Source organism: Marinifilum flexuosum (assembly GCF_003610555.1).
Lineage (GTDB): Bacteria > Bacteroidota > Bacteroidia > Bacteroidales > Marinifilaceae > Marinifilum > Marinifilum flexuosum.
In genome coordinates, this window is sequence record NZ_RAPQ01000008.1 from 426,490 (window position 1) to 484,160 (window position 57,671).

At 35.5% G+C, this 57,671-nt stretch carries 44 protein-coding genes and 2 tRNA genes; 22 read left to right on the plus strand and 24 right to left on the minus strand.

All coding sequences use genetic code 11. From position 1 onward, the window contains the following. A partial coding sequence (locus BXY64_RS21280) for a lamin tail domain-containing protein (RefSeq protein WP_170150549.1) occupies nt 1–1,738 on the plus strand: 1,738 nt, incomplete at its 5' end. A gap of 201 nt (nt 1,739–1,939) precedes the next feature. On the opposite strand, the gene lpxK is transcribed toward BXY64_RS21280, so the two are convergent. Together lpxK and sppA are read right to left on the minus strand one after the other, a co-directional pair. After that, entirely contained in the window at nt 1,940–3,067 is a 1,128-nt protein-coding gene (gene lpxK / locus BXY64_RS01845) for a tetraacyldisaccharide 4'-kinase (RefSeq protein ID WP_120238276.1), read from the minus strand. A gap of 224 nt (nt 3,068–3,291) precedes the next feature. Next, nucleotides 3,292–5,088: a signal peptide peptidase SppA gene (gene sppA / locus BXY64_RS01850; protein WP_120238277.1), complete on the minus strand. Its 1,797-nt coding sequence runs from the start codon at nt 5,086–5,088 to the stop codon at nt 3,292–3,294. Nucleotides 5,089–5,261: 173 nt separating this feature from the next. On the opposite strand from sppA, the gene folK reads away from it, so the two are divergent. Next, a complete protein-coding gene (folK, locus tag BXY64_RS01855; RefSeq protein ID WP_120239727.1) occupies nt 5,262–5,750 on the plus strand; it encodes a 2-amino-4-hydroxy-6-hydroxymethyldihydropteridine diphosphokinase in 489 nt (162 codons plus the stop codon). Nucleotides 5,751–5,801: 51 nt separating this feature from the next. Here the strand turns inward: folK and upp are convergent, their stop codons facing one another. The 6 genes from upp to BXY64_RS01885 form a co-directional block, all read right to left on the minus strand. Beyond that, nucleotides 5,802–6,458: a uracil phosphoribosyltransferase gene (gene upp, locus BXY64_RS01860; RefSeq protein WP_120238278.1), complete on the minus strand. Its 657-nt coding sequence runs from the start codon at nt 6,456–6,458 to the stop codon at nt 5,802–5,804. Nucleotides 6,459–6,553: 95 nt separating this feature from the next. Next, the gene (gene radC, locus BXY64_RS01865; protein WP_120238279.1) at nt 6,554–7,249 is read right to left on the minus strand and encodes a RadC family protein; all 696 of its coding nucleotides are present in this window, start codon (nt 7,247–7,249) and stop codon (nt 6,554–6,556) included. A gap of 122 nt (nt 7,250–7,371) precedes the next feature. Next, a complete protein-coding gene (gene rpsT, locus BXY64_RS01870) occupies nt 7,372–7,623 on the minus strand; it encodes a 30S ribosomal protein S20 (protein WP_120238280.1) in 252 nt (83 codons plus the stop codon). A 27-nt stretch (nt 7,624–7,650) separates the two neighbouring features. Beyond that, a tRNA-Glu gene (locus tag BXY64_RS01875) sits at nt 7,651–7,725 on the minus strand. A gap of 59 nt (nt 7,726–7,784) precedes the next feature. Beyond that, nucleotides 7,785–7,856: transfer RNA gene (locus tag BXY64_RS01880), tRNA-Glu, on the minus strand. A 232-nt stretch (nt 7,857–8,088) separates the two neighbouring features. Beyond that, the gene (locus BXY64_RS01885) at nt 8,089–9,030 is read right to left on the minus strand and encodes a hydrogen peroxide-inducible genes activator (protein ID WP_120238281.1); all 942 of its coding nucleotides are present in this window, start codon (nt 9,028–9,030) and stop codon (nt 8,089–8,091) included. A 489-nt stretch (nt 9,031–9,519) separates the two neighbouring features. Here BXY64_RS01885 and BXY64_RS01890 point away from each other — a divergent pair, with 489 nt between their 5' ends. Then, entirely contained in the window at nt 9,520–10,827 is a 1,308-nt protein-coding gene (locus tag BXY64_RS01890) for an acetyl-CoA hydrolase/transferase family protein (protein ID WP_120238282.1), read from the plus strand. 62 nt (nt 10,828–10,889) lie between these two features. On the opposite strand, the gene BXY64_RS01895 is transcribed toward BXY64_RS01890, so the two are convergent. Together BXY64_RS01895 and BXY64_RS01900 are read right to left on the minus strand one after the other, a co-directional pair. Further along, nucleotides 10,890–13,196, minus strand: a complete 2,307-nt coding sequence (locus BXY64_RS01895; RefSeq protein WP_120238283.1) for a tetratricopeptide repeat-containing sensor histidine kinase — start codon at nt 13,194–13,196, stop codon at nt 10,890–10,892. Nucleotides 13,197–13,276: 80 nt separating this feature from the next. Next, a complete protein-coding gene (locus tag BXY64_RS01900; RefSeq protein WP_120238284.1) occupies nt 13,277–14,641 on the minus strand; it encodes a UDP-N-acetylmuramate--L-alanine ligase in 1,365 nt (454 codons plus the stop codon). Between the two features lie 113 nt (nt 14,642–14,754). On the opposite strand from BXY64_RS01900, the gene BXY64_RS01905 reads away from it, so the two are divergent. Further along, nucleotides 14,755–15,597, plus strand: coding sequence for an MBL fold metallo-hydrolase (locus BXY64_RS01905; RefSeq protein ID WP_120238285.1), 843 nt, complete (start codon nt 14,755–14,757; stop codon nt 15,595–15,597). A gap of 27 nt (nt 15,598–15,624) precedes the next feature. Here BXY64_RS01905 and BXY64_RS01910 read toward each other — a convergent pair whose 3' ends face one another. From BXY64_RS01910 to arsC, 8 genes are all read right to left on the minus strand, one after another. Next, nucleotides 15,625–15,966, minus strand: a complete 342-nt coding sequence (locus BXY64_RS01910) for a hypothetical protein (protein WP_120238286.1) — start codon at nt 15,964–15,966, stop codon at nt 15,625–15,627. 32 nt (nt 15,967–15,998) lie between these two features. Next, entirely contained in the window at nt 15,999–16,439 is a 441-nt protein-coding gene (locus BXY64_RS01915) for a DUF2752 domain-containing protein (protein ID WP_120238287.1), read from the minus strand. Continuing rightward, nucleotides 16,420–16,890: a hypothetical protein gene (locus BXY64_RS01920; RefSeq protein WP_120238288.1), complete on the minus strand. Its 471-nt coding sequence runs from the start codon at nt 16,888–16,890 to the stop codon at nt 16,420–16,422. Before BXY64_RS01920 ends, BXY64_RS01915 begins: the two co-directional genes overlap by 20 nt. 38 nt (nt 16,891–16,928) lie before the next feature. Then, nucleotides 16,929–17,438, minus strand: a complete 510-nt coding sequence (locus tag BXY64_RS01925; RefSeq protein WP_120238289.1) for a thioredoxin — start codon at nt 17,436–17,438, stop codon at nt 16,929–16,931. 75 nt (nt 17,439–17,513) lie between these two features. Further along, nucleotides 17,514–19,670, minus strand: a complete 2,157-nt coding sequence (scpA, locus tag BXY64_RS01930) for a methylmalonyl-CoA mutase (protein WP_110361309.1) — start codon at nt 19,668–19,670, stop codon at nt 17,514–17,516. Nucleotides 19,671–19,724: 54 nt separating this feature from the next. Then, nucleotides 19,725–21,590 (minus strand): methylmalonyl-CoA mutase family protein, encoded by a 1,866-nt coding sequence (locus BXY64_RS01935; protein WP_120238290.1) that lies wholly within the window; start codon nt 21,588–21,590, stop codon nt 19,725–19,727. A 175-nt stretch (nt 21,591–21,765) separates the two neighbouring features. Continuing rightward, nucleotides 21,766–22,815, minus strand: coding sequence for an endonuclease/exonuclease/phosphatase family protein (locus tag BXY64_RS01940; RefSeq protein WP_170150550.1), 1,050 nt, complete (start codon nt 22,813–22,815; stop codon nt 21,766–21,768). Between the two features lie 105 nt (nt 22,816–22,920). Beyond that, the gene (arsC, locus tag BXY64_RS01945; protein WP_120238292.1) at nt 22,921–23,262 is read right to left on the minus strand and encodes an arsenate reductase (glutaredoxin); all 342 of its coding nucleotides are present in this window, start codon (nt 23,260–23,262) and stop codon (nt 22,921–22,923) included. 163 nt (nt 23,263–23,425) lie between these two features. Here arsC and BXY64_RS01950 point away from each other — a divergent pair, with 163 nt between their 5' ends. Beyond that, nucleotides 23,426–23,638 (plus strand): hypothetical protein, encoded by a 213-nt coding sequence (locus BXY64_RS01950; RefSeq protein WP_120238293.1) that lies wholly within the window; start codon nt 23,426–23,428, stop codon nt 23,636–23,638. A 7-nt stretch (nt 23,639–23,645) separates the two neighbouring features. On the opposite strand, the gene BXY64_RS01955 is transcribed toward BXY64_RS01950, so the two are convergent. After that, a complete protein-coding gene (locus BXY64_RS01955; protein ID WP_120238294.1) occupies nt 23,646–24,311 on the minus strand; it encodes a Crp/Fnr family transcriptional regulator in 666 nt (221 codons plus the stop codon). 123 nt (nt 24,312–24,434) lie between these two features. Between BXY64_RS01955 and BXY64_RS01960 the strand changes: the two genes are divergently transcribed. Continuing rightward, on the plus strand, nt 24,435–24,884 hold the full coding sequence (locus tag BXY64_RS01960; protein WP_170150551.1) for an OsmC family protein: 450 nt from the start codon (nt 24,435–24,437) through the stop codon (nt 24,882–24,884). A gap of 52 nt (nt 24,885–24,936) precedes the next feature. Here BXY64_RS01960 and prfB read toward each other — a convergent pair. Next, nucleotides 24,937–26,035, minus strand: a protein-coding gene (gene prfB, locus BXY64_RS01965) for a peptide chain release factor 2 (protein WP_120238296.1) whose coding sequence is annotated in 2 segments (ribosomal slippage) — nt 24,937–25,971 and nt 25,973–26,035 — 1,098 coding nt in all. Because the reading frame shifts where the segments join, the coding sequence is not laid out codon by codon here. Between the two features lie 505 nt (nt 26,036–26,540). Between prfB and BXY64_RS01970 the strand changes: the two genes are divergently transcribed. From BXY64_RS01970 to BXY64_RS02015, 10 genes are all read left to right on the plus strand, one after another. Further along, nucleotides 26,541–27,404 (plus strand): hypothetical protein, encoded by an 864-nt coding sequence (locus BXY64_RS01970; protein ID WP_147375855.1) that lies wholly within the window; start codon nt 26,541–26,543, stop codon nt 27,402–27,404. Between the two features lie 53 nt (nt 27,405–27,457). Beyond that, complete coding sequence (locus BXY64_RS01975; RefSeq protein WP_120238298.1) at nt 27,458–28,342, plus strand: DUF6175 family protein; 885 nt, start codon at nt 27,458–27,460, stop codon at nt 28,340–28,342. 25 nt (nt 28,343–28,367) lie between these two features. Then, nucleotides 28,368–30,485 (plus strand): LamG-like jellyroll fold domain-containing protein, encoded by a 2,118-nt coding sequence (locus BXY64_RS01980; RefSeq protein WP_120238299.1) that lies wholly within the window; start codon nt 28,368–28,370, stop codon nt 30,483–30,485. 46 nt (nt 30,486–30,531) lie between these two features. Continuing rightward, nucleotides 30,532–31,101 carry an LPP20 family lipoprotein gene (locus BXY64_RS01985; protein WP_120238300.1) on the plus strand — a complete coding sequence of 190 codons (570 nt, stop codon included), beginning with the start codon at nt 30,532–30,534 and terminating at the stop codon, nt 31,099–31,101. A 14-nt stretch (nt 31,102–31,115) separates the two neighbouring features. Beyond that, a complete protein-coding gene (locus BXY64_RS01990; protein ID WP_147375856.1) occupies nt 31,116–32,090 on the plus strand; it encodes a hypothetical protein in 975 nt (324 codons plus the stop codon). Nucleotides 32,091–32,133: 43 nt separating this feature from the next. After that, nucleotides 32,134–37,008 (plus strand): VPS10 domain-containing protein, encoded by a 4,875-nt coding sequence (locus BXY64_RS01995; protein ID WP_120238302.1) that lies wholly within the window; start codon nt 32,134–32,136, stop codon nt 37,006–37,008. Nucleotides 37,009–37,020: 12 nt separating this feature from the next. After that, complete coding sequence (locus BXY64_RS02000; protein WP_120238303.1) at nt 37,021–38,073, plus strand: M23 family metallopeptidase; 1,053 nt, start codon at nt 37,021–37,023, stop codon at nt 38,071–38,073. A gap of 82 nt (nt 38,074–38,155) precedes the next feature. Further along, complete coding sequence (locus BXY64_RS02005; protein WP_120238304.1) at nt 38,156–38,824, plus strand: hypothetical protein; 669 nt, start codon at nt 38,156–38,158, stop codon at nt 38,822–38,824. Nucleotides 38,825–38,948: 124 nt separating this feature from the next. Beyond that, nucleotides 38,949–39,959 carry a hypothetical protein gene (locus tag BXY64_RS02010; protein ID WP_120238305.1) on the plus strand — a complete coding sequence of 337 codons (1,011 nt, stop codon included), beginning with the start codon at nt 38,949–38,951 and terminating at the stop codon, nt 39,957–39,959. A gap of 494 nt (nt 39,960–40,453) precedes the next feature. After that, entirely contained in the window at nt 40,454–41,176 is a 723-nt protein-coding gene (locus tag BXY64_RS02015; protein ID WP_147375858.1) for a DUF6261 family protein, read from the plus strand. Nucleotides 41,177–41,307: 131 nt separating this feature from the next. Here BXY64_RS02015 and BXY64_RS02020 read toward each other — a convergent pair whose 3' ends face one another. Beyond that, nucleotides 41,308–44,259 (minus strand): hypothetical protein, encoded by a 2,952-nt coding sequence (locus BXY64_RS02020; RefSeq protein ID WP_147375860.1) that lies wholly within the window; start codon nt 44,257–44,259, stop codon nt 41,308–41,310. Between the two features lie 957 nt (nt 44,260–45,216). On the opposite strand from BXY64_RS02020, the gene BXY64_RS02025 reads away from it, so the two are divergent. Continuing rightward, nucleotides 45,217–45,582 carry a hypothetical protein gene (locus tag BXY64_RS02025; RefSeq protein WP_120238308.1) on the plus strand — a complete coding sequence of 122 codons (366 nt, stop codon included), beginning with the start codon at nt 45,217–45,219 and terminating at the stop codon, nt 45,580–45,582. 96 nt (nt 45,583–45,678) lie between these two features. On the opposite strand, the gene BXY64_RS02030 is transcribed toward BXY64_RS02025, so the two are convergent. Continuing rightward, on the minus strand, nt 45,679–46,533 hold the full coding sequence (locus BXY64_RS02030) for a glycerophosphodiester phosphodiesterase (protein ID WP_120238309.1): 855 nt from the start codon (nt 46,531–46,533) through the stop codon (nt 45,679–45,681). Between the two features lie 11 nt (nt 46,534–46,544). After that, entirely contained in the window at nt 46,545–50,468 is a 3,924-nt protein-coding gene (locus BXY64_RS02035) for an NACHT domain-containing protein (protein ID WP_120238310.1), read from the minus strand. A 727-nt stretch (nt 50,469–51,195) separates the two neighbouring features. Here BXY64_RS02035 and BXY64_RS02045 point away from each other — a divergent pair. The 5 genes from BXY64_RS02045 (at nt 51,196) to BXY64_RS02070 (ending at nt 56,583) form a co-directional block, all read left to right on the plus strand. Next, entirely contained in the window at nt 51,196–51,465 is a 270-nt protein-coding gene (locus BXY64_RS02045) for a hypothetical protein (protein WP_120238312.1), read from the plus strand. A gap of 114 nt (nt 51,466–51,579) precedes the next feature. Next, complete coding sequence (locus BXY64_RS02050; RefSeq protein ID WP_120238313.1) at nt 51,580–53,400, plus strand: tetratricopeptide repeat-containing sensor histidine kinase; 1,821 nt, start codon at nt 51,580–51,582, stop codon at nt 53,398–53,400. Between the two features lie 160 nt (nt 53,401–53,560). After that, the gene (locus tag BXY64_RS02055) at nt 53,561–54,442 is read left to right on the plus strand and encodes a DUF1566 domain-containing protein (protein WP_170150552.1); all 882 of its coding nucleotides are present in this window, start codon (nt 53,561–53,563) and stop codon (nt 54,440–54,442) included. Nucleotides 54,443–54,456: 14 nt separating this feature from the next. Further along, on the plus strand, nt 54,457–55,350 hold the full coding sequence (locus BXY64_RS02060) for a CsgG/HfaB family protein (RefSeq protein WP_120238315.1): 894 nt from the start codon (nt 54,457–54,459) through the stop codon (nt 55,348–55,350). A gap of 135 nt (nt 55,351–55,485) precedes the next feature. After that, nucleotides 55,486–56,583 carry a hypothetical protein gene (locus BXY64_RS02070; protein WP_147375862.1) on the plus strand — a complete coding sequence of 366 codons (1,098 nt, stop codon included), beginning with the start codon at nt 55,486–55,488 and terminating at the stop codon, nt 56,581–56,583. A 227-nt stretch (nt 56,584–56,810) separates the two neighbouring features. Here BXY64_RS02070 and BXY64_RS02075 read toward each other — a convergent pair whose 3' ends face one another. After that, a complete protein-coding gene (locus tag BXY64_RS02075; RefSeq protein ID WP_170150553.1) occupies nt 56,811–57,476 on the minus strand; it encodes a response regulator in 666 nt (221 codons plus the stop codon). Between the last annotated feature and the right edge of the window lie 195 nt (nt 57,477–57,671).

Below are 57,671 nucleotides of genomic sequence, written 5' to 3' on the forward strand. Positions count from 1 at the left end.
AGATGCGGAACAAATACAGTTGCATGTTTCAGGAATATCTGATGAATGTGATAATGTACTAGATACCATTTTGAATTTTGTATATCACGAAGTACATGAATATGATATTGTCATCAACGAAATTATGGCAGATGAAAGTCCGAGTCTGGGATTACCAGAGTATGAATACCTCGAACTATACAATACCAAAAGTTATCCAATTTCAGTAGAAGGATGGAAGCTGCAGATTGGCAGTAAAGAGCTTTTGTTTTCTTCCGATACCATTCCAGCAAATTCTTATTTAATTCTTTGTTCTCATACCTCCAAAGAAGAATTTTTGGTTTATGGAGATGTCCATTCTTTATCCAGTTTCAGTAGCTTAACCAATTCAGGAAACAATTTAAGATTGTTGTCTGCCAAAGGGGAAACGGTAGATGAGATTGTTTATTCTGATACTTGGTATCAATCAGAAGGGAAAAGTAATGGAGGTTGGAGTTTAGAGCGAATTGATCCAATGAATTTTACTTGGCAAGAACCCAATTGGAAGGCATCTAATGCTACTGATGGAGGAACGCCAGGGAAACAAAATTCTGTATTTGCAGAGAATAAAGATCAGACTCTACCTCAAATTGAGAACTTAGAAGTTGTGAACACGAATACGGTGAGAATAACTTACTCTGAACCAATGCAAGAGTTAGAGGTGCTTCAAATATCAAATTATAAATTGGCACAAGGGAAGAACCTAATATTAGAGATTCACAAGCTTGAGGAGGTTAAAACAATAATCGAAATTGTATTTCAGGAACATTTGCTCGAGAATGCAAGGTTTAAATTAGAGATTTCTGAAAGAGTATCAGATTTGGCAGGTAATCCACTTAAAAGTAATCTTGTTGAATTTTGGATACCTACTTCAGCTCATCAGGGTGATATTGTAATTAATGAAATCTTATTTAATCCATTGGCAGGTGGTTCTGACTATGTAGAATTGTTCAATCGGACTCAAAATGTTTACGATTTATCCAAATTGTGCATTGGTAAAAAAGATGAGAATTATTTGCTAATAGATAGTGTTAAGTTGGCTAAGAAACAGATTCTATTGCATCCTGAGTCATACGGCTTGTTTACTGCTGATTCTTTGAATATTGCAGAAAATTATTACACATCAAATACTGCAGTTTTCCATCAAGTGAGTTTGCCAAATTATCCAGATAAAAATGGAAGGATAGTTTTATACACAAAAGATGAGCTCATTGATGATTTGGAGTATAACGAAGGTATGCATTTTGAATTGTTGGCAAGTAAGGAAGGTGTTGCATTAGAGCGTGTGAACCCAGATGAAGAAACCAATTTACATTCCAATTGGCAGTCGGCGGCACAAAATATTGGTTTTGGAACCCCTGGCATTAGAAACTCTGTTTATAGTGATATAGAGGAATCTGTAGAGGAGGTTAGCTTATCATCTAAAATATTTTCTCCCGATAATGATGGAATTGATGATCGTTTGTACATCAACTTTAATTTAAAAGATGATGGATTTGTAGCTAATATCAGAATATACAATGCATTGGGAAAGGAAATCAGGAAACTTGCCAGTAATTTGTATTTGGGAACTGATGATAGTGTGTATTGGGATGGATTGAATTCAAAAAGGGAAAGGTTGCCTATTGGAGTTTACCTTGTTTATATCGAAATGTTTAATCCGGATGGCGGCATGAAAACCTATAAGAAGACTTGTGTAATAGGAGGGAAACTGAAGTAATATGTAAGTATTATATTCATAAAAAAAAGAAACTCAATGCTTGATTATTTATGTTTGATTTTGTAACTTGATGAAGCATAGAGCATTTAAAAAGAAAATTTTATTTTGGCATAAGCCAAAGTGCTTTAGCAATAGCTGTTAATTAATGTAGTGGTTAATAAATGGTAGAGTAAAGGGGAATCTTTTAATTCCCCTTTTATTTTATATTGAATCTGTTTCGATATTGTGCAGGTTGCTTGAGCGCTTGTTTTTCTTGACGTAGTTTAAAATCTGATTGTCGAATTTCGACTTGTCCTCATTCAAAAACTTAATGCATAAAGGAACAAAGAATAGGTGTTTTTTTATGCTTTCTTGTTTGATTTCCATATCAAAAATTCGAGTAGCATCCTTTTCTGTGGTAATAATGATTTTATTTTCGCCAGTTAGTTCATCAAACCTTTTCTCAATAGCTTGAATATCTTTCTGATTGAACGCATGATGATCTGGAAAGTGCAATTCTTCAATTGTATTTGAAAAACCATCTAAATATTCTCGTAAAGGTTTAGGATTTGCAATTCCTGTTACCAAAAGAATTGAAAAGCTTTCCTTGTTCCAATCTTCATCACCAATTTTTACTGCATCTTTGCTAAATACGGGTTGAAGATTTCCATAATCTAAACATGTAAAATATAGTTTTTGATAAGGCAATATCTTTAGTTCCTTCACAATGATTCTTCTCTCAATTGGAGTCATATTAGCAGGAGTCTTACTCACAATAATGATATTTGCTCTTGATCTTTCTTCTGCACTTTCTCTCAAGCGCCCATATGGCATTATAAAATCGCGAGTAATTGGTCTGTTGTAGTCAATTAAAAGGATAGATAAGCCAGGTTTTATGTATCTGTGCTGGTATGCATCATCCAATAAAATCGCACTTAAATCATTGCCATGTTCACTGTTGAGTAGGTTTTTAACACCATTTACCCTTTTGCTATCAACCGAAACCAGTATGTCAGAAAACTTGCGTTTGATTTGCATAGGCTCATCACCAATCAGGTTTGCAGTGGAATTTTCGTCGGAAAGAATAAAACCTTTGCTTTTTCTTTTGTAACCACGACTTAGGGTAGCAAGCTTGTAATCATCTTTTAAAAGAGTGATAAGGTATTCAATATGAGGGGTTTTTCCAGTTCCTCCAACGGTGATGTTGCCAACCGAAATTATTGGAATCTTGAATTCGGTACTGCTTAGTATATTTAAATCGAAGAGCATATTGCGCATGGCCACAATTAATCCGTAAAGTAAACTAAATGGGAGTAGTAAAACTTTTAAAAAACGGGATAATGCTTTCATCGATTATAGTTTTAATCAGGTGTATAGAAACATCTCGTTCGAGATTGACTTGTAAATAGCAACAATTAATTCCATATTAAATTTACAGAAATATTTGTTAGCATTTAATAAGGAATTAAATATGACAATAATTTTTTATTTAGTTGATAAAAAATTGCTGAATCCTGAAATAAAAAAAATCCTCAAGAAATTGAGGATTTTTTATGCGATTGAATGAATGAAATTTAGTTCAATTCTATTTCGTATGGCAAGCGAGCCTGAATACCACCTAGATCTATAATGCTTTGAGCCTGATTGTAATATCTGTAAGTATCACCTAACTCAAATTTTAAGAATCGGGTTTTGGCTTCACCGGTAATATCGTTTATTAATTCCTGGATAGGGTCTTTTTGTTTAGGAAGAGAAACAATTCTATAGTCATCTTTCAAGCCTGCTTTTTCTTTTGCAATCTCAATCGCAGTTTCTAAACCTCCTAAAACATCAACCAAACCATTTTCTTTGGCATCAACAGCACTCCAAACTCTTCCTTGAGCCACTTCATGAATTTCTTCTTTCGATCGGTTTCTACCATCAGCAACTCTTGTTAGGAATGTATCATATCCTTCGTTAATGATATCCTGAAGAATTGCTTTTTCGGTTTTTGTGAATTTTCTTGAAGAAACCGGAACAACCATTAATGGATAACCTCCTCCAAAAGCTGAATGTTTGTTGGTTCCATATGAATCAGTTGTGAAACCAATTTTATTCTTAATCAATTCTTCTCCCGAGAAGAACAAGCCATAAATTCCAATTGATCCGGTAATGGTGTTTTTGTCAGCAACAATAGTATCTGCAGGACAAGCAATGTAATAACCACCTGATGCAGCAACGTTACCCATTGAAGCGATAACCGGTTTTTCTTGGGATGCCAATTCCACTTCTCTCCAAATAATATCAGAAACCAAAGCACTACCACCTGGCGAGTTTACACGCAATACAATGGCTTTAACGGTAGAATCTCTTCTTGCTTTACGAATCGTGTTAGCCAATTCCGGACCAATTGCGGTTTCGCTTTGCTCATTTCCAATGGCACCTGAAGCATAAACGACTGCAATTTTATTTTTCGAGAATTTTGCATTAGCATTCGGTGATTTTGCGTAATCAGAAACACTAATTTTTCGAAGTTTCTTGTCCTCTTTAATGTCAGTTAGTTGTCTAAGGATGGCATTCATTTCATCCTGGTAGACTACACCATCAATCAAGTTGTATTTTTTAGCATCGGCGGCCTTTTTAATGGCAAATGCGTCAATTAGTTCATTTAATCTATCAACCGAAATACCTCTTTCTTCCGAAATTCCTTTTAAAATCTGGTTCCAAATATCACCAACATAAGCCATGGTTTGTTCACGACTTTCGTCACTCATATCATCTCTGAAAAACTGTTCTGTTGCCGATTTGTATTTACCAACTCTTATAACCTGAGCTTCAACACCAATGTTTTTTAGAAATTTTTTGTAAAAAGTTCTTTCACCACCCATACCAAGAAGCATTATCATTGCTTCTGGATTTAAGTAAATACTATCTGAAACAGATGTTAGGTAGTAAGCTTTTTGTGAATATCCAAAATTGTTGTAGCTCACAATAAATTTACCGGTTTCTTTAAACTCCTTAAGTTTATTTCTGATTTCTTCGATAGAGGCAATTCCACCAAAGTTGGCAGAAATATCACTAACATTTAAATAGATACCTTTGATTTTTTCGTCGGTTTTTGCTTTCTCGATACTTTCTAAAATGCTTGTTAAACCGATGCTTGAGCTTCCGGTTCCAGGTAAATCTAATTCATCAAATGGATTATCTGCACCTCTATCAGCAAGCGATTTGTTTAGTTTAATTTCCAAAACACTTTTGTTTTTAACTGTTACTGCTTTATCAGCACTTGATGCGATACCAGCTATAATCATGATACCCAAAAACAAAAGAAGAAATCCACCTACAATAACTCCTAATATGGAGGCAAATGTAAATTTAAAGAAGCTTTTCATATTGATTTTCTTTTAATTGATTATTCTAATTTATAAGATGCAGATTTATGTAAATCCGCAGTATAACAAATATATCTAATTAAACTGACAGAAGTTTGAAATGAAGATTATTTTCGATGTATATTTTGTTTCGAAAGATTTCTTTGTTTCTTTTACCGATCAAATTAAAAAAGATGGCAAAAGTATACTTCTTAATAGGTGGGAATTTAGGTGATAGAGAGCAGATTCTGCAAAGTACAGTTGAAGCTTTGGGAAATGATGTTGGAAAAGTTCTGAACGTTTCGGCCATCTATGAAACCGAACCATGGGGATTCGAACATGAGCAGAGTTTTCTAAATCAGGTAGTGGTGGTAGAAAGCAATTTATTACCCGAGGCAGTTCTTGATCAGACTCAGAGAATTGAAAAAGATCTGGGGCGGGTACGAAAGAAAAATCGCTATAGTGAGAGAACCATTGATGTAGACATTTTGTTCTACGACGATTTAATTATCGATACTGAAAGGCTGGAGGTACCGCATCCAAGAATGGGAGAGAGGATGTTTGCTTTGGCTCCTTTAGCTGAAATTGCACCTGATTTTATTCATCCGCTAATGGATAAGAGTATCTTGGAAATGAAGAGCTCTTGCCCTGATACATCAGAGGTAAGTGTTTTCAAGGTATAAAAAAAAGGACTGTTATTAAAACAGTCCTTGAAATATTATCAAAAATATTGATTATCCCAGTTTAGCACCAAAAGCCAAATCTCCAGCATCACCACAACCAGGAACGATATATGATTTGGTGTTTAGTTCAGCATCAACCACTCCATTCCAAATGGTAGTATTTTCGGCTGGTAAATTATTCTTAATAAAATCAACACCTTCTTGGCTTGCAATTACAGAAACAATGTGTACATGTTTAGGAGTACCTTTGGTTAGCATTGCTTTGTATGCCAATTCCATTGATGATCCTGTTGCCAACATTGGATCGGCAAGAATAACCACTTTCCCATCGATAGAAGGAGATGAAATGTACTCGAAATTAATTTTAAATTTTCCATCTTCGGTATGCTTACGATATGCAGAAATAAAAGCATTTTCTGATCTGTCGAAGTAGTTTAATAAACCATTGTGCAAAGGAAGACCTGCTCTTAATATCGAAGCCACAACAACTTCATCCTTTGGAAGAGAAGCAATTGCAGTACCAAGTGGAGTTTCCACTGATTGATCTGCAAAATCTAAAGTTTTACTGATTTCGTAAGCGTATATCTCACCAACTCTTTCAAGGTTTCTTCTAAAGCGAAGAGGATCGTTTTGAACGTTAACGTCTCGGATTTCAGCTATAAATCGGTTAAAAAGGGAGTTGTTTTCTCCTAATGTATGGATCACCATGTTTTATTATTTAAAAATTAGCTGAGCGCAAATATAGCCATATTTCAATAATATTAAGGAAGGAAATGAAGGAAAAATTCGTAATCTAATTCATTCTAAATTAGTGCGTCATCGGCAAAACTATAGTAATCGTTTTCGCCAATTATTATATGATCTAATATCTCGATATTCATCAGTTTAGCAGCATCTTTCGATTTTGTTGTAATGTCTTTATCAGCTGCCGAAGGAGCCAAATTACCAGAAGGATGATTGTGGCAAAGAATAAGATTAACAGCTTCTAGTTGTAAAGCATCTTTTAGAACTAATCTGATATCGAAAACAGTGCCTGTAATTCCTCCGGAGGAAACGTTTTTGATTTCGATTACTTTGTTGGCTCTATTCATAAATAAAACCCAAAATTCTTCATGTCCTAAATTTTCTACAAAAGGGAAAAGAATTTCGAATGCATCGCGACTACAAGTAACTTTTTCTTTCTGTTTGCTTTGAAATGCTTTTTGTCTGCGACCAATCTCCAATGCGGCAATAATACCAATAGATTTTGCTTCTCCAATTCCTTTGATCTTCATTAAATCATGCATGGATTTTTTTGCCAGGATATTAAGGTCATTATTGCAATGGGAGAGTATCGATTTGGAAAGTTCGACAGCTGATTGATTGCGATTACCACTGCCGATAATAATGGCTAAAAGTTCTGCAGTAGATAAACTTTTAACTCCCTGGTACATTAATTTTTCTCTGGGGCGATCTTCAAGAGCCCAGTCTTTAATGCTTAGTTTATTATACTCATCCATGGTTTTGTTTATGTAAATACTTAACTAAAGTTATGAATTTACATAAACAAAACCAATATGAAATATGTATATACACAAAAAGGGTTCTCATTGAGAACCCTTTATAACAGAGTTATAGTGTCTTACAGCTTGTTAACGTGTGAAGCTAATTTAGATTTCAAGTTAGCAGCCTTGTTTTTATGAATTACATTAATCTTAGCAAGTTTGTCCAACATTGCAGTTACCTTTGGAAGTAATTCATTAGCAGCTTCCTTATCTGAAGTAGCACGTAACTTTCTTACAGCATTTCTTGCAGTCTTAGCGTAATACTTATTGTGTACTCTTCTTTTCTCAGACTGTCTGATTCTTTTAATTGCAGATTGATGATTTGCCATCTCTTAAAGTTATCTAAATTATTATCTTGGTAGTCCGTACGGGAATCGAACCCGTGTTACCAGAATGAAAATCTGGCGTCCTAACCCCTAGACGAACGGACCATTGGTTTATTAATGCGCAGCAAAGATAAATTAAAATTAAATTACTGCAAAATTCTTAGTAGTCCGTACGGGAATCGAACCCGTGTTACCAGAATGAAAATCTGGCGTCCTAACCCCTAGACGAACGGACCATCTAATTTTTCAGAGCTGCAAAGGTAAGTTATTTTTTTAAAACTGCAAACACTTTGCGAAAAAAAACTCTTTTTTTTGCTTCAGGAATGTTGAAGCGTTAGCCCCTTGTTTTTTCCTTTTGCGCTGCAAAGAAAGAGATAATTCTTTATTCCTGCAAAACTTTTTTTGAAAAAAAATCACACTTTTTTTCGGTGAAGAAACTAACTGCTTCGTTATAAGCTAAAAATAAATTTAGCGCCATTCAACAATTGTTCCTCTGTCGCTGCTTAAAAAGTTATTTGGGATGATATTTTTGATTTGATCAGCCAATAAATCCAACAATCTATTTTTTGTATAATGACGAGAATAAACCAAACTAACCTCTCTTAAAGGATGAATATTTGTGAATTTTTTCACCTGTTTAAGTTTTTCGTCAGGCATATATTGAGTGGCCAATTCTGGAATTAGTGTAAATCCTCCTTCACGATCAACAATTTTCATTAATGTTTCAAGAGAATTACTTTCAAATTCGAATGGCAATTCCTGATGTTGTAAATCATGCAACTCACAAAGATTGATTACCTGGTTTCTGAAGCAGTGACCATCACTAAGCATCCAAATTTCTGGAGTAGCAATATCTTTTACCTCAACTATAGGTTGTTTTAATAAAGGATGATCTTTGTGTGCGTATATCATCATTTCTTCATAGAAAAGATGTCTCTCTCGAATTTTATCATCTTTTGCGGGAGTAACAAAAATACCAACATCAATTTTATCTTTTTTAAGGCTTTTTACAATCTCCTCGGAAACCATTTCTTCTACCTCAACTTTTATCGAAGGATATTTTCTGATATAATCACCAATAAACATTGGAAGAAGAAAAGGAGCCAATGTTGGAATAATTCCAATTTTTAAATTTCCTTCTATAGTATTCTTGTGCTCTTTAATAATCTCATCAACTTTTTTGGTTTCGCTAAGAATAATTCGGGCTTGTTCAATAATGTTCAGGCCAACATCGGTTGGAATAATTGGTTGTTTGCTTCTGTCAAATATGGTAATATCTAAATACTCCTCCAATTTTTTTATTTGCATGCTTAAAGTTGGCTGAGTGATAAAACATTTTTCGGCAGCTGTTGCAAAATGACGATAGGTGTCAACAGCCACGATATATTCAAGTTGAGTGATCGTGATCATTAGGATTGTCGTTTTTTTAAATTCTCTCAAATATAAACATTATCTATAACACTATAAACAATATTGATTTGCTTGATGTAGAATTGCTTCGTATATTTGATATAGAAAACAAGGAAAACTATTTTTCACAAGTACTTACAACAAAAATAGTATACCTTATTAATAGGGTTAGTAAAAATAATAGTTTGATAGTTTTTGTTATTTAAGTTTTATTAGATGTTTGGGTTTTGCAGCCGGGAGTTTGGGTCTCCCGGCTTCTTTATTTAATATAGGTCTGTTTTAACCTCCTTCCGTTTTATATAGATTATAAAGTAATTTGTTAAAGTGAATTTTCTTTTGATCAAAATTTGCAAAGTCTTAATTATGAACTGATAGTGAAGATATGTTGTGTAGCACTCATGCTGAATAGCAGAAATTGCACTTAAAAAATATACTACTTTAGTCGGCGAATTAGAAAATTATAAACATCAATATAAAAACCGATTAGAGATGCATAAAGGGATTAAAACAGTTTCTTTTGAAGAAGCAGCAAAGGTAATTAAGTCTGGAGATAGAGTGCACTTGCACTCAGTGGCGTTGACACCTCATAAATTTATTAACGCAATGTGTGATCGTGGTCGTAATGGTGAAATTTACGATGTAACTATTCAGCATATTCACACAGAAGGACCAGCTCCTTATGCTGATCCTGAATTTGAAGGAATTTTTAATCTGGAATCATTATTTGTTGGGGCTAATGTAAGAAAGCAAACTCAAGCTGGTTATGCTGATTATATTCCTGTATTCTTGGGAGAAACTCAACAATTGATTCGTGAAGGAGTTTTAAATGTAAATGTTGCAGTTGTACAGGTAAGTACTCCTGATAAGCATGGTTATGTATCTTTAGGTACTTCTGTTGAGGCTAGTAAAGCAGCAGTTGAAGAAGCTGATACTGTAGTTGCAATCATCAATCCTAATGTACCTCGTGCTTTTGGTGATGCAATGATGCCATTATCAAACTTTGATATCTTCTGTGAAGATAACTCTCCACTTATCGAGCACCACAATGCTCCTTTATCAGAAATGGATATTGCAATTGGTAAGAATGTTGCAGAATTGATTCCTGATGGTGCTTGTTTGCAAATGGGTATTGGTGGTATTCCTAATGCTGTTTTGGCACAGTTAGGAAATCACAAAGACCTTGGTGTTCACACTGAAATGTTTGCTGATGGTCTTCTTCCATTAGTAGAAAGCGGTGTTGTTAACGGTAGAAACAAGAAATTGGATCCAGGTAAAATTGTTGCTGGTTTCTTGATGGGAACAAAAGAGCTTTATGATTTCGTAGATGATAACCCAGGAGTTTTAATGATGGATGTTGCTTACACTAACGGTGTTGGTATTATCAAGCAAAATCCTAAAGTATGTGCTATCAACTCTGCATTATCTATTGATATTACTGGTCAGGTTTGTGCCGACTCAATCGGAACCAAGCACTATTCAGGTGTAGGTGGTCAGATTGATTTTACTCGTGGTGCTGCAGCTTCTGAAGGTGGTGTGCCTATTATCGCGATGCCTTCTGTTACTGGTAAAGGGATCTCTAAAATTACTCCAACCTTATTAACTGGATCAGGTGTTGTAACTACTCGTAACAATATGAGATGGTTTGTAACTGAGCACGGTGCTGTTAACTTGTTTGGTAAGTCACTTCAGCAAAGAGCGAAAGCAATTATCTCTGTTGCTCACCCAGACTTTAGAGAAGAACTTGATAAGGCTGCATTCGAAAGATTCGGAAGTCACTATCACTTCGTTCGCAAATAAAAATTACTCGATATAGTAGTTTAAGATATATGAAGAGGTATCCATTTGGGTGCCTCTTTTTTTTATGCATTAGCTTTTGGCATGGATTCCAAAATTTTCTCAGATTTAGGAATTGTGATGTAAAAGCTACTTCCTTTTCCTTCTTCACTTTCAGCCCAGATTTTACCTCCGTTTTTTTCTACATACTCCTTGCAAAGTAAAAGACCAATTCCAGCTCCTTTTTCCTGTGCAGTACCAAGTGCAAGGTAATTATTATCCAACCTGAAAATTTTATTAAGGTTCGATTTGCTCATTCCAACTCCTTCGTCTGATATTTCGATCTCAACAAGATATTTTTTTTCTCGTGCTGAGAGTGTGATTTTTCCCTCTGAATAGGAGAATTTAATGGCATTTGAAATTAGATTCTTAAAAACTTCAGAAATGGCTGCAGAATCGGCATAAACCATGGATGTATTGTCCATATTAAAAATGAACTTCAGGTTCTTTTCAATAATAGGACCCGATAGTTTTTGAAGAATTCCATTGATAGATTCTCGTATATTAAAATATTTTGGAGAAAATGTGGTTTTACCTGCTTGCGATGCAGACCATAGTAAAATATTCTCTACCAATTCATTGGTATGAACAGATAAATCACGAATTCCGAAGGCCAGAGATTTTTGATAATTGATATCATTTTCTTCAAAGCTTTCGATCAATTTAGAACTAATATTTTTCAGATCGATGAATGGATCACGTAAATCTGTTGAAATGATATTGAAAATCTTATCTTTTGTTAAATTTAGATCTCTTAAAATAACATCCGACTCTTTTAATCGAGAATTGATATCTTCCAACTCTTTATTTTTATGAGTTAACGTTTCTGTTGTTTCTTTTCTAAGCTGAATGTTTTTATATGTGATATAACCAGTAATTGCAGATAAAATGATCAGAACAACAAACAGATAAATCAGAATGGTTTGCATCCTATTGTATTCCTTTAACCCTTTAATTTCTTCCTTTTTCTTAGAGATCTCATATTTGGCTTCGAATTCACTAATTCTGTCTTTGTCGTACTTATCAGCTATACTGTCATATTGTGTGGTAGAAAAGTTTCGGTAATATTCCAATGCTTTTTTGTAATCACCTTTGTTCGAAAAGTATTCAAAGAGATTTTCAGATGTAGATTTTTGAAGATTTCTGTCTTTTGAATAATTGGCATTTTCGTAGGCCGATTGAAGATACTTTAGGGCATCATCACTTTTATAGTAATTCATTAAAATTTCGCCGATACTATTGGATGAATAGGCAATTCCTTTTGTATTCCCTAATTTCTCATGCAGATTGAGAGCAATTTTATGGAACTCCTGACTCTTATCGAAATTGTTATAGCTTCTATACAAGTTTCCAATTAAAGAGTAAACATTAGCCTGCTCTTTTAAATCACCTGTTTCATCGTAAATTTTAAGCGATTCGTTATAGTGCTTCAATGAAAAATCAAGTTCATTCAAATCCTTGTATACGGTTCCGATGTTTTTTAGGGTAGCAGCAGTAAAACGTTTATTACCCAGTTTACGTCTAATTTTTAAGGATCTATTGTAAAAATTAAGTGATTCGTTAAAATTATTCAATCTCCAATATATTCCTCCGATATCATTTAAAGTGTAGGCGATAAGAGATTCATCGCCCAATTCTTCACGAATGTTTAGAGCCTTTTTGTAATAATCTAATGCCTTGTTGTACTTGTTTAAATTCTTGTACACATTACCAAGGTTATTCAATGATGAGGCAATATCCGATTTGTCGCCAAGTTTAGATCTGATTTCCAGGGATTTTAAATAATATTCCAACGCATTGGCATAGTCTTTATCAAGCCAATAAACACTTCCTATATTATTTAAGGTATAGGCTACTTCTTTTTCCGAACCTTCCTTTATCCGGATTTCCAATGATTTATTGAAATATTCAAGAGCTTCTTGGTGCTTGTTCAGAATTTTATGAATTTCTCCAATATTATTGTACGATGCAGATATAGCCAATTGATCGGATATTGTTTCGCGAATTTCCAAAGCTTGCAAATGACAATCTAAAGCCCTTCTGAAGTTGTTTACTCTTCGATACAGGTTTCCCAGATCATATAAAGCTGTTGCATGATTTGTTGGGGTATCCGAGGATAAAACAACAACTTCCTTCAGGTAATCTATGCTTTTGTCAATATTAACATCCAAATAGAGTTTTGATAATTCTTGCAGTAATACAACTCGTTGCTCACCTTCCGCTTTAGGCAATAATTCCTCAGCTTTCTGTATTTGATTTTGAGCATGTAAATTCACAAAAGCAAATGAAAGAAAAACTGAAATTAGAATGGTTAACCTGTGTATAGCAGACATGGTTTTATAACTGTTTAATCTGATTCATACTAAAAATAGTATTATTTTACTGACAGGCAAAACAATGTGTATTCATAGAGTCAGGTTTTGTTGACAATTTTTTCTGCCAATTCGGATAAATTGACTCCTGAAAAATTACCAGAGCTCATTAATAAAACATTGGTGTGTTTGAAATTTTGCTCTAATAAATCCTTAATAACCAAATCAGAATCAGTGTATACCGTTACATTATTTCCACCAAAAGCTTCTGCTACCTGATTTTTCGTTATTGGATCAAGTTTTTTGTGTTCAACCGTTTTGGGATTAAAATATACAATTGCTTTATCAGCCAGGCTCATGGTATTTTTATAATGAGGCAAAAATTCTTTTTTCAAGCTACTAAACGTGTGTAATTCCATGCAAGCAACCAATTTACGATTAGTAAACTGTTTCTTTACAGCCTCGGTAGTTGCTTTTAATTTGGATGGCGAGTGTGCAAAATCTTGAAAAACCGTGCATGAATTATTATCGGCTAACTTTTGTAAACGTTTGGCCGCTCCCGAAAAGTTTTGAATGGATGTGTAAAACTGCTTGTCACTCAATCCAGCTTTTTTACAAATGTGGTAAGCTCCCATAAGGTTTTGCAGGTTGTGCTCTCCAAATATTTCCAGAGGAACATCTCCGTTGTTTGTTTTAAGAATACTGCAGTTATCAATCACTTCAAAAGGATGTGAATTATAAGGAATGTATTCAATATCTTCTTTTTTCTTTTCAACAATTTTAGCAATGTGCTCATCACCATCAAAATATATTAATGATCCATTCTCTTGAATCATCTGTGTGAAAATTGCAAATTGCTCAACGTAGTTATCGAAAGTTGGAAAAACATTAATATGATCCCAGGCAATCCCGGTTAGCAGTGCAATGTCGGGATGATACAAATGAAATTTTGGTCTGCGATCGATAGGTGAGGAAAGATATTCATCGCCTTCAAAAATAGCAATTTTAGCATCTCTGCTTAGTTTAACCATGGTTTCAAATCCATCAATCTGAGCACCTACCATGTAATCAAAGTCAATGTTATTATCTTTCAAAACATGCATTACCATCGAGGTTGTTGTGGTTTTTCCATGACTACCACCAATTACAATTCTGGTTTTATCTTTAGTCTGTTCGTAAATGTATTCAGGATAAGAATAAATTTTTAATCCAAGTTCTTGTGCTTTTAACAATTCCGGATTGTCGATTCTTGCATGCATACCAAGAATTATCGCATCAATATCAGTTGTAAGTTTTTCTGGAAACCAACCCCATTCTTTAGGCAAGATTCCATATTTTTCCAATCTTGATTTTGATGGGTCAAAAATTTCATCATCTGAACCTGTGATTTCTAATCCTTTTTTATGTAGTGCGATTGCCAGATTGTGCATGGCGCTTCCACCAATTGCTATAAAGTGAACTTTCATTGATAATCTTTTATAAAATTGTATTTTTGAACCACAATAAGTAAGAGTACTTTAACGTGATATTACTCTTTCTTTTGCGAAAATTAAAGATACTAGAATAAAACAATATTATCATGGAAATATACAATATAGAAACAGGAAATTTTATGTGCGATGGAGGAGCAATGTTTAGTGTTGTTCCTAAAGTAATGTGGAGTAGAAAATATCCTTCGAACGAAGACAATTATTGTAATTGCGCCATGAGAAGCATGCTTGTTATTGATGGCGAAAGAAAGATATTGATTGATAATGGAACAGGGGATAAGCAAAGTGAGGAGTTTTTCAAACATCAACACCTAAATGGTGATGCCAATATGTTGGATTCTTTAAAGAGTGCTGGATTTTCAACTGATGATATTACAGATGTTGTTTTTACCCATTTACATTTCGATCATTGTGGAGGAGCGGTAAAATGGAATTCTGATAGGACTGGATATGAGTTGGTATTTAAAAATGCTCAACATTGGGTTAGTAAACAGCAATGGGAAAATTATTTAAATCCGAATATTCGCGAAAGTGATGCATTTTTTGATGAAAATGTAATGCCGGTAAAGGAAGCGGGTAAGTTGAACTTGGTAGAGAGTGAAGGTGAATTGTTTCCAAATTTTAAAGTGAAAATTTTTGAAGGTCATACACCTGGATTGATGATTCCAGTAATTAATTATAATGGTCAAGAGGTTGTTTTTGCAGGTGATTTTATTCCTACAGCAGCAAATGTGCCGGTAAAATGGTTGGCTAGTTATGATTTAAATCCAAGCGCATCATTAGCTGAAAAACAAGAATTTCTTGCTGAGGCTGTTGAAAAAAATGCCATTCTATTTTTACAGCATGATATTACTACGGAGTGTTGCAGTCTTACAAAAACAGAAAGAGGTGTTAAAGTGGATAAGTGTTTTCCTTTTTCGGATATAAAATAAATTTATACTATAAAATTAAAGCTTGCATCATGATGCAAGCTTTAATTCTGTATTGTAGGTTTGATATTGACTTAGTGCATTTTCAATATTATCAATTCTCTGAAATACTGTTTTCTTGGTTCCAAAATCAGTATAATTAGAATCGAGATAGTTCATGTGGTATTCAACCAATCTGAGTTGAGTTGAGAGACTTGAGGTCGTAAATTTCTTTTTCAGATCAATATGTTTGATTCCATTTTGATCTAACAGCTTCTGAATATTAACTCCCGCCTTAACAATCCTTCTTGAAAGATTATTCTCGTTATGAACATGTAAGACCATAACACTTGTTAGCAGAGCTAAAAATAAACTAACCAGTATAAATGACATATCGCAAAAGTTTAATAAATATTAATCTCCATTCAATTTACGATAAAATTTTTGAATAGTTCAAATGTGAAAAAAATCAAAGGCTTGAAAACCAACAAAAAAACTAATATAGATAAAGTAATGTCCGCAAAAATATAGGTGTTAATCCAAGAAAATGATTTTTTCATCAAGAAAAAAGTAAATATTCTAAAAATCAACTGAAAAGCAAAAAATAAAAAGATTTGGATGCTGTAGGGATTAAGTTCTTTTGCTGATTTAACATCACCTTGAGTAAGAGCTGAAAAGCTACGAGAAAGACCAGATGAAGGGCTATCACTACCTGTTAACTGGGAAAAGACAGATGGTATTGGATGATTTATTTTGGGATGTGAGTAAATTGCCGAATAAATAAATATTCCGGTTATTATTGATGCAAAAATGAGGTTGATTATTTGATAGCTACTTAGGCTATTCTTATTTTTTATTGGTTTCAATTTCTACCTTAATTTTCATTTCAAGGCTATCTACCTCATTGGCAATTGAGTCGATGTTGATTTCTTCAAGTTGCTGTTCCAATTCTTCTAAGGCTTCTTGTAAATCCTGATTATGAACAGACTCTTCAATAACTTCTTCAATTACCTCTTCAACAAAACCTTCAATCTCATCTTCGTTCATACTGGCTACTCCAACAAAAAAGAACAACCATAATGATGCCACTAGAACACCTAAAACCGATACAATCAATGCGCCAATATTTAAACCAATTGCGCCATTATCTTTATTGGCTTTGCTTAGGCCTATGATACTTAAAATTATGGCAATAATTCCTGGTACAAAGGCTACGAAGCCAATGCAAGGAATAAATCCTATAAAGAGAGTTAAGATACCAAGAACCAAAGCAATGATTCCTAGGGTTTGTCCTGAGTTAGAGCGTACTTGTTCCATTTTAGATTGGTGATTGTTATTTAGATATTGCTAATATACTAATTTTTGGAAAGGATTTTTAAAAGGTCTTTCTCAAGACTTTGATTGGGTGTTTCAATAATTCTTCCTATTTCTTGATTGTTACGATAAATTATTGCAGTTGGCACTCTGCTTACATTATTAGCCTTTGCATTATAATTGGGCGACTCTTTCTTTGTGTCCAAAGCATTCATGCTTAGCTTTTCAAATGGGAATCTAATTTCATCAAGAATTTTTATAAATCGTGGTACTTCACGATGTGAATCATGACACCATGATCCCAGAATCAAATCTATTCTTACATTTTTGAATGATAGTTTTCTAAGCTTTTTAATGATTCTGTTTTTAGCTTTGTATTTCTTGTATTCCGGTCCATACCAATCTTTACAGAGATCTAACTCAAAAGCTTCGAGAGTAACTTTGCCATACAATACATGTTTCTTTAAACGAGTATCTTCTATGGTTTTATTTTGAGCAGATGTGTTTAAATTGAAGAGGATAAAAAGGAAAAGCAAAAGAGATTTATTCATGATGCTAATGTTTAGATAAAAAAAAAGACAGGAAGTAAAACCCCCTGTCTTTAAATATAGTGATAATCTTACGAATTAGTCTTTGTATTGCTCGATCAAGATTTCCAACATTTGGATCGCACATTTAGAAACTTTTGTTCCAGGACCAAATACACCTGCAACACCTGCTTCATAAAGGAAATCGTAGTCCTGAGCTGGAATTACACCACCTGCAGTAACCATGATATCTTCACGTCCTAATTTTTTCAATTCCTCGATAATTGCAGGAACCAAAGTTTTGTGACCAGCAGCCAATGAAGATACACCTACCATGTGTACATCATTTTCTACAGCTTGCTTAGCAGATTCTTCCGGAGTTTGGAATAATGGTCCCATATCCACATCGAATCCCATATCAGCGAAACCAGTAGCAACTACTTTACCACCACGGTCGTGACCGTCCTGACCCATTTTTGCAATCATGATACGTGGACGACGTCCAGTTTGCTCTGCAAATTTATCTGCCAATTCTTTCGCTTTTGCGAAGTCAGCATCTTCTTTCGATTCTGATGAATATACTCCTGACACGGTTCTAATTACAGCTTTATATCTACCACAAATTTTCTCACATGCATCTGAAATCTCACCCAATGAAGCACGTAATTGTGCAGCTTTAACAGCAAGATCCAATAAGTTACCTTCACCTCCGTTTGCACATTCAGTGATGGCTTCAAGAGCAGCCTGAACAGCTTTCTCGTCACGGTTAGCGCGAAGCTTAGCCAAACGTTCAATCTGTGCAGTACGTACAGCAGTGTTATCAACTTCCAAGATATCCAATGGATCTTCTTTCTCCAAACGATATTTGTTAGTACCAACGATAGTTTGAGTACCAGCATCGATTTTAGCCTGAGTACGAGCAGCAGCTTCCTCGATACGAAGTTTTGGAATACCAGACTCGATAGCTTTAGCCATACCACCTAGTTTTTCAACCTCTTCGATGTGAGCCCAAGCTTTGTCTACCAATTCCTGAGTTAATGATTCTACGTAGTAAGAACCTGCCCATGGATCAACAGCTTTACAGATAGTTGACTCATCCTGGATATAAATCTGAGTGTTACGTGCAATACGTGCAGAGAAATCTGTTGGAAGTGCAATCGCTTCATCCAATGCATTGGTGTGAAGAGACTGAGTGTGACCCAATGCAGCAGCCATAGCTTCGATACAAGTACGACCAACATTGTTGAAAGGATCCTGCTCAGTTAATGACCAACCTGAAGTCTGTGAGTGAGTACGCAATGCCATAGACTTAGGGTTCTTAGGATTGAATTGTTTTACAATCTTCGCCCAAAGTAAACGACCAGCTCTCATCTTAGCAATCTCCATGAATTGGTTCATACCAATTGCCCAGAAGAATGACAAACGAGGAGCAAATGCGTCAACGTCCATACCAGCAGCAACACCTTTTTTCAAATATTCCAAACCATCAGCAAGAGTGTAAGCCAACTCGATATCTGCAGTTGCACCTGCTTCTTGCATGTGGTAACCAGAGATAGAAATTGAGTTAAACTTAGGCATCTTCTGTGAAGTATATTCAAAGATATCAGCAATAATCTTCATTGAGAACTCTGGTGGGTAGATGTATGTGTTACGCACCATGAACTCTTTCAAGATATCATTCTGAATTGTACCTGAAAGCTCTTCCAATTTAGCTCCTTGCTCCAAACCTGCAACAATGTAGAAAGCCAATACTGGAAGTACAGCACCATTCATTGTCATCGATACAGACATCTTGTTCAATGGAATCTGATCGAAAAGGATCTCCATATCCAAGATAGAGTCGATAGCAACACCAGCTTTACCTACATCACCAATTACACGTGGGTGATCTGAATCGTATCCACGGTGAGTAGCCAAGTCGAATGCTACTGAAAGACCTTTCTGACCAGCAGCAAGGTTACGACGGTAGAATGCATTCGATTCTTCAGCAGTAGAGAAACCTGCGTACTGACGAACTGTCCAAGGACGCAAAGGATACATAGCTGAATAAGGTCCGCGAAGGAATGGAGGTAAACCAGAAACGAAGTTAAGGTGTTCCATACCTTCTAAATCTTCCTTGTTAAAAGCTGTTTTAACAGGAATTTGCTCAGGTGTCATCCAAGATTTTTCAATGCCGTTTTCCTTTTCCCATTCCTGAGAAGATGCAGCAGCTCTTTGAGATGACTTGATATCTATATTTTTAAAATTTGGTTTCATTTGTCTTAATTTTTTGAAGTAAAATTTGAAAATCTACTTTTTCGTTCTCCTCAATTACTTGATACCAAGATCAGCTTGGTAAGCTTTTAATGTTTCAAGTACGTTCGACTTCACGTTGATAAAGTTTTCAACACCTTTAGCTTTTAATTCTTCAGCACAAGCAGGAGCACCAGCAACAACAACTGTAGCTTTTCCTTTTAATGCTTCATAAACTTCAGGAGCGATAGTTGCGTACTCATCATCTGATGAACAAACAACAACGATTTTCGCGTTCTTCTCAGTTACAAATTTTACTCCTTCTTCAACAGTAGTGAATCCATTGTGATCTTCCACGTCGAATCCAGCGCAAGCAAAGAAGTTACAAGCGAACTGACCACGAGCTTTACGCATGTTCAAGTTTCCGATTGGGAACATCATCACTTTTGGACGACCGTTTTCTTTCGCGTAAACATCAGTTTTGTAACGCATTGCTTCGAAAGCCTGAGCACCACGGTATGGTTTCAAAGTTTCGCACTCTGCATTTGCATCAGTCTTGTCTTCAGCTTCGAATAAAGCAGCATCCAACTCTTTTTCTGCAACTTCACCGAAGTTAGGGAACTGGTTAGTTCCTAAGAAGTTTTCTTTACGAGTAGCAACAGCCATATCTCTCTTCTGAGCAGTAGCTTTGATCGTTTCCTGAACAAAACCAGCTTTGAAAGCAGCCAGGTAACCACCTTTTTCCTGTACTTCAAGGAATAGTTTCCAAGCTTCTTCACTGATTGATTCAGTAAGAGATTCAATATAGTATGATCCTGCAGCAGGGTCAGCAATTTTTCCGAAGTGTGATTCTTCTTTCAACAATAACTGCTGGTTACGTGCGATACGCTCTGAGAAATCAGTAGTGTCTTCGTAAACAGAGTTGAAAGGCTTAACTGTGTATGAATCCAAACCTCCAAGAACAGAAGACATAGCTTCAGTTTGAGTACGAAGCATGTTTACGTATGGATCGTAAACAGTTTTGTTCCAATCAGAAGTTTCTCCGTGGATAAACATTTTACACATTTCTTCAGAAGCACCAAATTCTTTCAAGATGTAAGCCCAAAGCATACGACCTGCTCTTAGCTTAGCAATCTCCATGAAATATTTAGAGCTGGTTGCAAAGTTGAAACGAATTTTTGGAGCAATTTCTTCAATTGACAAACCAGCTTCCATCAACTTGCTTATATATTCAGCACCGGCAGCTAAACTAAAACCTAATTCTTCAACGATAGATGATCCTGAGTTGTTGAATAATCTACCGCCAACAGCAACAACTTTAAAGTTTGGAAGTTCTTGTGCAGCTTCAACAGCTTCTTTCAAGTAGTTGTATGAGTTTTCTTCTGAAGTACAGAATTTACCACAAGCACTGTAACCACCTAAAATATCAATAGCAACACCACCTTGAACTTTGTCAAGAGCAATTCCTTTTTCAGTTGCAATTGCCTGTAAGTTTTTAATTAACTCTACTGAACCGTGTGATTTTTCGAAGTTAACTTCAACACAATCCATATAAACACCTTCTAACAAAGTTGCTAATTCATCTTTGCTAAGGCTTTTCCAATTTAAAACGAAACCTAATGAGTCGATACCTTTGTTAAGAACGTCAAGAGCTTTTGCGTTTGCAGCCTTTACATCTTCAACGATGATATCCTGACGGATAAACCAGTCGTTGTTGTCTTTCTTGTTTCCGCGTACATATGGAAAATCTCCAGGATAAGTGTTCATGTACATCTTATCTTCCATGTTTTCCAGTCTGTAGAAAGGCTGAACATTGAATCCTTCATTTGTTCTCCAAACTAACTTTCTATCGAAGTCAGCGCCTTTAAGGTCTTTAGTGATTTTGTCGATCCACTCCTGTGTAGATTGTGGAGCAAACTCACTAAATAGTTTATTATCTGCCATAACTGTAACTGTTTAAAAATTAGGGTCTAAAAATAAGCCCTTTTTATCACTTTGAAAAAGTTTAAAAAATGTTTTGCATCATACTTCTAAAACACCTTTTTAATTAGGAATGACGAATTAATAATTACGAAAACAAGCCATTGGATTATGGTATGTGCTTCTCGTAATTCGTAATTTAAAACTCGTAATTCACGATAATAGGTGCATGATCAGAGATTTGCATCCACTCTTGTAAAGTCTCTCCACTTTTATCGATGAACTTTTCGTTTGTAAACAGATAGTCCAGTTTTCGATTCCAGTAAGCATTCTTATCTGTGGTATGCGTAAAATGATCTTTGTTATTATTTTGATATTCATTCAAAGGAATGGCCGCCTGGTAATTTTCATAAAAAGGCATCATCCATTCTGTTTCGGCTGAATAATTGTCTGCTTCAAATTCTTCATTGGTACAAACCGAATCATCAAACTTGCTTGTTTGTTCAGTATAAGGAGGAAGCGAATTAAAATCACCTCCAAGTATTAATTGATCACCACTTAATGAGATTGCATCAGCATAAGCTTTAATAATATCCAATTGCTTTTTCTTGGTATCGTCCTTTGCATATGCCGAGGCATGAGTGTTCAGAATATGAAGTTTCTTACCTTCATGTTCCATTTGAACATCCAGAATATTTCTTTTTAAATAAAAATACCTAACAATGAAATTCTGCGATTGAATTAAAGGCAGGGCAATTCTTTTTGCATCGGTAAATTTCCATTTTGATAGAATTGCATTGCCAGAATCCATTTTACCAATACCATCACTAGGAATTTTGGAAGCTTTCCATTGCGATGCATAAGCAGCATAATTTAAATCGGTATTATTGAGCAGATATTGAACCTGATCAACAAAAGCACTTCGCTTGGCATTTACATCGGCTTCTTGTATAAGTAATATATCTGGATTTACTTCACGGATTTTTTCAGCCAAAGCGTTCATGTGATTGATCACTTCCGATTTTTCCATAATGACACGATCGCCATGACAATCAAAAAAGAAATCGATTCGGCCTCCACCAAATTTAATGTTCCAGGTCATTACTTTAAGGGTATCCGGAAAGCTATATTCTTTTATTTCCTTGCTTTGATATAGAGAAACCTCAGGGCCAATCTTGGTGTTAAATGGATCGCATGCTGCTGAAATTACCGAAAGCATGATCAGGTAATATTTTCTGAATATCTTCATGTTCCTCAATTGATTTAATAGCTTAAAAACTGGCATTAAAACCACTGTTGAATTCTGTTGCACAACTCAATTAGGTGATTAAGAAAGATCTAAATTATCAAGAGATTATAAAATCTCGTCAGCGTTTTCGGCAGGATCGGCAAATACAGCTTTACAATCTTTTACGATTATCGGGCGTTGGATTAGCTTAGGGTATTCAATCAATATTTTGATCCATTCTTCACGATTAAAGTTTTTACCTTTAAAATCACTTTTATAGATTTTTTCCTGAGTTCGAATGATTTCCTGAGGCTCTTTGTGCATTCTCATCAGTACGTCAGCAAGTTCTGCTTCGGTAAATTCTTCTTTTAAATACAATCTGATTTCAGGTTCTAAACCTTTCTCCTGAAGGTATTTTAATCCAGCACGGCTTTTTGCACATCTTGGATTGTGATAGATCTTTAACATTGTGTTGTTGTGTATCTTTGGTTTTGTGAATACAAATATACGGCTTTCGGAAAAATTAGCCGATATATCTTAATGATAAAATTCGGATGTGTTAATTGTCACATAATTGACAAAACTTTTGCAAAATCTTTATTAGGTTTGAGCTAATAATAATTTAGACAAAATGAAGAACTTTTTTAACAAGAGAAAATTTGAAATTATTGGCGGATTGATTGGTTTGTTAGGTGGTTATCTTTATTGGCGATACGTTGGTTGTGTATCAGGTACCTGTCCAATAAAAGCCAATTGGTACACCATGGTTCCTTATGGAATGTTGTTTGGGATTCTTTTGGGAGGACTATTTAAGCCAAAAGAAAAAAGCAAATCGGAGCATTAAAGAGCTGTCAACCATATTTGGCAATTTCCTCTAAACGCGAGGCATCGATAATTGTAATGGATTTACCATTGCTATCGACTAAACCTTCTTTTCTAAAATCAGCAAGATTTTTTAAAACACTCTCTTTGGAGAAGCCAATGATTCTAGCTATTTCTTGCCTGGTTAAAGGAATCTCAAATGAATTGCTATCAAAGTTTTTCTGAAATTCACAGATGAGAAAAGCAAGTGCACCTGCAGAATTCTTCTCTTTTAATTTCATTTGCCAGTTGAGAAACCCTTCATTTACCCATGATATATATTGAATAAAAGCCATAGAAAATGCACCATTCTCTTTCAATAGCTTGGTGAAAGTTTCTTTATCTAATAGTTCAATAGAACACTTGGTTAATGCACGTGCTGAAAAACGATACTGAGCTGTTGAAAAGACACAATTAATCCCTATGAATTCGCCATTAAACAGTAAGCTGAGTATTTGGTTTTTCGGAGCTTGATCCAATGATAATTCAACAATTCCTGATTTGAGGAAATAAATATTATTAACTGGGCTTCCCTTTTTCACAATTAGCTCTCCGGCTTCAAAATTAAGGCTGTTGCTATTTGAATAAAGCTCATTATATTCTTTGGTTGATAGAATAGAAAGGCAATTCTTTCCTGAATCGTGAATTTGTTCCATGTTAATTCTCTTGTCAAAGGTGTAAAATTACACCCTCCGATATATTTAAGTACACAGGGTTGAAGTTACCTTCCAGCATCTACCTGCTTACTTTTGTAAATGTACAATTTAAATCAGAAAAGTATGGAGCAGATGGAAATTCAGAAAATAGATTTTCTTATTGAATCAAAGACCAAATCTAATTCAAGGTCAGAAATAAGTGTAAGGAACTTTAAAGTAATGGTTGATGAACCAGAGCCATTGGGAGGAACCGATTTGGCTCCTAATCCTGTGGAGTATATTCTTTGTGGGTTAAGTGGATGTATTCATATATTGGCATTTAAGATTGCTCATGAAATGAATATTGAACTTAAAGATTTAGATATTGAGATAAAAGGAGAACTAAATCCAGAGAAGTTATTTGGCATGTCTACTAAGGATAGGGCTGGTTACCAAAATATAGGGATTGTGTTGAAGCCCGTGTTTGAAGCTACTGAAGAACAAAAAGAAAAATGGTTGAAAATAATGCAAGAGAGAAGTCCGGTTTTGGATAACCTTTTAAATCCTACACCAGTATTGATTACATTAGCATAGCTTATAATTATCAAATGAAAAGGACGTAATTTTATTACGTCCTTTTATGTATTTAGTTTTTTTCCTCTCCTGCAAATTCCATTAGGAAGGACTTGATGAATCCATCCAAATCGCCATCCATTACTCCTTGAACGTTGGACGATTCATGTCCGGTTCTAACATCCTTTACCAATTTGTAAGGTTGCATTACATAGGAACGAATTTGTGATCCCCATTCAATTTTCATTTTGGAACCTTCAATTTTATCGATCTCTTCCTGTCGTTTTCTCAATTCCAATTCGTACAACTGAGATTTTAATAAGCGAAGAGCATTCTCACGATTTCCAAGTTGAGATCTACTTTCAGTATTCTCAATGATAATTCCAGTTGGAGCATGTCGCAGTCGAACTCCGGTTTCAACTTTATTTACATTCTGCCCACCGGCACCACCAGATCGGAAAGTATCCCATGAGATATCTGCAGGGTTAATTTCAATCTCAATACTGTCATCAATTGCAGGGTATACATATACCGAAGCAAAAGAAGTCATGCGTTTGTTGGCAGCGTTAAATGGAGATAAGCGAACCAAACGGTGTACTCCATTTTCTGATTTCAGATATCCGTAGGCAAAATCACCTTCAAATTCTAAAGTTGCCGATTTAATTCCTGCTTCGTCACCTTCCTGATATTCCAGTTGTTTGACTTTGTATCCATGTGATTCTCCATAACGAAGATACATTCGGTGCAACATATTTGCCCAGTCACAACTTTCAGTTCCACCAGCTCCTGCATTAATTTTAAGAATTGCTCCCAGCTTATCTTCTTCCTTACGAAGCATGTTTTTTAACTCTAAGGCCTCTATAAGCTCTTGAGTAGTGGCAAACTGCTCATCAACCTCTTCTGGAGAAGCTTCTCCTTCTTTGGCAAAATCGAAAAGAACGGCCAAATCATCATACGATTCTTTTACTTCGTTGTAGGATTCTACCCACGATTTAAGGCCACGAACCTTTTTCATTTGAACTTCTGCTTCCTTCGGATTATCCCAAAATCCAGGAGCTTGAGTTCTCATTTCTTCTTCTTGTATCTGAATTAGTTTGGCATCAATGTCAAAGATACCTCCTTAACGCTTCCGTGCGTTCCGCTAAACTCTTTAGCTGGTCTGTTGTAATCATTCTATTAAATCTATAATTGAGCAGTAAAGGTAATCAAAAGTCCACAAAATCGTTGAAGTGATTCTGGTCACATCACTTTTGCCAATATAAAATCCGCGAAAATCTGTTCCATCTGTGTCATTCGTGTTCCAAGGGGAGTATAAATCTGAATTGATTTGGCATCAATGTCAAAGATACCTCAGACCATCTTTCTGGCGCTTCCGTGTGTTCCGCTAAACTCTTTAGCTGGTCTATGGCCTTTAATTATTAGGCTGTAAATATGTGAACCGTTAGCAATTAAAATGAGTTGATTTTTGTAGGGGTATGGTTGAAGGTTAAACTATATAGAAAGATTATTCGCCTTGGATTCCTTAGGTCAATTGTTTAATAATTAAACAAATCGATTCGATAGATAGGTACTTCTACCTTACTGATAATCAATTTTCTTTCTGTTATTTTATGATTCGTTGGTGTATTGGATTAAAGCACCATAACTAAGGCTGATTATAAATTTAAAAAGAAAAACATGAAAAAACTATCTGTACTCTTAACTCTAATGATGATGGTGAGCATCTTATTTGCTCAGGAAAAAAAAGAAGTGGTATTGGTTGGGGATATCAAATGTAGCTTTAAAAATTCAGAGCAATATGCCAAGAATGTTCATGATGTAATTGTGCAAGCATTTGTTGAAAAAGGTTTACACGAGGTTATTGATATCAATACTTTGTCTGCTGTTGGTCAAGAAATCTATCGTCAGTCGGGTGAGGCCGCTATGAATGAAGCCAATTGGAAACGCTTGCAGGAAGCAGGTGTAAAAGGTGCAGACTGGGTGGTAACTGGTACTTTATCGAATTATGATGCTGTTCCAGTGAAAAATGATAAAGGACAGGTAACAGGTTATGGTGGAAAACTAAATTTTGTTTTCAAGGTGACCAACCTTAAAGATGGAACTCAAAAAGGCATGGCAGATATTGCTTGTTCAACATTTTTATCAGAAAAAACAAAGGATGCTGCGATTATGAAGGCAGTAAAAAATGCAAAAGATAAAGTTATCAAGAAGATTAAAGGCATTTTTCCGATCACAGCAGAAATCGTTGAAATTACTGCAGAGAAAAAAGGAGCGGCAAGAACTTTAACAATTGAAGCAGGTGCTGCACTTGGAGTTCAAAAAGGCGACCAATTTAAAGTGTGTGAAGAAAAAGTTTTCAGAGGTAAAAAACGATTAATTGAAATTGGTAGAATTAAAGTATTGGAAGTTCAAGGCGATGATTTTGCAGAATGTAAAGTAGTAAAGGGTGGAGATAAAATTTTGGCAGATTTTAACGGAGAACTAAAGATTTTTGCAGAGATGATTCCAAGAACTGGACCATGGCCTCCAATTAAAATGTAAAGCATTAATTCTTTAAAATGAAAGTTAGAATAGTTTCAATAATCATCTTTTGTATGTTTTTGTTATCAGCCTTTGTTTCAAAGGCTGATTCCTACTCTGTAGGTGATTCTTATACAATGGAAGTTGTAGATGAAATGCAACTCCCAACCATCATGGTAATTCCTTACAAAAAGTCAGGAGAATCCTACAAGGATATTCTTCAGAATGATTTCGATAAAAGAATTGCCGTTGCTGCTGTTCAGGAAGGCTTTAACCAAAGAGGTGTTACTACCATTGATTTTGAGGCAAAAATGAATGCGGCCATGCGTTCGGCAAATTTCGAAATGAATGATGCCCAGACAGTAGACAAACAGCTGATTCGAAATTCAGGATCTGACATCTATGTTTCGGTTGATATCAAAAAGGATTTTGCAGCCAATGGAAACAGAGTTTCCTTAATTCTGAAGGCCTATGAAACGGCATCAGGAAATATCATTGCTAGCAAACAAACTTGGTCGCCGCGTTTTCGAACTTCGGCTATAGATAAGCTAGCTTCTCTGTCAATTAAAATCATGTTGGATGATTTTTTGGCCCAGGTAAATACAAATTTCCAGAAGAAGGCCAGCAGTGGAAACACCATTGTGTTGAATGTCTCAATTGCTAGCGATTCCATGACAGATATGGATACTGAACTTGGAAACGATATGATTCCATTGTCAGACCTATTGCGTCTTTGGGTGAAAAAGAATGCCTTTAAAGGCAAATATCATGTTCAGGGATCGGTTGCAGAAGCGGTGATATTCGATCAGATTCAAGTTCCACCTAAAGATGAAAATGGAAATCCGTTTAGTGTGAGTGATTTTGCTTTCAATCTTTGGGATTATTTAAGAAGTGATGTGGGCATTGCCGTTAAAAAAAGAGTGGATGGCAATACGGTTTATATCACCATTCAGGAATAGTTGATTTCAAACAAATAGAATAACAATGAATTTTCTTGTTTTAAATAAGAAAGGTACTAGCTGGAGTTCTTTATGGACTCTGGCCCTGTGCCTTTTACTATTAATTCCAATTCAATTGATTGGACAGAATAGACCTTCGTGGGTTAGTAGTCGACCAATTAATACCATGTATTATACAGGTATTGGATATGCAGAAAAATCGCAGGAAGACTATATGAAAATTGCCAAACGTAAAGCACTTAGCGATTTGGTTTCCGAGATAGAAGTAAAGCTTGCCAGCAAGTCTTTGCTAAATACGTTAGAAGACAATGGACAGGTATCGACTTCTTTCAAGGAAGATATCAAAGTGGAGGCTCAACGCACCATCGAAGATTACCAATTGGTAGAAGCCTGGGAGAATGATACCGAATATTGGGTGTACTATCAGTTGAATAAATATGATTACAAAGAAAAGGAAGGTATTCGAATCGACAGAATTCAACAAAAGGCTTACGATAATTTGCAGAAAGCAAGGAGACAAAAGATTTCTGGAAACATATCAGGAGCTATTTTTAATTACGTTGAAGGTTTAAAGCTCATTCAGAATGACCTGAATAAGAATCTGGCATACCAGGTGAATGGCGAAACCATATATCTGGGGAATGAGCTGTATCAATCTTTACTTGGTGCTTTCGATGATGTTCAGTTATCGGCAATACCGAGTTCAGTAAAAGCACAAAACTTTCAGGCAGTTAAAGAACCAATCAGTTTAATTGCAAAACAAGGTGCATATTCTATTGCAAACTTGCCTTTAAAAGCAGAGTTCACTTCTGGTTCCGGCGAGTTGAATGCGAACCTTTTAACCAATGAGCATGGTAGTGCAAAATTGCAGATTTTAAATGTGACCAGTAAGCAAAGCAGACAGGTGGTACGCATAAAACCTGATATGGAAAAACTTTGTGCTGCCAACGATAAAATGGTTCGAAACTTAATTCGCACCATCAAATCGATACCAGAGGCGCAGGTGACTATTAATCTGGAGGCACAAACGTTAAAAGCCTTTTTAAGACAAGGGCAATATGGCAATTCAGCATTGATCAAATCTGTAAAAAGGATTTTGAGTAACAATTACTTCAATTTTGTTCCCAATGAAGCCTCAGCAGATGTTATTGTGGATTTAAGTGAAGAGTTTCGAAAGGGAGGTACTGTTCCTGGTGAGATGTACAACATGAAGGAGTATTTCACATCGGTGAGTTTACAGATTGTGAAAAGAAATACGCAGGAAACAGTTTTTCAGTATTCGGTAAACGACCAACGATCTTTAGCTCCGGAAAGTACTTCTGAATCAACCGCACGCATGTCGGCAAGTCGCAGTGTTTTAAAGAAGATGCAGCGAAAGCTCATTCAAGAGTTGAAAAAATTGCAAATGACCATTGATCATTCTGCTGCTGCTGCTCCAACGGTTCAGCCCAGAGTTCAACAAGAGAGAGTGCAACAAACTAGCAATACACAAACTCAGGGGTTATTGGTTCCATCGGGCTTATTGGCCTACTATACATTCGACGATGGAACAGGGAAAAACACAATCGGTTTGAGCAATTACAATGCATTGGTACAAGGAGATCATGCTCCAATGGTAATCAATAGTACTTTAAGTGGGGCGGGTAAATCGGCACAATTTAATGGCGATTCTTATTTGGCAATTCCCCAGCATCCAATCGAAAACTGGAGTGCTTATACCATTAGTGCATGGGTAAAAACAAGTTCGGGAGGAGCCATTCTTGGACGCAAAGCTGCAGGCTGCACCATTTTAGGAACTACGCTTCAAAATCAGTTGTTCTATCAGAAAAGATATTCCGATGGAGGATACCTAACATTTGATTTTGATGCCAACCGATTGTTGCTGGACAATCAGTGGCACATGATCACCTTAACCGTTGAGGTTTTGGAATATGAATCACGTTCAAAATTGTTTGTAGATGGCCAAATGGTTTTGGTTGAGAATACTAGGATGCGTGGCAAAATTAAGAGTGGCGAAGGTGGTTTTATTGGCTACGATCCAGGCGCAAAAAGGTATTTCACAGGCGAGATTGACAACCTGAGAATTTACAATCGACAGTTGCGTGAGAATGAAATTCGACAACTCTATTTCAAACATCAATAAGAATAGAAATTACACAATACAATAAAAATTTAAAAATTAACAAGAAATGAAAACACGTTTAGGAAAATTATTTGCAGTAGCAATGATGGGTGCAATGTTCGCATGTTCGGCACCACAACAGGTAGCACAGGTTCAACAACCAGATGAAGTAGATTTTGATGTTCCTTGTTCAGGACCAGAATACTTTACCAATGGAGAATATTTTAGAGCGTCAGCTGATGGTTTAAGTCCAAATATGAGTATCGCTAAGAAAATAGCATATGCTGATGCCCGTGCCGGTTTGGCTTCAGAAATTCAAGCTAAAGTAAATGTTGTGACAGACAACTATTCTTCACAGCACGATTTTAATGGAAATCAAGAAGCAAAACAGCGTTTTCAGGACCTTTCAAGAAGTATTGTAAGTCAAACGCTTAATGGTACACGTGTGATTTGCGAAAAAATGAAGAAAACCAAAGATGGTAAATTTCATTGTTATGTTGCAATGGAACTTGCAGGAGAGGAAATCATTAAGAATATGGCAGATAGAATTAGCAGCGATGACAAGCTGAAAATCGATTTTGAATACGAAAAATTCAAGAAAGATTTTAAAGAGGAAATGGCTAAAATAGGATCTTAATCAATCGTTTTTTCATGACAATGAATATCAAATCACTTTTGATATTATTAGTAGTTTTCTTAGGTAATCTACAACTAAAAGGGCAGGTTCGGGATTCCTGTTCTTTGGTTGTGGATTCTCTGCAAACTCAATTTCCACAAAATTCGGAAGATGGCAAATTTCCAGACTGGATTCAGCTGGCAACCTCCGATGAGTTTTGTATTGGAGTTTCCGATCCTTACATGGATTCGGATATGGCATTGGAACAGGCCAAATTGAGAGCGGTTGCCATTGCTTGTTTAAAAAAGAATCTTGCCTACCGATCGATTGTAGACAATTATACCTCCGATAAAAAGGAAAGGTACGCCAGCTCAAAATTTGTGAGCTTAACCAATGTTTTGTCGGCTGCTCAAGTCGATTTAAAATCTTTGCCAATAGAAAAAAGTTTCACTTCAAGTTTCGATGAGGTATTTGTTTTGGTGAATTCGGCAAATATCAGGCAAATATCAAATGAATGCGACAGTACAAATACCATTCGAATTTCGGCAGATTTACTGCAAAGTGAAATCAAAGGCTCCAGAGAGGAGAGCTATAGTTTTATCAAGCTTTACATCAATACACCCAAGCAATATCCCATTAAGGAGTTGAAATACTACTCCTACAATACCCAATCGGGAAAGGATATTGTTTCAAAAATTAACCAGTTCGAAATCAAATTTCCTTCCGGGATATTTCGGTATCAGCCATTTCAAAAGTCTGATACAACAGCTTACCAAAATGGAATGATAGATGCATCGCTGCACTATTCGTTTTGGAATGCCTACCTCGATGTGATTCTGAATAACCTGCTTTTAATGACCAAGAATGGAGGAAAAGTAAAGTCGGTGGGCGATCAGTACAATACCATGTTTAAGAATTTATTTCGGGTTGTCGATTATCAGAAAATGAAGTTTAGCATTACGGATATAAATGTGGAAGGCAACCGATTATATATGAAAACTAAATTATAAGCAGATAAGATTTGCAAAGCATAATACTACAAACAAATAACTAATGAGACGAATTATTTTAACAATTATTCTAATTCAATTCCTAACCACAGGAATCTATGCACAAGCTTGGCTTGATTATTTACCTAAAAAAACAAAGTCAGAAGAAGCAGTTGGAGCCAATACTTCGACAAAAGCATCTTCAACAACAGATGTTGAATATACTTTAAAAGATTATCAAGAAGCTTTTAATACTTACTGGAAACCATATAATGTTAATGGCAAAGGTTATTATTATGAAAATGGCGTAAAGAAAAAAGCTTACGGATGGAAACAATTTAAGCGTTGGGAGTGGAATATGCGTGGCCAGGTAGATGCCAAAACTGGAAAATTCCCCGAAAAATCGGCTCAGGAAGTTTTTAATGAATATTTTAAAACGAACAAGCGTACAAAATCTGCCACTATTGATGCCTCCAATTGGACAGTAATGGGACCAAACAATTCGTTGGGAGGCTATGCCGGTATCGGTCGTATCAACTGTATTGCGTTTCACCCTACCGATAACAATACTTACTGGGTTGGAGCACCTTCTGGCGGATTGTGGGTTACTCACGATAATGGTAACACCTGGACTTGCCTTACAGATAATAACAATGTAATGGGAGTTTCTGATATTGTAATCCCTTCTGATTATGAAACTTCTAAAACAATATATATTGCAACCGGTGATAGAGATGGCTGGGATAATCGTAGTGTTGGAATATTAAAATCGATTGATGGGGGCCTAAGTTGGAAAAAAACAGGATTGTCAGCTAATTTAAATGATGGCCTAATGGTCAATCGTTTATTACTTGATCCAAATGATGATAATATCATTATTGCTGCTACTAATAATGGTGTTTTCAAAACAATTGATGCTGGAGAAAGCTGGAATACAAAGTTATCGGATTTGGAATTTAAAGATATGGAATCTAAACCAGGTGATTTCAATACATTATATGGTTCTACAACTTACGGATCAGAGGAAGGAGAGATTTATGTTTCAGAAAATGGAGGTTCTAGTTGGGATCAATCAATTAAAGTGACTGATGGTCGAAGAGTGGAACTAGCTGTTACAAAGGCTAACCCATCTATAGTATATGCTGTAGTGGGTAAATACGATTCAGCATTAGAAGGGGTTTATAAATCTACAGATAGTGGAAAAAGTTTTACCCAAACACTTAGTGGTGCTAAATTAAATTTATTAGGATACTATGCTGATGGCGCAGATGAAGGTGGTCAGGCTGGTTATGATTTAGCTATTGAAGCTTCTCCAAACGATGAAAATATTCTATTGGTTGGAGGTATCAATACCTGGCATTCGATAGATGGTGGAAGTAACTGGACTCTTACGAATCATTGGGTTGGAGATGGAGGCGTAGCTGAAGTACACGCTGATAAACATATGTTAAAATACAGAGAAAATGGTGATTTATTTGAGTGTAACGATGGTGGAATTTATATTTCAACTAATAATGGTAAAGAATGGATTGATAAAACCAATGGGATTGTTATAAGTCAAATGTATAAACTGGGGATTTCTCAAACGGTAAAGGATGAAGCCATAACCGGACTCCAGGATAATGGTACTAAACTAGTAAGTGAAGGTAGTTGGAAAGATGTTATTGGTGGCGATGGTATGGAAGGTATTATTGATTTTACTAACAAAAATATTCAATACGGAGCATATCAGAATGGAAACATACAAAGAACCAAGGATTACTGGAACACTAGTGTAGATATAACTCCTCCTGAAGCTGGACCTGGAGCTTGGGTTACTCCATATATAATCGACCCAAACGATCACAATATACTCTATGCCGGGTATAATGAAGTATGGAAAACTACCGACCAGGGAGATAATTGGAGTCTTATTTCAGATTTAAAAGGTAGGAAAATATCAGTATTAGCAATTGCACCATCCAATAGTTTAATTTTAATCGCTGTAGAGAATAATAATATTTGGAGAACAGACAATGGAGGAAAAAATTGGAAAGAAATTACAAATAATCTTCCCGTTGATCAGTCTTTAATACAGAGTGTAATCATTAATCATTTCAATGATAAAGTAATTTGGGTTTCTCTTAGTGGTTATAATTCTGATAATGTGTATGAATCAAAGGATGGTGGAGAAACATGGACAAATATCTCCAATGGTTTACCTCAATTGCCTTCCTATTCACTTGTGCAGAACATACAGTCAACAGATGAAAATCATTTATATCTGGGTACAGAGTTAGGGGTTTACTTCAAAAAAGGAGACAATGATTGGGAGTTATACAGTGCAGGTCTACCTAATGTTAAAATTGGGGAATTAGAAATCTATTATGACAATGATGATGTAAACAATTCAAGACTTCATGCAGCAAGTTATGGTAGGGGATTATGGCAATCACCTTTAGTTTCTCCAATTGCAAATTCACCTGTTGTTAAAACAAGAGAGGTAGCATTATTGTCTTACACATCAGCTCAAGTTTCAGGAGAGATTGTTAGTGAAGGATCTTCAACGGTAACAGAAAGAGGCTTTGTTTGGAGTACCCAATCTAATCCTACTATTGATGATGATAAAATTATTGTAGGTGAAGGTGTTGGGATTTTTAATGCCGAATTAGACAATCTAAGTTCGGCAAGCACTTATCTTGTAAGGGCTTATGCTACCAATTCAACAGGTACATCTTATGGAACAAATATAGAATGTAAAACAGGATGTAATCTTCCGGAGACTCAGGCTGCCAATTTGATTGTTGATCAGGTTAATGACAATAGTATTACCATCAATTGGATAAATAATGGAGATCCGGTTCTTGTTTTGGCAAAGAAAAATACAGCAGTCGATTGGGAGCCTGAGAATGGAGTAATATACGAAGCAAACTTAAATATAAAAGAGGGCGAAGATATTGGAGGAAATAATATTGCCATTTATTCTGGAACAGAAAGTACGTGTACTGTTTCCAATCTGGATGATAGTTACACTTACCATTTTGCGGTGTTTAAATACAATTCAGATGAAATGTGTTACAATAACGTTGATCCGGCAATAAGCAATGCAACAACAGCTGGATATTGTGCTGCAAGTGGAGGAGGAAATTTATATTTGGAAACGGTTAAACTGGCTTCAATAGTTAATCAAAATAATGGCTATCAGGGATACGGTAACTTTTTGCATTTATCTACGAAATTACAAGTTGGAAACACACACATCTTAACAGTCGAAAATGGGTTGTCAAATTCAGGTAATGACTTAGGTGTATGGATTGATTTTAATGATAATAAAAGTTTTGAAGATGAAGGAGAAAATGTGATTTGTGCTCCAGGTAGTTGGGGAGCTGGAGATTTTAATCTTGTTATTCCTGCTGATGCAAATTTAGGTGAACATAGAATGCGCATTAGAACCAAATATGAAGAAGATGACTGTGGATCGAGTTGTGGAGAAACAGGTTATGGAGAAGTTGAAGATTATACCGTAAATATAGTGGATGAAGAGTTGTATTCTTTTACAATTTATGTAGATGATGAATTGGGATATTCGGTAAATGAAGCTGTTGTCAGCCTTAATGGATATGATTCTCGTGTAACAGATCAATCTGGAAAAGTGGTATTTTATAATATTTCTCCGGCAAATAATATTGAATACACAATTAGCAAGGAAGGTTACAGGAAATATACTGGGAATGTTTCAGTATTAGATCAGGATGTTAATGAGTATGTTCGCTTGAAAGTAGCGGAATATCAGGTGAAATTCGTGATATCTGATGCTAAAGGAATTGTGCAAGATGCCGATGTGAACCTTCAAAATTACGGAACTGTAAAAAGTAACAATTATGGAGAAGTTATTTTTAATAGTGTTACTCCTGCCAATAATTTAACTTATCAGGTTTCAAAAGACGAATACGATAAGTATTCCGGAAGTATTAATGTTGTTGATGAGGATGTTGTTGAAAATGTTACTCTAGTTAGAAATGTGTTCAATGTTGACTTTACTATTGTAGATCAAAATGGAAGTATTGCAGGAGCCGAAGTAATTTTGGATAATGAGGCAAAAACTACTGATGCATCAGGAAATGTAAGCTATACCAAAAAGGTCGGAGACTATGACTATATAGTATCAGCCGCTGGTCACGATTCTGAATCAGGCTCAGTAAGCATTGCCAATGCAGATGTTAATAAAGAGGTTGTTCTAACCAAAAACGAGTTCAATATTACTTTTACAATTGTTGATAATAATGGAAGTATTGCAGGAGCCGAAGTAATTCTGGATAATGAAGCAAAAATTACCGATGCATCAGGAAATGTAAGCTATACCAAAAAGGTCGGAGATTATGACTATATAGTAGCAGCCGCTGGTCACGATTCTGAATCAGGCTCAGTAAGCATTGCCAATGCAGATGTTAATAAAGAGGTTGTTCTAACCAAAAACGAATTCAATATTACTTTCACAATTCTTGATAGAAGTGGAAGTATTGAAGGAGCAGAAGTAAATCTTGATAACGAGCTAAAAACTACCGATAAATCAGGCTCTGTAAGCTACATCAAAAAGCTTGGAGATTATGACTATACAGTATCTGCAAATGGTCATGATTCTGAATCAGGCTCTGTAAGCATTACCACTGATGATGTAAGTAAGGAAATAGTTTTAAGTATAGTTACATCAATATCTGAGATTGAAGATAATTTATTTAAAGTGTATCCTAATCCTACAAATGGATTGGTTAAGATTGAAGGTAAACTATTGAATAAAGCTCGTATTACTTTGATTGATATTAATGGTAAAGTTTGGAAGGTTAAAACCTCAGATAATATTTCTTGTGAACTAGATTTATCATCATATCCAAGTGGTATGTATATTCTAAGAATAGAGAAGGAGAATGAAGTTTATAAAAAGCGTCTAATTAAGCAGTAAATTTTTAATACAATGAGGAAATTTATTTTAATATCAGGCCTTTTATTGGCCATAGTAAGCTTTTTTTCTTTAGAAATTAAAGCTCAGGAATTAGATTCGTTCGAAGCCTACAAGAAGGCTGAGAAAGCCCGATTTCAAAAATACAAGGAAGAATACAAGCGACAATTTGAGGCTTTTAAAAAAAACGAGCTCGATTGGAACAAGGAAATATTAGGGATTGAAGTTGAAACGCCTATATCGGAAAAGGTAGAGGCAAAAGACAAGGATTTGATTGCAAAGCCGCCAGTTCCAAGCTATGTAAATCTAACGGCAAGTTTAGATGACGAGATCAAACAAATTAAGCGCAAAGTAGAGAAAATCAAGATTGAGAAAGCTCCTGCAGAAGCAATGAAATCTGCCGAAATACAGTCAGAAGCTAAGCAGGAAACAAAGGTGCAAACAGAAGTGGAGCAGCCACAAGCAATGACCAATCCTACATTGGCAGCCAAGCACAGTTCGAGCTCGAATCAGATGACAAACCCGGTGGCTTCAAATCCCAAAGTCAATCATACACCAAGTCAGAAAATGGCTGATCCTACCGTGAAGGCCAAGGGAAATGAGATGGCAAACAGCCAGCCAACTGCAACAGCAATAGACAACCATAAGGCAAGCTTAATAGAGGTTGAAAAACGAAGCATACCCTCTACAAAACCGATTGTTGCAAAATATCGATTAAGCTCAAAATTTGGCAATCGCTTTCATCCGACCTTGTATCGTTGGCGTTTTCACGGAGGAGTAGATATGGCTTGTCCGAAAGGTACCAACATTCATGTTCCTGCCGATGGGGTAATTGTAAAATCGGGATGGAACGGCGGATATGGCAATTACATTAAGGTGAAGCACGCTAATGGCTACGAGACCATTTATGGGCACTTGTCGAAAGTAAGTGTGAAGAAGGGCCAGAAGGTGAATAAAGGTGATGTAATTGGCAAGGTAGGTAGTACTGGTCGTTCAACCGGACCGCATTTGCATTACGAAATCATCAAAAACAAAAAGCGTGTGAATCCTGAGCGATTCTTCGGATAGAAAAAACAATTATAAATGATGAGTTATGAATGTTGCTCCTTAATTCATCATTCATAATTCCTAAATCATAATTTAAATACTCATGATAACCAAACTATTTAAAATACTAATCCCTCTGCTGATTTACGCTTTTGGCCGTGAATTCATTGCCACCCTTCAAATGGTATCATTTGCAGATGTATTTCAGAAAATATTTTTTATTGCCCTGGGAGGAGGATTTCTATTCACAACAATTTTTATAAAAACCCATGGCTATCTGGCCATTTTGGCCCACGAATTAACCCACAATGTGCTGGGCGTTTTAACCTTTAATAAGCCCATTGCTTTAAATGTTGAAGCCAATAGTGGAGGATATTTCGCCTACCAGGGAAAGCAGAATGTTCTATCGGTATTGTCTCCTTATTTCTTCCCACTGCTAACCGTTTTTATTTTCCCCATCTATTTTATTTTGGCCAGTTCGGGAGCCGAAGTCTATTTCGGATTATTGGGAGCAACTCTTGGATTCTCATTTTCCATTGCCATTCGTCAGGGCAAACCTCACCAACCCGATTTACATGTATTCGGCATCACCTGGTCTTACCTAATCATCCTGTTTTTTCAAATCTTGATTTGGGGATTGCTCATTTCCTTTGTGATTGGAAGAATACCAATGTTGGTAAGTTTTGTGAAAATGAGTACCGACCATATTATTGAGCTTTACGAAATAGCAAAGACCTTGGTGATGATGGGATTGGATATGATAAAGGGATAATAACAGAATTAGACATTAACTAAAATCAGAATATGATCTAGGAACAAAATGGAGTTCAGAACCCATGTAAAAAAACGAAGCGGATCCGAAAAGCTATACGAGTAGGAAAACTAATACCCAAAATATGAAAAAACTGCTTATAGTAATTCTACTGTTTGTTCTCTGTGGAACAATTGGTGTGCAAGCTAGTGCTTTGGCTCAGACCGATCCTTCTGTAGAGAATACGACAGAGCAAACGACCCCTGCCGATCAGACCGAATCAAAAGGAGGAGGAATCGATTGGATGCAAGTAATTTTTGCAGGAAGCTATTTATTAGGCGTTTTTGTATTGTTTCCTTTGGTAGTTTATACCAATTACCAGGAAAAAATGCTGGGCGATGAAAATCCTGATAAGTTTAAAATACCTGAAGACTTATCAGAAGAAGAGCGAAATGACAGAGCAGAACAAGTTTTGGTGGGCATAGAGGAGAAACTAACTCCTTTTACCGATGATGAGGGTAACGAAATGATTACCATTACCAGCGGTGCTCAAGCCAGATATATGCGTCATGGATTAAACTATATCAACACACGCTTGTGTCCTAGCGACCCAGTTGTATGTGCACGTGTTGAGGAGTTTTTAAATGTGTACAAGGACAGAACCACAAGAGAGTTCACCGGATCGAAATGGATACTGGGATGCGCAATTGGTATTTTGGTATTTATGGGCATCATGGATATTGGCATATTGCTTTCTTCATTTACCTTGATTCATATTATTGGGATTACATTTTATTACTTATCGAGCCGAACAGCAAGGTATGCCTTGGAGAAAAGAATGGAGAACTTTAACTCTCGCAAGCTAGGTATTATTGGAGGTGTTATGGCTGCCTTGTTTGCAGGATTTTCTATTAAAGAATATGTTAGTGTAAACGGAGGTCCTTGGCAAAGAGATTACGAATCGGAGGGAACATCAACCATGATACTAATTGTAGCGATTGTAATGGTTGCCTTTTTCGTTGGATTCCTGGTAGCTTTTTTCGGAATATTAAACTTTATCATCAACTATTCTACCTCATTTATCAACCCACTGAAAAAGCCAGAGGATTGGTATGCTGCGAAATTTAAGGAGCAAGAGGTAGCAATGGTTTCTTAAGAATTTCTGTTGCTTTAAGCTGGATAATAGAATCAACCATTTTGGAAATATTGTTAGTAGGAACAATTTACTGGTGCCAATTTGGTTGGTTCTAACTTTACAGACTTCAAATCAATTCGTTTGAAACAAATTAAAGCTTAAGATAGGCTCAAACTGATTGGAAAAATGAAAATTGAAGCTTGAGATGCACTCAATCAACTTGATTGATAAAAATTAAAGCGTGAAGCAGAGCCCTGCAATTTGTTTGGCCCCAATTGAAGCTTAAGTTGGCTCCGCCCAAATTGAGCGAAACAAATTAAAGTGTGAATTGGCTTCCCTCAAGTTGATTGGATAAGAGGAAAGCTTAAAATGTCTTCAAACGAGATGAGAAAGTGTACATTGAAATTACAAATAGCATAGCACAAATACATTTATAGGGAAGAGTGATTTTAACTGATATGAACCACTTGGTTTAGACAGGACTCACCCATAATACTAACCAAAAAAAGTAAGAGATGATAGAAAACATGTCTTTTCATGCTCTGCACAGAGATGAGTATTTTACTTTTGGAAAAAGAGTAAAAGAAATTTTTACTGGTTATGAGCTTGAAACCCTTAACTTAAAACAACCTTACGATAGGGTTGTAGCAGCACTCACCAATCTTGATGAGGCGATGATAAAAAACAGTACAGCTGCTTTAACTACCGAAGTAGTAAATAAAGACATTCGACGTGATGATGGTTTTATAGCCCTTCGTAATTACTTGCGAGCATGTGTAAAACGTTTGAAACCAGAATGGCAAAATGCGGCACGTTTGGTATTGAATGAAATAAGAGTTTATGGTGTGAATTTACACAAAGAATCTTATTCGGCTGAATCAGCAAGGTTGAACAATTTGCTTTCTGATTTTGAAAACAAGCCAGAGCTAAAAGCAGCCATTACCCTATTGCTATTAACCGAATGGGTAGCTGAGCTGAAGCAGGCACAGGCTGAGTTTGAAACTGCTGAGAAGGCCAGAATTGATGCCAAAGCCAGTACCAGCGAAATTAAAACCGATGATGCTTGTTTGGAACTTCGCAAAACATTGGAATTCCTTTTCCAGTTCTTGGAGCTGAACTATCAGATGACTCCAAGCGAAGAATACAAGCAAATTATGCGCAAAATAAACGAGGTAATTGCCGAGTTTATGAGCGCCATTAAAGCTCGTAAAACCCGCAACGAAAAAGAGGAAGAATAAAATGTAGAGGCTTAGAAATATAGGTTTTACATATTTATAGTTGCTAATAAAAAGCGCCACTTCTGTGAGGGAGTGGCGCTTTGATTGAAAAAATACTAGTGGTGAAAATTTAATTCTCTAACGATTCACAGTTATATACAAAATATTTCTAATTTCTCATTTAGAATTTCCCATTGATCAGAGTATTTATCTTTAGATCTATCTGTTAAATCATTGAATAGGTTAGGGTCAAAGATATTCTTCATTTTCTTCAAATCAGGATTGTTGTATGTATCAATTATTTCCGCTTTAATATAGTTCTGATCTTGCTTAGAGAATTGAGTTAAGTCAATTTTTGCAGGAGTAAAAGCTTCATTAAAGCTACTAAGGCTGTATAATAATATACATCTTAATAAGGAATTAGGGTTCTTACCATTTGATTCGGATTGAACTTTGTTTATAAGTTTGGATAATGATTTAAATACTATATCCCAATTGAACTCATTACTTAATTTTTTTCGGTGTAACTGTACTCCTTTCAACAGCAAATAGATTGGCTGGTCTAGTTTTTTACTTTCCAAAGTAGATAACAGAGAATAGTTTGTCCAAATTTGAATAATAGGTAAGATGTTACGGGAGTCATCATATCTGATTTTTCTAGAAAGGATAGATATTAAGATGTTGTATGTTTCTTTTGAACCTGCGTAATTTTTAACAATACTCCAAATGTTAGTGCTGTGAAAATTACTTTCTTCCAGAACAACACTCATTACATTGTTTAGGTATTCTTTTTCGGAATTGTATGGTGGTTTTCGTAAGCACTCTATTGATGACCAACCTGTTTTATCATTTCTAACAACTCTTCGTAACTGATTTTTTAATCGAATCTTGAGTTCATTATTAGCATTAAACTTTACAATTTTAGATGCAATCTTTTCCAGGTAAGGACCTAGAAATTGGTATGGAATTTCATGATTGCATGCGATTAGAAAAAAAGCATTGTCGAATGAATATTTCCTCTTCCTGTATAGTTTGTCAAGTAGTTCCTTTGTTTCTGTTTTACTGAATCTTGAAATATTAAGCTCACGGATGGTATCCCAAAATGCAATGCTTGCATCTATTGAAGTCATATCTAATAACTGATATGCCTCAAAAATTTTCTTAATGGCATCTTCATCTCGGTAAGGTTTAGGTAATTCGCTTATGGTGTAGACTCCTTTAATAATAATAGATATGATTTTGGACTTTTCAGTCTCATTTAAATATTTATCGCTTGCAATTTTGAAAAATATATTTGTTAGATTTTTAAGATGTTTTGCCAGTAAGGCTGAATCTTCATCATTTGGAACAGGTTCGCAAATGGTAAACCAGCAATCTATTTCATTTTCTAAAGTATTGTTTGCGCAATGAATTAGAAATTCGGGACTATTTAAGTACTTGATAAGATTTTGAATTTGTTGGCTGTAAACAATTTTTTGAGTACTAATATCTTTAGATGTGCTAGGAAGGAGTTCTTTCTTTAGACGATCTGTTAGTTCCAGAATTGTATTGAAACCTGCTTCTTTGAATACTTTAAAGAGTTTGGAAAAAATAGATGTGAACACTGAGGATTGGATATCCATGCTTAAATTATTATTATTTAATTGATGCAGGATGTTGAAGATTAACTCTTTGTAAGAATCAGAAATGTTAATTATTGAATTTGTCTGTAACTTTTCAATCAGGTAAATCAGGCAATTAATTTCAGTTAGTATTTTACTATCTTGCTTATTTTCTTGCAAATATTTTTGATATTTGTTTTTCAGGTTTACAATTATTAATTGGATAAATACAGTTTTTACCTTATAGTTAATATGTTTAAATATATTTTGTGCTGATTCCAATAGAAAATAATGCCATTTCTTTCTCTTAATAGAGGATAGATAAGTACTTATAAAATCTTGTCCAAATTCTTCTGTCCAGAATTTATTTATATTATTACCAAGGTGAGCCGTTTTTGTCAGAAAGATGAAAAGTATGTAGTAATATTTTACATCACTTGTCTTATTGTATTTTTTTTTAAGTTCTTGTAGTGTTTCAGCAATAAATTCTGAATTCTTAGTATTTCTTTGCAGTAATTGAATTGCCAGAGTGAGAGTTTGCGTTTCAAATGCGAGGGCAATAATTGAATCTGGAGTAAATTCTTGTTTAATATGACAACTAATTAAATACTCTTCCAGTTCAGGAGAGACAAAATGGAATTTCCAGCTATTGGTATCTTCAATTTCAATTAAATTACCTAATTCAAGTTGATGTAACTGCGTAGCAAGAGATCTGAGATTATGATTTTTTTTCTCACTTTTAAATTCATGACTTCTTCTTTTTAGCAGGATACAAGCAAATTTCTCAGCTTCCAGAATAATATTATTAAATTCTCTTTGTCTGTAATCAACTTGTTCGTTATTGATGGATGTGTTATTAGATTTAGGTTCTTGATAGTATTTAAACTCCAGTTCTTCAAGGTACAACTTTGGATCAGTCATCTTTTTGAAAGATATTTTTTCCTTTTCCAATACTGAAACTTGATTCACCCAAGGGTACTGTTTAAACATTCTTGACCCTTTTCTTGTAATAATGATACAGTCCGTCTGATTTATTCTTTCAAGTTGCCTTGGTAGACGATATTTTTGATCCTCATCAGAAAGAGTATCCACACCATCAATAATTAATTTAAACTGAAGTGATTTTGTTAGCACTTCGCATATTTTCACACTTAGGGGAACATCTTTTTTAATTTTCCAATATTGTGCTATTACCTGTTCTTCCAAGCAATATCTATTATCACTAAATGTTTTACCACTAATGTCAATATAAACAGGAATTGGGTATTTATGATCTGATTGTAGACATGCCCGTTGACAGAGCCATGTTGCCAGCTGACTAATATTGGTATTGTGTGATCCGGTTATGAATGTAAGCTGTTTAAAATTGAGAATTTCGTTAGATACTTTATTTGATATGGTAGAGTTAGTTCTGCATATGCCAGTACTGATATTTTCGGATTTTGTTTGCTCATAATAATTAAAGAGGCTCTCTTGTATTTTAAATTTTAAATCTATTGTCATGGTAGGAAGACCATCACTTTTGTAATGGTTAATAATTCGGTTTTGAAAATCATTGGTGTTGATAGGAGTTGTGTGGTCTTTTTCTTCATGACCATTCGAGCATATTGACCTAGGTTGGGAGTCGGAAATAATTGGATTTTGGTTGGTATTTGAACTGATATTATAGAATCTTTCAATAAAATCGAGAAATTCATCATTAGTAGTTTTTGGAGAGTCTCCTGGTTTCATGATATTTTCAATTGACAGAAACAAAGCACTCTTTATTAGTTGTTTAAATTCTTTCTCATTTTTGAAACTAAGTGATCCTTTTTGAAAGTTTAGATACTTTAAAATTGCTTTAGCTTTTGGATGAGTTGAACATTCAAGCTCTGTAGAATTAAATAGACTAAACTTTTTAAGAAACTCTATAACATCTGTTCTAATTTTTCCTCTAGTAAATTTCTGACCATATAGGTGTGAATTGTTCTTATCTACAATAGCTAGTTTGATATTTTTTATTCTGGGATCCATTTGGAGTATTTTGATTGTTTAAGATTTTAGAAATGGATTGAAGTTTTTGGAATCAACATTTGAACCAACTTCCATTTTTAGAAATAAAATGGAAATTATATTTCTTGCTGTTTTCCAGGTGGTTCCAACTATTTCCAATGATATTTTAATTCCTTTACAAAAGATAAAATTAAAACAATCTGCCAATGAACAAAATTAACCTGTAATGTTATACAAAAGGGATCCGGAACCTAAACATTACTAATTCAAATTGCTGATCAACAAAAATCAATTTTCAAGAAATGGTGGAGTTATTATTAATCTTTTAAATCAGTTTAAGATGAAAAAAAATCAATGTTTTTAAGAAAGCATAAGACCTCTTACTCCTAACAAAAAAATGTGCTGGCCAGCCATTAGGAATTGACCTCCAAACGAGGAGGTAGTTATTAACCTTTAAAATTTCTAGGTATGAAAAATCGAAGCCCAAGTTTCGAAATGGGAAAGGTACACCCTTTATCGAACAAGGATCCTACGGTAAAACTGTCAGTACATCAGTTGATTAAAAATAATTCTTACAACAAAAAACATAAAATCATGAAAAAATATACATTACTTTCTTTGCTAATTGTTATCCTAGTTTCGAACCAGGCTTGTTCTAAAAGTGATGATTTGGATTTGCAAGAGAATCAAAATGGATTTAGAGATATTGATAATAGTTTTATGAATTCTGAAGAGAAGCGTAATTTCAATAATGACTCTATTGTTTTTCATTTTGAAGTTGAACATAATAGCCAATTGGATAGTTTGGAAAATTCCAAAAATGAAAGCAAGTAAGAATTTTTGGATGTAGTATAAGCTTGTTTAACTCGAGAAGCCAATATCATATTGGCTTCTCATAAAATTATATAAATAATGGAGTTTAGAATTGCACTAATACTTTTCTATTGCTGCAGGTTCATTGGTAATCACCCCATCAACCCCAATATATTTCATTCGTTTTACTACTGAAGGAGAATCGCAGGTCCATGCATTTACTTTTTTATGGAGTTGATGCAATTTTTGAACAATGCCTTCCGACAGAAAAAAGCAGTTGACATTGTAAGAGGTAATGTAATCTTTAGGCCTGAAAAGATGTGGTGCCTTGCCAAACGCAATGTTCAGGGATGAAATAACAAATACCTCCAGCTTATGAAGTTCAAGCTTTGGTGCCAATTGATGAACCTTCTCCAAAACATCCTCGTGAAAGCTTTGCACAATGCACCAATTTTCTGCTTTGTGTTGCTGAATGCAGTCCACAACTTTTTTTTCAATTCCCGGGTAGTAGGAGCTTTTATTTTTGATTTCGATGATCAATTTGGACTGCCCACTCACACAATTCAAAACCTCTTGCAGCAATGGTACTTTTTCACCTTTAAAGTCTGAAGAATACCACGCGCCTGCATCCAGATTTTGAATGTATTGCCAATCCAGGTTTTTAATTCTTCCTTTGCCATTGGTGGTGCGGTTTACTTTATTGTCATGCATTACGCATATCTTCCCATCTTTACTGAGGTGAACATCGATTTCTATCATATCTGCACGCTCGTTTAGCGCTTGCTTCACCGCAGCCAGTGTATTTTCTGGCGCATTGGCCGAAGCTCCCCGGTGTGCAATAACGGATAGGGAGGAATGAGTTATAGTCTTCGAAAAAGTAGTGAGTTTGATGTAATGAAACCCTCCATACAAAATTGGGATGCATAGAATCAGAAGGAGTATTTTCTTGTATTTTCTTTTTTTAGTCGTCATGATTTCTGAGTTTAAAATTCGATGCCAAAAAGTTTGTCAAACACATGGGTTGATAGCTTCTTGAACCATCCTTTGTAATTTTCAACCTCGGTTCCATATTGCATAATTTGCTTGAAGGAGGCGCTAATTTTCGGATCGTTTTGCAAAGACCAAATGATAAAATTACCAAACTTATGGGTTAGCAAATCGCCAATGTTTTCATAGGATTGATTGTAGTTGATTAGCTCTTCGCGGAACTTGTCGATATCCGGGAAGGAAGAATTTCTCAAATTGTTGTAAATGAAGAAATCCACCTCTTTATGATGGTAGCTTTTAATGGTACCCAAGGTTTTGCACAAAAAAGTTCTGATATCATCCTGGTAATTGGCACGATCCACTGGTATCGCATCCAAATCAATAATTGTGGATTCGTGCTGTATCTTATTTATAGTGTATTCGAACAATTGAAGTGCGCTTTTGTGGTAACCAAAATCGGTAACCAAAACCGCAATATTTTCGATGCAGCAGTACAGTAATTCCTTGTCCATTTTCAGCATAGCTTCATCAATCAGCTGGTAGAAAATCGGCATCGGATACTTATCTCCATCACATTTGTTGCCATCGCCATAATGCACGCAATAGGCAGCACCATACCAATTGAGCGTATATTGCTTGTAAGGTTTGTTGTTGTTGGCCTCGTAATTGTTGTGAGCAAAATATACGCCCTTACATCTTGCAGTCCAATTGTAGGTAAGTGTTGAAAACAATTGCATGGCTTCCTGATCGGGATTTTCGGTTGCGATAAGGTATCGGAACAATACGTATAAAGTAGACATCTGCATGTAATCCACACACGGATGTGAAACATCGGCCTCGTTAACCTGTTGTACGATGTACTCTATGCGTTTCCAATCCTGAAAAGCTTGCATAATCAGGACTCTTTCCAGCATAAAAAAGCTGTAAGCATCTCCCGAATACATGGCTTTCATTACCAAAGGGTGCAGGTTTTTAAAATCTTCCTTCTCGTTGGTCAGGTAATCCAGCAGTTGATTGTAGCCTTGCTGCGACCATTCTCCATTCTTGCCGACAATAGGAATTTTATCCCAGAAATGCTGGTATTCAATTCCATTGTTCACATATTCCGATTGAACAGTTGCCAGTTTTCGCAAGGTAAACTTCTTTAAAACCGGGAATACAATACTGAATTCAGTAAGAATTTTGATCCACTGCTTGATAATCTTAAAAGTGAATTCATAATCTTTGCTAAGATCTACCTTCTTTTTGCTCGAAAGATCTTCCACAATTAAAAGTGTACTAATTCGAATGGCAGGTTCGAATACGTGTTTCTTTAGCGAATCGTTCCAAAAGTTAAAGATGACATTCGATTTGGTCATTTTACCTGCAAGATGATCCAGAATTTCGAATCCCAGGTTTTTATCCAGCTTGGTGATGTAATAAACATACAAACTTACAATATCTCTAACCCGTGAAACCGGGTTGGCCATGGCATGCAACAAGGATGAAACCGGGTGTTTGTCTTTCGGGTACAATTGATTTTGGTAGATATCCGATTTAAAGATTTCATAAATGGCGTAAATGGCAATTTTTTTCACCTGTATGGTGGGCGACAAATCGTTCAATATCTGGTTACGCTCTTGCAGGCGTTGTTCATATCTTGTGGATTGGCTATTGGTTTTTTTTTTGCTGTAGTCTTCCAATAATTTCTCCAATTTGTCGAGGCGTTTTCCCTTCTCGCTTGAATCTTCACTATTGTGCGATAACAATTGTTCCAGCAAGCTCCAAAGCTGATTGTAATCTTCCTGCAAAATCACCGAAAGAGCATCTATTACCAATTGTTGAACCTCGTAGTTGTTGTCGTAAGCCAGGCTTAAAATGGTTTTAGGATCGTTGTTTTTGTCCAAATAATCCTGAAGCAGGGCAGAGCGCAGGGCATTGCGAACTACCGCATAGTTTTTACCGGTTAGCAGGGCTGTTTTGTACGATTCGGGTGGAATAGGCAATGCCGGGTGAGCCAGTTTTATATTCTCCTGATCTTTAAAAATTCTGGCAAACAAATACTCCTGGTAACGTTCGTACACAAATCGAATTTCATCAATACCATATTTCTTTTCAATTTTCAGGATTCCCTTTTCAATCAGGGCTTCAAAAGGAATACTGTACTCCAATTGATCATTGCTATAAATGCTTTTGCTGATACTGTGCAATGGATAATCCTCATCCTCGTATGCCGAAATTAATTGTTCCACCGAAATGGAATCATGATTGGATTTCCACAGGTATTTGGCAATTTTATTGATTAGAAGATATTCACGCCTGTTCGATCCTGTTGGCGTAATTCCTTTCTCCTTTAGCAGATTTTCAAACAGATAATTGGAATGAAACAGACGAATGTCCTTGGGCAGAGCTTTCTTTTGAAAAACCAGGGATGACATTTTTAGAATGAGCGGATCGGTTAATCGATTCCTGATCAAATTGAAATCGGAATGAAAGAGTTCCTCTTTGCTTGTTTGGAGTTGGAATTTTTGCTGATACTTTTGGTAAGTGCAGGCCAATTCCGACTCACTCAAATGCTGAATGGTGGTGTGTTCCTTTTGTCTTTGATTGGAATAATACAAATGTTGCTTAATATGACTTGCTCTCAGTTCAATCAGCTCTTTCCAGGTATAGGAACGACAGCTGATTACAACTTTAAGCTCCGACAAATTTTGTTTGATGAAATACTTTTCGATTACATTCAGCAGTTCAATTGGACCTTTCTGATTCTTTTGTGAAGTTTTATCAAAATAATCCACACACTCGTTGATGGCATCGAAAAAAAGGTAGATTTTCTTTTGATGCTGCTTGGCCAGAATTTGCATATTGGCCAAGTGCGTTTCCAGTTTGTTTTCGCCAAAGGCTGTCTGAAAATATTCTTCTACACTAAGGTTTGAGAAAATTTTACTGTTGATACAGATGATGCACTCATCTTTTTGTAGCAACTCGGAAGCCCAATGGCAAATCTGATTGGTTTTTCCGCTTCCTGCATTGCCCAATAGTACAAATGCATTCGATTCTGATTCGATAAACTGATCAAATGACTTGCTAACCTGGCTGCGGTCGGTAAATACTTCGGCATCGTATTTTTCTTTCGACATTTCAGCCAAAAAACCGCAGGTCTGATTTTTCGATTCTTCCAGGTAGTCATTCCATCTTTTTTTGCTTTGCAAAAGCGATATGCCCTCCTTTTTTCTCTCTTCGATAATGGCGTATTCCTTTTGCAAATCCAACATCAAAAGTCCAACAGCAAAATTGATGGTGTATTCGCGAAACTCGGTGGTACAATTGCCGGTTATTAAACTTTTGGCTTGCTTAAAATCATCGGCATTCAAGTCAAAACTTTTCAGGATTTCCTTGTCAGATAAATTTTTAATCTCCTTTAAAAACTGATCCGTAATCATCCGACATCCTTTCAAAGTATTTATGGCATCAATTAGTATTTTTTCTTGTATAAACTCTAGAAACTCCTCTTGCAAGCAAAGCAGAGCATCGTATTTTCCTTTCTCTTTCCAAAGCATTGCATTTTCATCGATAATGCTTTTTAGTTCCTGGCTTTGGGCGATCAGAAACTGATGGTTTTGCTCATAAGCGTTCAGGCTTGTATAATCACTTAATATGCTTAGGCAGCGTTTGGCACAAAATGATGTTTGTAGATTTTCACTTACAAGCACCTCTTCCATCTGTTTTTGCCAATTGATGATGGAGCCTTTCCAAATGGCTTGTATGTATTTTAAAAGTGTATGGTTTACATGATTCTTGATTCGGGAAGCCGTGCTAAAATTCTCCTTGTTTTCGTGATTCAGAAACTCTTTACGGATTAGGGTTCTGATTTCGCATCCATTTGCTTTTGCCTCGGCCTCGGCAAAGTATCTAATGGTAGGGGTTTCTGTTACAAGCATATCCTTGGGTTTTCTGTCGATTGTAAAAAATAATGGTTCTATATGAAATTTAGTGGGTAATTAAAGCAATCTTTATTTGACGAAAAATTATTCCATGATTCGTTATTTTAACTTTACATAGCTCAAGCCGCATGGCTTTTCCTTTCTCCATTGATGAGAAAGGAAACAAAGAATCTAGGGCGTGTAAGCTCAAACTATTTATACTTGAAAACTTTAAGTGCGACGGCGTGATCTTCGAACAAGTTCTCAGCTTCCCCGTCTTTCTACAAATTTTTCTGCGTCTAATTAGCTCGACCTTCCAATGCCCACCTGGGCCACTGAAACAAATAACGGTCAAAACAATAATTCCAAAGAATGACCCACTATAAATCAACAGAGCCAAAATAATTGAAGCAATACGGCTCAATTTATCTTACTATCTTTTTTTGGAAATGGAAGTTTCCAATCATTTCCAAAATTACAATTTGGGTTCTGCCTAGTTTTGTTCATAGAAATTTCAACCGAATGTTTATTTCGTTCGAACTTGGTTAGCTACCAAAGATAATAAACATTCTTAAAGAGTGAACATAAGCAATTCGAAAATTGCTATGAAAGGACGATTTCTCGTTTTGCAGACTGTTCACTCATCCTTTCAAACCCGATTTATCAGGACACCCTTGGGTGTTCAAATTAAACGCTCACCATATCGTAATGGGCGAGCCATGTCAAAACTTTAAAACGAAACAAGATGAAAACCAATACTATTTTTTATACGCTTTTAATCGCATTGATTTCTTTAACTCTTTTTAGCTGTGACAACAGTGATGATTTGGATCTACGCGAAAATGATTATGAGTCATTCGATAATGTTGATATTTCGACAGCTCCCTATGAAAGTATTAATGTTTTAGATGATTCAATAGTTTACACTTGTGATGTTGAGCATGATCAAAACCTGGATTCATTAGAAAACAAAACTGTTAACAGTTCTAATGATAGTGTGCTTTTTAGTAATTAAGATTTCTCTATAAAGTAAGAATATAATAGAGAATTTGAAAAGTAGATAAATAATGATAAATTGGAGAAGCCATTTTTTGATTGGCTTCTCTTTAATTTCTTAAAAAGCTAAATAATGTTTCGAATTTTCTGTTTTAGTTTCTGCCTTTTATTTACAACTTACATTTCCAAATCCGCTTATTCTAAATCAAGTATAAATAATGATGCATTAATAAACGTTTTTCAAAAAGGATTTAAATGTGCTAAAAAGGGAAAGGTTGATTCTGCTGTTTTGTATTTCCACAAAGCCATAGACGAAGCTAAGCAAGTTCATGATACCGTGATATGGGTGAAAAGTTGCAACAATATATCAGTCTTGAGAAATAATCAAGGTAGATATGATCAAAGTATACAAGCGGGGTTGGAGATATTGGATATTTTGAAAGAAAAAAAACAGAATAAGTCAAAGTTAATGGCACTTATAAATGTAGGTATTTCGTACTACAAAAAGAGTGACTTTCCAAAAGCCTTGAAATACTTTATTGAAGCAAAAGATTATGCATTACAGTTTAATTCTATAATTGGTGAATTAGGAACTTGTTATGAAGAAATAGGGCATGTATACAGAATCATAGGAGATTTTAAAAATGCGATGATTCATTATGAAAAGGGGTTGGAAGTAAGATTGGAATTGAGAAGTAAAAAAGCAATAGCCATTTCTTATAATAATATAGGTGATCTTCTTTTGGAGCAGAAAAAATTTTCAGAAGCACTGGTGAACTTTGAGAAATCTTTAAAGATCAAAAATGAATTTGGAGACAAGATGAAGATTTCCTTAACGCTTCATAATATTTCCAATGTAGAATTTAAGCTTGGACAGGTTCAGAATGCCAAATCTAATTTGTTATTAGCTATAAAAAATAGGAAGGAAGTTAACGATAGGTTAGGTTTAGTTTCTTCATACTTGTTATTGTCTATTATATTGATTCATGAAAATAATTTTACAAAAGCAGAGCATTATTTGTTAAGGGCTAAAGAATTAGCAAAGGAGATTAAAACTCTTGATTTGGAACGAGATATCTATCTGCAACTAAAAAACCTTTACGCCGCTCAAAACAAAGGCAAAGAAGCCTTGGCATACTACGACAAGTACATCAGCATTAAAGACAGCATTTTCAATACGGAAAATATGCAACACATGCAGGAGATGGAAACCCGGTACCAAACCCGCGAAAAGGAGCAGCAAATAGAAGTTTTGAATATCGAGAAGGAAGCCAAGGCGAATGAAAGTTTCTATATGAAAATTGTACTTGGGGTGTTTCTATTTTCTCTTTTACCCATTGGTTTCTTTGTAAAGCAGCGCCAAAAGACGAGAATTTTAAAGGAAAGAGTAGCGGCATCGAACAGAGAGTGTACCAAATTGGGAATGGAATTGCACGATTCTATTTCTGGCAACCTTACTTATTTGTGCAGAAGCATGGAAAAAGAAAGTGTGGGGGAGAGTTTTGTAGATCAATTGCGACAAGTAAGTGATGAGGTGAGAGGGATTTCTCACCAATTGAACATGACCGCCATTGCCAACCAGGAATTCCGCGATGCCTTGTCGGATTCCTTGCAATTGGATCATTTTCCCGAAGATATCGACCTGAAAATATATGTTCCCGATGGCTTCGAAATTGATGACTATGAGAAAAAAATAAATCTGATTCGCATTGTTCAGGAATTAAAAACCAATAGTTTAAAACACGGTAATGCATCTTCTATTGTAATCAGTTTTTCGCGTGTGCAAAACAAAGTACGTTTGGCCTATACCGACAATGGCATTGGCTTCGACCTGAAAGAGGCTAAAAAAGGAAATGGCCTAATCAATATTCGGGAGCGGGTTGAGCTGCTCTCAGGAAAACTGGATTGGCAAACCTCTCCGGGCAATGGGGTTTCTTTTCATTTGACGGTGTAGTTGATAGGATTTATTATACTCCGAAAAATAAATAATTGCTTCTGTTGCTTTAAATGTACTCTTAGATAAATAGGATATTCTCCCAAACAAATCTTAGGAATTTCATTTTATTTTTGATTTGCAAACTACAGGTCAAAAACCATTTAAAATGAATTACCTAATGAAACAAATACTTCTATTTTTTATTGTCTTTTTTTCATCAATTACACTTTTCGGACAAGCCAAAAGAGTGGCCATGCTTGAACCTATAGCCTCTTCCGAGGGGGTGTCGTTAATGGTGAAGAACATGGTTCGTGGAGAATTAACAAAGTCCTTAAGTAAGGAGCCAGGATTTGATGCTTTTACTCGTATTGATATTGATAAAATGATGAAGGAGTTTAAGTTTCAGGAATCGGGCATGGTAAACGATGAACAGAGACTAAAACTAGGACAGATGTCGGGAGCCGATTATGTGTGTATTTCGAAAATTACCAAAGATGACAAATCCTATTATCTTGAAGCGTTTTTGGTTCATCTGGAAAGTGGAAAAATCGATAATCCTGCATCAGCATTTGTAGAGGGAGGTTATGCATTTGTAAATTCAGCTTGTCAGAAAATTGCAGCCGAAATGGTAGGGAAGAAACTTGCTAACAAGATTCCACCTACAAGACAGGTTGCTGTATCGCATAGCACTTATAGTGCGCCCAAAAAGAAAACTCCTGTCAAGTCGAAATTTAAAGTATACGATGTATCTGTGAATTTTAAAAACCATAAAATTATGGTGATTGATAGAGATTTTACTGAGAAAATGACAAGAGATAATGCGGTTAGGGCTTGCAGAAATTTGAACTATGGTGGATTTAACGATTGGCGATTGCCAACCAAAGAGGAGATGAAGGTAATGTTTAAAAATAGATATGATTTATCAGGATTAGAACAAAGAGAGTGTTATTGGTATAATGCCAAAGGCAAAATTTGGGTTCATTTTCCAATGAGAGATACATGGAGCGCCTCCTATGATCATCATAAATATAAGGTTAGATGCGTAAGAACAGTTAATTAATCAAAGAGTATATCATGAAACAAATACTACTATTTTCCATTGCTTTTTTTACATCAATTACACTGCTTGGACAAGTTAAAAAAATTGCCATGTTGGAATCTCTGGCTGTTACAGATGGAATATCGGTTATGGTCAAAAATATGGTTCGCGGCGAATTAACCAAGTCATTAAGCAAAGAGTCGGGCTTTAAGGCTTTTACCCGTGTAGATATTGATAATATGATGAAAGAGTTTAAGTTCCAGGAATCGGGCATGGTAAACGATGAACAGAGACTGAAACTAGGACAGATGTCGGGAGCTGATTATGTGTGTGTATCGAAAATTACCAAAGATGGAAATGCATATTATTTGGAAGCTTATTTGATTCATCTGGAAAGTGGTGAAATCAATAATCCTGCATCAGCATTTGTAGAGGGAGGCTATGCATTTGTAAATACAGCTTGTCAGAAAATTGCAGCTGAAATGGTAGGGAAAAAAGTTAATGTTTCCAGCACACGACCTTCACGACCTGCTGGAGGGCAGACAACAAAAACTACTTCACCTGCTAGGCCAAAATTTCAAACCTTTAGTGTATCTGTTGATTTCAAATCCTATAAAATAATGGTGATTGATAGAGATTTCACAAATAAAATGACCAAAGGAGAGGCTGTCAGGGCTTCAAAGAATTTAAGTTACGGAGGATATAGTGATTGGCGTTTGCCAACTAAGGAAGAAATTAAGGTGATACATCAGCACAGGTATGAGTTAACAGGATTAAAGAAAGAGAACTATTGGTTCAATAAGGGAAGTGGAATTTGGATGTTGCATTTTAGAAAATATGCCTCCCATCTTAGTTCAACCAAAGAGGGAGCATGGTATGATGGGTATGATTATACAGCTTATGTTAGATGCGTAAGAACAGTTAATTAATCAAAGAGTATATCATGAAACAATACTACTATTTTCCATTGCTTTTTTACATCAATTACGCTTTTTAGATTTAAAACACAATAGAATCTCCTTTTTCCAGAAAAGATCATTCCATTAAAAATTTTCCAGTTATAAATGAATAAAATTATAAGATACAATGAGCTTTTAGCTGCCAATGGCAGAATTGGGATATCCATTCTGCTAATGCTATTGGGAATGCAATCGGTTTTTGCACAGTCGCCAGATTGGATGGATGAAGCCTATCGCCGATTCAATTATCAGAGCAACGATTATTTAACGGCATTCATCAGTGGTGAAAAAAATCAAGACGAGGAATTATCCGATGCCATAGTTCGAATGAAGGAATTGGCCAAAGAAGAGATATCGGCCAGCATTTTAACTACCATTAAAAGTAGCTCGGAATTAAATGTGTTGAGCGAGAATGACGGAAAATCAGACAGCTATAAACAATCTTATTCTTCAAATATTAAATCATCAACTTTTGCAAAAGTAAATGGAGTTCATGTTGATACTCATGTGAAGAAAGGAAAAAAGAGAAAGCAGTTGATTTATGCCTTTGCGCATGTTAAAAAGACTGATTTAATTAACTATTATCTGTTGGATATTCGAAAAAATATGAGTGAGGCTGAAGCCTTAATCAATACTGCAGATGGACTTGTTAAGAACATGGAAAAGCACAAGGCCGAGGAAAAGTTTTTGGCTGCAAAAAAGAGGAGTAAGGAAATCGATTTTGCCTATGAAATTTTAAGTGCACTTGATGGCAATTCGCTACAATTAGATATTAAAATAGAAGATATTAATAAGCTGAAAGCCGATGTGGATAAAGGATTGCATGCTCTAAAATCGGGACCGAGCTTTTGCTTGCAAATTCGTTCGTACATTTTTAATTCGAAAACTAGTCTTCTAGAGAACAAATTAAAGGCAGAACTGGCACAACAAAAGTACTCTTACACCAAGCTTGCTGATAAGGCCGATTGGTTGATAAACATTACTGCCAAGGCCCGAAAACACAACAACGACTATGGAGCCTATGTGAGTTATGTTGATGCTGAAATTAGTTTCGAGAAAGCATTTAATAAGGAGGAAGTGTATCAGAATACAATAAAACAAAAGGGAGTTAGTTTGAATAATTTTGTTGAGGCGTCGGAATTGGCTTACGAAGATTTAGCCAAAAAAATTAATGCCATCATCGTTGAACATTGTTCTAAGTAATATTTTACAAATTTTTAAGAAATACAAAGTCTAAATGTACTTTTCTTTTTGTGAAATGGCATTCAGAAAAGTTAGTATTTTGTGGGTGCCCATGACAGTATTAAAAAGTTCAGCCTGTATTGGCTCCAAGTTTAGTTTAAGCTAAAACAGGAAGTTATTCTCAAGAATAGGTATTCATCTAAAAAAAACGGTTTACTCACGATTATTAGAAGGTTATGAAAGGTTAGCTAATTCTCTTTCACTCTATCATGAAAATGCTTTAAACCATCTTTGCTTTTGATATCCAATTTGCGATAGATATTGCTAAGGTGTTTTTTTAAGGTGTTGAGTGTAATTCCCAGTTTACTTGCCAATTGTTCGTTACTATCGCTACTGTTTTCAGATGTAGTTTTAGTTACCTTTAATTCGGTTTTGGTTAGCGATTTTTGTTTTTCTTTATCCGATTTATAAAACCTTTTATTTTCTTCAACAACTTTTCGTTTGTGTTCTAGGTAGGATGGAGATTCAAAGAAAGAGTCCGAATCTTGACTCATAACGGCATCAATGGTTGATACAATATCCTTTATTTTAGCATCTTTATTTAAGTAGGAGTTGAACTTGGCTTTTCGCAGATCTTTTAGAATTACATTTAATTTGTAATTCGTGTAAGCAATGCATTTTATATTTTTTCTTTTTTGTTTGAGCTCTGCTACAAATGAAATGATATCTTCATTTTTTCGGTCTGTATATTCATAATCAACCAACATCAAATGGATTTCATGATTTTGAATATAGGCTGTGGCTTTCGACGGATAAGTAAAGCTTTCGATATGAGCTTCAGGATACATTTCGGCCAATAGATCGGCACTTGCCTTCTTTAGTAAATGATGATCTTCGATTACAACAATGTTCATATTACAAATAAGATAATTATCGAAAATATAAATTATTTTCTCTGAAAAGATCATTTGCATACATATTTTTATGAAAAAGCAGAACTTGTACTTTAATCACTTAAATTGGGTGTTGGATATCTAAAAATCGGGCTTGGATCAATTCACAGGAGCAAAATCTACTACTTCGGGTTATTTTTTTGTATAGAGTAATTG

Coding starts and splice junctions, on each gene's coding strand:
- lpxK (WP_120238276.1), bottom strand. CDS start 3,067: ATGAAAGCATTATCCCGTTTTTTAAAAGTTTTACTACTCCCATTTAGT.
- sppA (WP_120238277.1), bottom strand. CDS start 5,088: ATGAAAAGCTTCTTTAAATTTACATTTGCCTCCATATTAGGAGTTATT.
- folK (WP_120239727.1), top strand. CDS start 5,262: ATGGCAAAAGTATACTTCTTAATAGGTGGGAATTTAGGTGATAGAGAG.
- upp (WP_120238278.1), bottom strand. CDS start 6,458: ATGGTGATCCATACATTAGGAGAAAACAACTCCCTTTTTAACCGATTT.
- radC (WP_120238279.1), bottom strand. CDS start 7,249: ATGGATGAGTATAATAAACTAAGCATTAAAGACTGGGCTCTTGAAGAT.
- rpsT (WP_120238280.1), bottom strand. CDS start 7,623: ATGGCAAATCATCAATCTGCAATTAAAAGAATCAGACAGTCTGAGAAA.
- BXY64_RS01885 (WP_120238281.1), bottom strand. CDS start 9,030: ATGATCACGATCACTCAACTTGAATATATCGTGGCTGTTGACACCTAT.
- BXY64_RS01890 (WP_120238282.1), top strand. CDS start 9,520: ATGCATAAAGGGATTAAAACAGTTTCTTTTGAAGAAGCAGCAAAGGTA.
- BXY64_RS01895 (WP_120238283.1), bottom strand. CDS start 13,196: ATGTCTGCTATACACAGGTTAACCATTCTAATTTCAGTTTTTCTTTCA.
- BXY64_RS01900 (WP_120238284.1), bottom strand. CDS start 14,641: ATGAAAGTTCACTTTATAGCAATTGGTGGAAGCGCCATGCACAATCTG.
- BXY64_RS01905 (WP_120238285.1), top strand. CDS start 14,755: ATGGAAATATACAATATAGAAACAGGAAATTTTATGTGCGATGGAGGA.
- BXY64_RS01910 (WP_120238286.1), bottom strand. CDS start 15,966: ATGTCATTTATACTGGTTAGTTTATTTTTAGCTCTGCTAACAAGTGTT.
- BXY64_RS01920 (WP_120238288.1), bottom strand. CDS start 16,890: ATGGAACAAGTACGCTCTAACTCAGGACAAACCCTAGGAATCATTGCT.
- BXY64_RS01925 (WP_120238289.1), bottom strand. CDS start 17,438: ATGAATAAATCTCTTTTGCTTTTCCTTTTTATCCTCTTCAATTTAAAC.
- scpA (WP_110361309.1), bottom strand. CDS start 19,670: ATGAAACCAAATTTTAAAAATATAGATATCAAGTCATCTCAAAGAGCT.
- BXY64_RS01935 (WP_120238290.1), bottom strand. CDS start 21,590: ATGGCAGATAATAAACTATTTAGTGAGTTTGCTCCACAATCTACACAG.
- BXY64_RS01940 (WP_170150550.1), bottom strand. CDS start 22,815: ATGAAGATATTCAGAAAATATTACCTGATCATGCTTTCGGTAATTTCA.
- arsC (WP_120238292.1), bottom strand. CDS start 23,262: ATGTTAAAGATCTATCACAATCCAAGATGTGCAAAAAGCCGTGCTGGA.
- BXY64_RS01950 (WP_120238293.1), top strand. CDS start 23,426: ATGAAGAACTTTTTTAACAAGAGAAAATTTGAAATTATTGGCGGATTG.
- BXY64_RS01955 (WP_120238294.1), bottom strand. CDS start 24,311: ATGGAACAAATTCACGATTCAGGAAAGAATTGCCTTTCTATTCTATCA.
- BXY64_RS01960 (WP_170150551.1), top strand. CDS start 24,435: ATGGAGCAGATGGAAATTCAGAAAATAGATTTTCTTATTGAATCAAAG.
- BXY64_RS01970 (WP_147375855.1), top strand. CDS start 26,541: ATGAAAAAACTATCTGTACTCTTAACTCTAATGATGATGGTGAGCATC.
- BXY64_RS01975 (WP_120238298.1), top strand. CDS start 27,458: ATGTTTTTGTTATCAGCCTTTGTTTCAAAGGCTGATTCCTACTCTGTA.
- BXY64_RS01980 (WP_120238299.1), top strand. CDS start 28,368: ATGAATTTTCTTGTTTTAAATAAGAAAGGTACTAGCTGGAGTTCTTTA.
- BXY64_RS01985 (WP_120238300.1), top strand. CDS start 30,532: ATGAAAACACGTTTAGGAAAATTATTTGCAGTAGCAATGATGGGTGCA.
- BXY64_RS01990 (WP_147375856.1), top strand. CDS start 31,116: ATGACAATGAATATCAAATCACTTTTGATATTATTAGTAGTTTTCTTA.
- BXY64_RS01995 (WP_120238302.1), top strand. CDS start 32,134: ATGAGACGAATTATTTTAACAATTATTCTAATTCAATTCCTAACCACA.
- BXY64_RS02000 (WP_120238303.1), top strand. CDS start 37,021: ATGAGGAAATTTATTTTAATATCAGGCCTTTTATTGGCCATAGTAAGC.
- BXY64_RS02005 (WP_120238304.1), top strand. CDS start 38,156: ATGATAACCAAACTATTTAAAATACTAATCCCTCTGCTGATTTACGCT.
- BXY64_RS02010 (WP_120238305.1), top strand. CDS start 38,949: ATGAAAAAACTGCTTATAGTAATTCTACTGTTTGTTCTCTGTGGAACA.
- BXY64_RS02015 (WP_147375858.1), top strand. CDS start 40,454: ATGATAGAAAACATGTCTTTTCATGCTCTGCACAGAGATGAGTATTTT.
- BXY64_RS02020 (WP_147375860.1), bottom strand. CDS start 44,259: ATGACAATAGATTTAAAATTTAAAATACAAGAGAGCCTCTTTAATTAT.
- BXY64_RS02025 (WP_120238308.1), top strand. CDS start 45,217: ATGAAAAATCGAAGCCCAAGTTTCGAAATGGGAAAGGTACACCCTTTA.
- BXY64_RS02030 (WP_120238309.1), bottom strand. CDS start 46,533: ATGACGACTAAAAAAAGAAAATACAAGAAAATACTCCTTCTGATTCTA.
- BXY64_RS02035 (WP_120238310.1), bottom strand. CDS start 50,468: ATGCTTGTAACAGAAACCCCTACCATTAGATACTTTGCCGAGGCCGAG.
- BXY64_RS02045 (WP_120238312.1), top strand. CDS start 51,196: ATGAAAACCAATACTATTTTTTATACGCTTTTAATCGCATTGATTTCT.
- BXY64_RS02050 (WP_120238313.1), top strand. CDS start 51,580: ATGTTTCGAATTTTCTGTTTTAGTTTCTGCCTTTTATTTACAACTTAC.
- BXY64_RS02055 (WP_170150552.1), top strand. CDS start 53,561: ATGAAACAAATACTTCTATTTTTTATTGTCTTTTTTTCATCAATTACA.
- BXY64_RS02060 (WP_120238315.1), top strand. CDS start 54,457: ATGAAACAAATACTACTATTTTCCATTGCTTTTTTTACATCAATTACA.
- BXY64_RS02070 (WP_147375862.1), top strand. CDS start 55,486: ATGAATAAAATTATAAGATACAATGAGCTTTTAGCTGCCAATGGCAGA.
- BXY64_RS02075 (WP_170150553.1), bottom strand. CDS start 57,476: ATGAACATTGTTGTAATCGAAGATCATCATTTACTAAAGAAGGCAAGT.